This window comes from Stenotrophomonas sp., assembly GCF_059505245.1.
In genome coordinates this window covers 173,379-221,691 of record NZ_JCACKF010000002.1, presented here as the reverse complement: position 1 = coordinate 221,691, position 48,313 = coordinate 173,379, and the positions used below count along the sequence as shown (strand labels likewise).

General features: G+C 66.8%; 37 protein-coding genes and 1 tRNA gene. 21 read left to right on the top strand and 17 right to left on the bottom strand.

Features of this window, described 5'->3' with window-relative positions; genetic code table 11:
* Positions 1-66: 66 nt before the first annotated feature.
* From bioC to bioB, 5 genes are all read right to left on the bottom strand, one after another.
* Positions 67-951: a malonyl-ACP O-methyltransferase BioC gene (gene bioC, locus AC5JLE_RS02005; protein WP_014648766.1), complete on the bottom strand. Its 885-nt coding sequence runs from the start codon at positions 949-951 to the stop codon at positions 67-69.
* A gap of 12 nt (positions 952-963) precedes the next feature.
* Positions 964-1,743 carry an SDR family oxidoreductase gene (locus tag AC5JLE_RS02000; protein ID WP_014648765.1) on the bottom strand — a complete coding sequence of 260 codons (780 nt, stop codon included), beginning with the start codon at positions 1,741-1,743 and terminating at the stop codon, positions 964-966.
* A 29-nt stretch (positions 1,744-1,772) separates the two neighbouring features.
* The gene (gene bioH, locus AC5JLE_RS01995; RefSeq protein ID WP_032957531.1) at positions 1,773-2,552 is read right to left on the bottom strand and encodes a pimeloyl-ACP methyl ester esterase BioH; all 780 of its coding nucleotides are present in this window, start codon (positions 2,550-2,552) and stop codon (positions 1,773-1,775) included.
* A gap of 18 nt (positions 2,553-2,570) precedes the next feature.
* Positions 2,571-3,794 (bottom strand): 8-amino-7-oxononanoate synthase, encoded by a 1,224-nt coding sequence (bioF, locus tag AC5JLE_RS01990; protein WP_014648763.1) that lies wholly within the window; start codon positions 3,792-3,794, stop codon positions 2,571-2,573.
* A 67-nt stretch (positions 3,795-3,861) separates the two neighbouring features.
* On the bottom strand, positions 3,862-4,905 hold the full coding sequence (gene bioB, locus AC5JLE_RS01985) for a biotin synthase BioB (RefSeq protein ID WP_014648762.1): 1,044 nt from the start codon (positions 4,903-4,905) through the stop codon (positions 3,862-3,864).
* A gap of 160 nt (positions 4,906-5,065) precedes the next feature.
* Here bioB and AC5JLE_RS01980 point away from each other — a divergent pair, with 160 nt between their 5' ends.
* The 6 genes from AC5JLE_RS01980 to AC5JLE_RS01955 all read left to right on the top strand — a co-directional run bounded on the left by AC5JLE_RS01980 (position 5,066) and on the right by AC5JLE_RS01955 (position 9,635).
* On the top strand, positions 5,066-5,629 hold the full coding sequence (locus tag AC5JLE_RS01980; protein WP_496064973.1) for a DUF3658 domain-containing protein: 564 nt from the start codon (positions 5,066-5,068) through the stop codon (positions 5,627-5,629).
* 109 nt (positions 5,630-5,738) lie between these two features.
* A complete protein-coding gene (locus tag AC5JLE_RS01975; protein ID WP_279943475.1) occupies positions 5,739-6,305 on the top strand; it encodes an HAD family hydrolase in 567 nt (188 codons plus the stop codon).
* A 123-nt stretch (positions 6,306-6,428) separates the two neighbouring features.
* Complete coding sequence (locus tag AC5JLE_RS01970; protein ID WP_496064972.1) at positions 6,429-7,769, top strand: chloride channel protein; 1,341 nt, start codon at positions 6,429-6,431, stop codon at positions 7,767-7,769.
* 93 nt (positions 7,770-7,862) lie between these two features.
* Positions 7,863-8,558, top strand: coding sequence for a ComF family protein (locus tag AC5JLE_RS01965; protein ID WP_014648759.1), 696 nt, complete (start codon positions 7,863-7,865; stop codon positions 8,556-8,558).
* A gap of 58 nt (positions 8,559-8,616) precedes the next feature.
* Positions 8,617-9,168: an HdeD family acid-resistance protein gene (locus tag AC5JLE_RS01960; RefSeq protein ID WP_401747709.1), complete on the top strand. Its 552-nt coding sequence runs from the start codon at positions 8,617-8,619 to the stop codon at positions 9,166-9,168.
* Positions 9,165-9,635, top strand: a complete 471-nt coding sequence (locus tag AC5JLE_RS01955; protein WP_046433045.1) for a SecDF P1 head subdomain-containing protein — start codon at positions 9,165-9,167, stop codon at positions 9,633-9,635. The genes AC5JLE_RS01960 and AC5JLE_RS01955 overlap by 4 nt, the downstream gene beginning before the upstream one ends.
* 52 nt (positions 9,636-9,687) lie before the next feature.
* Here the strand turns inward: AC5JLE_RS01955 and AC5JLE_RS01950 are convergent, their stop codons facing one another.
* From AC5JLE_RS01950 to AC5JLE_RS01925, 6 genes are all read right to left on the bottom strand, one after another.
* The gene (locus AC5JLE_RS01950; RefSeq protein ID WP_496064971.1) at positions 9,688-11,466 is read right to left on the bottom strand and encodes an MFS transporter; all 1,779 of its coding nucleotides are present in this window, start codon (positions 11,464-11,466) and stop codon (positions 9,688-9,690) included.
* A gap of 192 nt (positions 11,467-11,658) precedes the next feature.
* Positions 11,659-12,774 (bottom strand): N-acetylglucosamine-6-phosphate deacetylase, encoded by a 1,116-nt coding sequence (gene nagA, locus AC5JLE_RS01945; protein WP_496064970.1) that lies wholly within the window; start codon positions 12,772-12,774, stop codon positions 11,659-11,661.
* On the bottom strand, positions 12,771-13,547 hold the full coding sequence (locus AC5JLE_RS01940) for a DeoR family transcriptional regulator (RefSeq protein WP_496064969.1): 777 nt from the start codon (positions 13,545-13,547) through the stop codon (positions 12,771-12,773). Before AC5JLE_RS01940 ends, nagA begins: the two co-directional genes overlap by 4 nt.
* 33 nt (positions 13,548-13,580) lie before the next feature.
* A complete protein-coding gene (locus AC5JLE_RS01935; RefSeq protein ID WP_496064968.1) occupies positions 13,581-14,915 on the bottom strand; it encodes a D-tagatose-bisphosphate aldolase, class II, non-catalytic subunit in 1,335 nt (444 codons plus the stop codon).
* Between the two features lie 16 nt (positions 14,916-14,931).
* Positions 14,932-15,870, bottom strand: a complete 939-nt coding sequence (locus AC5JLE_RS01930) for an ROK family protein (RefSeq protein WP_046433033.1) — start codon at positions 15,868-15,870, stop codon at positions 14,932-14,934.
* The gene (locus AC5JLE_RS01925; RefSeq protein WP_046433031.1) at positions 15,863-17,017 is read right to left on the bottom strand and encodes an SIS domain-containing protein; all 1,155 of its coding nucleotides are present in this window, start codon (positions 17,015-17,017) and stop codon (positions 15,863-15,865) included. Before AC5JLE_RS01925 ends, AC5JLE_RS01930 begins: the two co-directional genes overlap by 8 nt.
* Before the next feature lie 321 nt (positions 17,018-17,338).
* Here AC5JLE_RS01925 and AC5JLE_RS01920 point away from each other — a divergent pair, with 321 nt between their 5' ends.
* From AC5JLE_RS01920 to AC5JLE_RS01895, 6 genes are all read left to right on the top strand, one after another.
* Positions 17,339-20,698: a TIM-barrel domain-containing protein gene (locus AC5JLE_RS01920; protein WP_496064967.1), complete on the top strand. Its 3,360-nt coding sequence runs from the start codon at positions 17,339-17,341 to the stop codon at positions 20,696-20,698.
* 134 nt (positions 20,699-20,832) lie between these two features.
* Positions 20,833-23,808: a TonB-dependent receptor domain-containing protein gene (locus AC5JLE_RS01915; protein WP_496064966.1), complete on the top strand. Its 2,976-nt coding sequence runs from the start codon at positions 20,833-20,835 to the stop codon at positions 23,806-23,808.
* A 65-nt stretch (positions 23,809-23,873) separates the two neighbouring features.
* Entirely contained in the window at positions 23,874-25,229 is a 1,356-nt protein-coding gene (locus tag AC5JLE_RS01910) for a Gfo/Idh/MocA family protein (protein WP_075076247.1), read from the top strand.
* A 317-nt stretch (positions 25,230-25,546) separates the two neighbouring features.
* A complete protein-coding gene (locus AC5JLE_RS01905; protein WP_496064965.1) occupies positions 25,547-30,253 on the top strand; it encodes an RHS repeat-associated core domain-containing protein in 4,707 nt (1,568 codons plus the stop codon).
* Positions 30,254-31,379: 1,126 nt separating this feature from the next.
* The gene (locus AC5JLE_RS01900) at positions 31,380-31,769 is read left to right on the top strand and encodes a hypothetical protein (protein ID WP_227863710.1); all 390 of its coding nucleotides are present in this window, start codon (positions 31,380-31,382) and stop codon (positions 31,767-31,769) included.
* A 103-nt stretch (positions 31,770-31,872) separates the two neighbouring features.
* On the top strand, positions 31,873-32,322 hold the full coding sequence (locus AC5JLE_RS01895) for a hypothetical protein (protein WP_032967050.1): 450 nt from the start codon (positions 31,873-31,875) through the stop codon (positions 32,320-32,322).
* An 82-nt stretch (positions 32,323-32,404) separates the two neighbouring features.
* Here the strand turns inward: AC5JLE_RS01895 and AC5JLE_RS01890 are convergent.
* A tRNA-Arg gene (locus AC5JLE_RS01890) sits at positions 32,405-32,481 on the bottom strand.
* A 149-nt stretch (positions 32,482-32,630) separates the two neighbouring features.
* On the opposite strand from AC5JLE_RS01890, the gene ubiA reads away from it, so the two are divergent.
* Positions 32,631-33,524 carry a 4-hydroxybenzoate octaprenyltransferase gene (gene ubiA / locus AC5JLE_RS01885; protein ID WP_014648747.1) on the top strand — a complete coding sequence of 298 codons (894 nt, stop codon included), beginning with the start codon at positions 32,631-32,633 and terminating at the stop codon, positions 33,522-33,524.
* A 271-nt stretch (positions 33,525-33,795) separates the two neighbouring features.
* Positions 33,796-35,220, top strand: a complete 1,425-nt coding sequence (locus AC5JLE_RS01880; RefSeq protein ID WP_014038818.1) for a short-chain fatty acid transporter — start codon at positions 33,796-33,798, stop codon at positions 35,218-35,220.
* A 63-nt stretch (positions 35,221-35,283) separates the two neighbouring features.
* Here AC5JLE_RS01880 and AC5JLE_RS01875 read toward each other — a convergent pair whose 3' ends face one another.
* On the bottom strand, positions 35,284-35,973 hold the full coding sequence (locus AC5JLE_RS01875; protein WP_262216877.1) for an EcsC family protein: 690 nt from the start codon (positions 35,971-35,973) through the stop codon (positions 35,284-35,286).
* 322 nt (positions 35,974-36,295) lie between these two features.
* Between AC5JLE_RS01875 and AC5JLE_RS01870 the strand changes: the two genes are divergently transcribed.
* Positions 36,296-36,460 (top strand): hypothetical protein, encoded by a 165-nt coding sequence (locus AC5JLE_RS01870; protein ID WP_239515685.1) that lies wholly within the window; start codon positions 36,296-36,298, stop codon positions 36,458-36,460.
* A gap of 54 nt (positions 36,461-36,514) precedes the next feature.
* Here the strand turns inward: AC5JLE_RS01870 and AC5JLE_RS01865 are convergent, their stop codons facing one another.
* Complete coding sequence (locus tag AC5JLE_RS01865; RefSeq protein WP_496064964.1) at positions 36,515-37,141, bottom strand: YiiX/YebB-like N1pC/P60 family cysteine hydrolase; 627 nt, start codon at positions 37,139-37,141, stop codon at positions 36,515-36,517.
* A gap of 82 nt (positions 37,142-37,223) precedes the next feature.
* Between AC5JLE_RS01865 and AC5JLE_RS01860 the strand changes: the two genes are divergently transcribed.
* The 3 genes from AC5JLE_RS01860 (at position 37,224) to AC5JLE_RS01850 (ending at position 41,051) form a co-directional block, all read left to right on the top strand.
* Positions 37,224-37,736, top strand: coding sequence for a hypothetical protein (locus AC5JLE_RS01860; protein WP_032958753.1), 513 nt, complete (start codon positions 37,224-37,226; stop codon positions 37,734-37,736).
* A gap of 73 nt (positions 37,737-37,809) precedes the next feature.
* Positions 37,810-39,648 (top strand): M3 family metallopeptidase, encoded by a 1,839-nt coding sequence (locus AC5JLE_RS01855; protein WP_496064963.1) that lies wholly within the window; start codon positions 37,810-37,812, stop codon positions 39,646-39,648.
* 2 nt (positions 39,649-39,650) lie between these two features.
* The gene (locus AC5JLE_RS01850) at positions 39,651-41,051 is read left to right on the top strand and encodes a TPM domain-containing protein (protein ID WP_496064974.1); all 1,401 of its coding nucleotides are present in this window, start codon (positions 39,651-39,653) and stop codon (positions 41,049-41,051) included.
* 1 nt (position 41,052) lies between these two features.
* Here the strand turns inward: AC5JLE_RS01850 and AC5JLE_RS01845 are convergent, their stop codons facing one another.
* From AC5JLE_RS01845 to AC5JLE_RS01835, 3 genes are read right to left on the bottom strand one after another with little or no spacing between them, the layout of a single operon-like run.
* A complete protein-coding gene (locus tag AC5JLE_RS01845) occupies positions 41,053-41,724 on the bottom strand; it encodes a VOC family protein (RefSeq protein ID WP_014648741.1) in 672 nt (223 codons plus the stop codon).
* Positions 41,725-41,778: 54 nt separating this feature from the next.
* Positions 41,779-42,858 carry an alpha/beta hydrolase family protein gene (locus AC5JLE_RS01840; RefSeq protein ID WP_180835003.1) on the bottom strand — a complete coding sequence of 360 codons (1,080 nt, stop codon included), beginning with the start codon at positions 42,856-42,858 and terminating at the stop codon, positions 41,779-41,781.
* A gap of 13 nt (positions 42,859-42,871) precedes the next feature.
* Positions 42,872-43,699, bottom strand: coding sequence for an AraC family transcriptional regulator (locus tag AC5JLE_RS01835; protein WP_069117691.1), 828 nt, complete (start codon positions 43,697-43,699; stop codon positions 42,872-42,874).
* Positions 43,700-43,885: 186 nt separating this feature from the next.
* Between AC5JLE_RS01835 and AC5JLE_RS01830 the strand changes: the two genes are divergently transcribed.
* The 3 genes from AC5JLE_RS01830 to AC5JLE_RS01820 all read left to right on the top strand — a co-directional run bounded on the left by AC5JLE_RS01830 (position 43,886) and on the right by AC5JLE_RS01820 (position 48,208).
* Positions 43,886-44,287 (top strand): hypothetical protein, encoded by a 402-nt coding sequence (locus AC5JLE_RS01830; RefSeq protein WP_014648738.1) that lies wholly within the window; start codon positions 43,886-43,888, stop codon positions 44,285-44,287.
* Positions 44,288-44,504: 217 nt separating this feature from the next.
* Positions 44,505-46,907: a TonB-dependent receptor plug domain-containing protein gene (locus AC5JLE_RS01825; RefSeq protein WP_496064962.1), complete on the top strand. Its 2,403-nt coding sequence runs from the start codon at positions 44,505-44,507 to the stop codon at positions 46,905-46,907.
* Positions 46,907-48,208, top strand: coding sequence for an aminotransferase class V-fold PLP-dependent enzyme (locus tag AC5JLE_RS01820; protein WP_496064961.1), 1,302 nt, complete (start codon positions 46,907-46,909; stop codon positions 48,206-48,208). The genes AC5JLE_RS01825 and AC5JLE_RS01820 overlap by 1 nt, the downstream gene beginning before the upstream one ends.
* The last annotated feature ends 105 nt before the right edge of the window (positions 48,209-48,313 follow it).

The following is a 48,313-nucleotide window of genomic DNA, read 5'->3' as shown; positions in this document are numbered from 1 at the left end:
GGGGCCCTTATATTTCCCTTGTTTGATTTTGTTGTTGGCCGCCCGGGGCCCGCCACGACCGGGCGATCAGGTCTGCTTGCGCCGGATCGGGATGGCCGACACCGGCACCGAGGCCACGTCATGCCCGCCTTCGCGGATCGGTGCGCCCGGGTCCGGTGCCCAGGCGTGGGCGTAGATTACTTCCCAGCTGCTGGGCAGCTTGCCGTCGGCGCGTCGCATCGGTTCATACGCCGCTGCCGCCGCGGCGAAGCGGCCACGCCCGGTCAGCGTGTGGCGGCGGTCCACCCGCGCATTGGTCGCGCCCATCGCGCGCAGCTCCCGCATCAACGAGGGCAGGTCGTCGTAGGTCAGGGTGAACAGGTCGCGGTCCAGCACCGGGTCGCGGAAACCGGCCATCATCAGCGCATCGCCGAACTGGGCGATCTGCGCGAAGCGGCTCACGTGCGGGCGGTCATCGGCGGCCGCGAACGCTTCGTTGAGTTCGACCAGCGTATCCGGGCCGAAGGTGGAGCACAGCAGCAGGCCGCCGGGCTTGAGCACGCGACGGAAGCCGGCGAACACCGCCGGCAGGTCGTCCACCCACTGCAGGCACAGGTTGCTGAAGATCACGTCCACGCTGTTGTCGGCCAGTGGCAGCGCGGCGGCGTCGCCGCACAGGCGCTGGAACGGCTTCCACCAGCCGGCCTGGCGCTTGGCCTGGTCCAGCATCGGCAGCGCCACGTCCAGCGCGATCACCTGCGCCTTCGGCCAGCGCTTCTTCATCAGCGCACTGGCGTGGCCGGTACCCGCGCCGATGTCCAGCACTACCTCGGGCTTGCGTGCCTCCAGGTAGTCCAGCGATTCCACCAGCCGCGCCTGCACCTCGCGCTGCAGGGCGGCGGCGGCGTCGTAGCTGTTGGCGGCGCGGGCGAACGCGCGGCGGACATGGCGGGCATCGAAGTGGGACGGCATTGCGAAAGTCTCTTAGAACGTACCGGGGTAGGCGCCGCCGTCGATCAGCAGGTTCTGCCCGGTGAGGTAACCGGCCTGTGCGCTGCACAGGAAGGCGCAGGCCGCGCCGAATTCATCCGCCGTGCCGAAGCGGCCGGCCGGGATCTGCTGGCGGCGGCGTTCGGCCACTTCGGCAGCATTGCCGTCCTTGCCCGCACTGTGGGCGAAGTTGGCGCGCAGGCGGTCGGTGTCGAACTGGCCGGGCAGCAGGTTGTTGATGGTGACATTGTGTGCCACGGTGCGGCGCGACAGCCCGGCGACGAAGCCGGTCAGGCCGCTGCGCGCGCCGTTGGACAGTGCCAGGATGTCGATCGGGGCCTTCACCGCCGAGGACGTGATGTTGACGATGCGGCCGAAGCCACGCGCGATCATCGCGTCCACGGTGGCGCGGATCAGCGCGATCGGCGCCAGCATGTTGGCGTCCAGTGCGGCGATCCAGTCGTCGCGCTCGAAACTGCGGAAGTCGCCCGGCGGCGGGCCACCGGCATTGGTGACCAGGATGTCCACCTGCGGGCACGCGGCGAGCGCTGCGGAGCGACCGGCCTCGGTGGTCACGTCGGCGGCGACCACGCGGACTTCGGCGGCGCCGGGCAGGGCGCGCAGCGCTTCGGCGGCGGCCTGCAGCGCAGCCTCACCACGGGCCACGATCACTACGTTGACGCCCTCGCGCACCAGCGCACGCGCGCAGCCCAGGCCCAGCCCCTTGCTTGCGCCGCAGACCAGTGCCCAGCGGCCGTTGATACCCAGATCCATGCATCAATCCTGCGGAATGAGGAAGGCGCTCATTGTCCGCCATCGGCCGGTGACAGGCCGGCAACGAAGTGTTGCAGGGCGGCGGCCACCTCGTCGGCATGGCCGAGGAAGGGCGCATGGCCGCCGTGGGCGATGGTCAGCGCCTGCGCACCGGGGGCCAGTGCCGCGGCGGCCTGCATTGCCGCCGGAGACACCAGCCGGTCACGCTGGCCGGCGATCCACAGGCTGGGCTTGGCCAGCGTCGGCAGTGCGCCACGCAGGTCGGTGCTTTCCAGCAGGCGCAGGCCTTCCAGCAGGGCGCGTTCGGTGGGTGCACCGCGCTCGACCAGGCGCTGGCGCAGCGTGCGCAGCTCCTCGCGGGCGTGTGCCGAGCCCATGACATCCAGCGCCAGGAAGCGTTCCAGGGTGCCACCGAAGTCGGTGGCCAGCTCGCGCCCGAACTGCTCGAACACCGCCGGCTCCACCGCATGCGGCCAGTCGTCGCCACGCACGAAGCGCGGCGTGGCCGCGATCATCGCCAGCCCGCGCACCTTCGGCAGTGTCGCGGCGGCGTGCAGCGCGAACAGGCCGCCCAGCGACCAGCCGCACCACACCGCAGGCGGCGTGGCCGCGGCAATGGCATTGACCACGAACGGCAGGCGCAGCGGCGTGGTGTCCTCGCGGCTGTGGCCATGGCCCGGCAGATCAACCAGATGCAGGGTGAAGTGATCGGCCAGGCGTTGCACCAACGGCGCGAACACGCCGCCCTGCAGGGCCCAGCCATGGATCAGTACCAGGTCCGGCCCCTGGCCGGTGACGTCGATATGCATGGGGAAACGGCAACAGGCTCAGGCAAAGACAGGCAGCGGCGGTGGCGCGGCCTCACGCGCGGCCAGGTCGACGCGATCGCGCGCGCTGGCAATGGCTTCGACCAGGCCACGCACCTGCTCGGGGGTGTGCAGCGCGGACAGCGTGACGCGCAGGCGCGCCTTGCCTTCGGGAACCGTGGGCGGGCGGATCGCGCCGACCAGCCAACCGGCCTGTTCCAACGCCTGGGACATCGCCACGGCGCGATGGTCGTCGCCACACAGCAGCGGCTGGATCGGCGTTTCCGAGGCCATCAGGTCCAGGCCATGGCGGCGGGCTTCGCCGCGGAACAGCGCGATCAGATCGGTCAGTTTCGAGCGCCGCCAGTTGTCACGGCGCGCCAGGCGCACCGCTTCCAGTGCTGCTGCGGCCAGCGCCGGCGGCATCGCAGTGGTGTAGATGTACGGGCGTGCGGTTTCGGCCAGGTGCTCGACCAGGTCGTCGCGGCCCAGCACCAGCGCGCCGGAACCGCCCAGTGCCTTGCCCAGCGTGACCAGCTGCAGCGGCACATCGTCCACGCCCAGCCCGGCGGCGGCCACGGCACCACGGCCATCACCGACCACGCCCACGCCGTGTGCATCGTCCACATAGAACAGCGCCTGCTGCAGGCGTGCCACCAGCGACAATGCACGCAGCGGTGCGATGTCGCCATCCATGCTGAACACACCGTCGGTGGCCAGCATCGCCGCGCCGTCGGGCGCGTGCTTGAGCTGGCGCATCGCGCCTTCGGCGTCAAGGTGCGGATAACGGCGCAGGCGCGCACCCGCCAGCCGCGTCGCATCGAGCAGGCTGGCGTGGTTGAGCTTGTCCTGCACGCACACATCGTTCTCTTCGCTCAGCAGCGCCTGCTGCACGGCCAGGTTGGCGGCGAAGCCACTGCCGAACAGCAGCGCGCGCGGGTAGCCCAGCCACTCCGCCACTTCGCGCTCCAGTGCCTCATGCAGGGCGTGGTGGCCGCAGACCAGATGCGAGGCGCCCGCGCCGGAGCCTTCGCGTGCGGCCGCATCCTGCAATGCGTTGACCACGCTGAACTGCTGGGCCAGGCCCAGGTAATCGTTGCTGCAGAAGCCGGTCAGCCACTGGCCGTCCACCTCCAGGCGGACGCCATCACGACGGCTGACCGTGCGCCGCGTGCGGCGACGGCCTTGGGCATCGCGCAGGGCGCGTTGGGCGTGGAGGCGGGCGGTCAGGTCGGGGCGGGCCATGGCGGCTGAATGCGGCGACGGGGCGGCTAGGGTAGCGCGTTGCCGCGGCGCCTGCTTGCGGCCCGTCTCAGGCCGCGTGAGCGCAGCCACAGGCGGGCGCATCGGCGCTGATATCAGCGTGCACGGTGCCGCCGTGGTCGTGGCCCTCGGCATCCACCTGCACCGCCATCGGCTGCAACCCCAGCCGCGCGAACAGGGCCAGGTCGCGCTCGCTCTCCGGGTTGCCGGTGGTCAGCAGCTTGTCGCCGTAGAAGATCGAGTTGGCACCGGCCACGAAGCACAGCGCCTGCAGTTCGTCGCTCATCGCCTCGCGACCGGCCGACAGCCGCACCATCGAACGCGGCATGGCGATGCGTGCCACCGCGATCATGCGCACGAACTCGAACGGATCCAGTTCGGCACTGCCATGCAGTGGCGTGCCCGCCACCTGCACCAGCTTGTTGATCGGCACCGAATCGGGATGCGCCGGCAGCGTGGCCAGCGCCAGCAGCAGGCCCACGCGCTGCGCGCGCGTCTCGCCCATGCCGACAATGCCGCCGCAGCAGGTTTTCAGACCGGCATCGCGCACGTGCGCCAGCGTGTCCAGGCGGTCCTGGTACTGGCGCGTGTGGATGATCGAATCGTAGTAGTCCGGCGCGGTGTCGAGATTGTGGTTGTAGTAGTCCAGGCCGGCGTCCTTCAGCGCACGCGCCTGCTCGCCACTGAGCATGCCCAGCGTGGCGCAGGTTTCCAGGCCCAGTGCCTTCACCCCGGCGATCATCGCCGCCACCTTCGGGATGTCGCGGTCCTTCGGCGATCGCCACGCGGCACCCATGCAGAAGCGCGATGCGCCGGCAGCCTTGGCCTGGCGTGCCTTGGCCAGCACCGCGTCGGTGTCCATCAGCTTCTGCGCGTTCACCCCGGTGCTGTAGCGCTGTGCCTGCGGGCAGTACGCGCAGTCTTCCGGGCAGCCGCCGGTCTTCACCGACAACAGCGTGGACACCTGCACCTGCGCTGGGTCGAAGTGCTCGCGATGGACTGCGGCAGCGCGGAACAGCAGCTCGGGGAACGGCAGATCGAACAGCGCCTGCAGTTCGTCGTGTTGCCAGTCGTGGCGGATGGCAGCAGCCATGGCGGGACCTTGGGTACGAGTGGAGCGAGGGCGGCAGTGTGGGTGGGTTGGTGAGCCCTGTCAACTTGATTGATTCCCATGTGGTTTACATCGACTGACCGCCATGAATGGGCGCTACGGTGTAAGTTCATTGCTGCATACGGACGCGCGAGCACGTGCCATGAACAGCTACCAGCCCTACCCGATCCGCCGCGACGCGGTGCTGTGCAGCCTTGCCGAACTGCCCGACGGCGGCCTGCGCGTGGTGCTGGATGATCTTCGCCAGTCCGACACGCCAGGGGAGTGGAAGAACCACGTCTTCGTGACCTTCAAGGACTACCCGGCAGGGCAGCTCGATCCGGCGACGTTGCCGAAGGAGGAGCTCGAGGCTTTCGGACACTATGTGCTGGTTCGCCTGTTGGCCATCAATGGCCGTCTGCGCGATACGGACGAGCGCTCCGACAACGATGCCCATCTCACTGACCAGGCGCGGCAGAACATCGCCGCGCTGACCAGCGAGGACATCGCCTCGATCGATGAGCAGCTGTTCTCCCTCTGCGACGGGCAGTTCCGAAAGATCGCCTACATTGTGGGCATGGTCATGTCGCTGCAGCCGAAGTGCCGATCGGGAATTCCCGATGTGTTCTATGCAGGGCGTGTACGCATGCTGGTGGAACGGGGCATGTTGCAGGCGCAGGGCGACCTCACGCGGATGGGCTGTTGCGAAGTGCGCGTCCGGCAGTAGGCTTGCGCCTACCAGGACCTCATTGGAACTGTGCTTACATCTACCTGCTGGAAGGACACATGCTGAAGTCCATCCAGAAGATGGGGGCATCTGAGGCAATGAAAGAAGGATGCGCATGGAACCGGATACGATGCCGCAGGGCGGAAAGCTGCTGATACTCGATCTGGATGAGACGCTGGTGCATGCCAGCGAGCGTGAACTGGAGCGAGCCGCGGATTTCCGCCTCGTCGGCTACCACGTCTACCTGCGGCCCCATCTGCAGGCATTCCTCGACTATGCCTTTGCCCATTTCACGGTGGGTGTGTGGACGTCGTCCGGGCAACTGTACGCCGAACCGCTGGTGGATCGGCTGATGCCGGGGCGTCCGCTGGCATTCCTGTGGTCCGCGCCGCGGTGCAGCACGGCCCGTGATTGGGAAACCGGCGGTTACACCTCGCAGAAGCGGCTGGGCACGCTGAAGCGCCACGGCTTCCGTTTGGAGCAGATGATCGGTATCGATGACACGCCCGGCAAGTACGCCAGAAACTACGGAAATCTGGTCGCGGTGCGTGAGTTCACCGGTGATCCGGCTGATGACGAGCTGGCCCATCTGCAGCTGTATCTGGAGTGGCTGCGGCAGCAGCCCAACGTGCGTGCGGTGGAGAAGCGCCGGTGGCGGGAGCGCCTGCAGGCATAGGTAGCTGCACAGGGCAGGTGCTATCGGCGAGCACCCGCACTCGCGCGTTTCACCGCATCCTGCAAGGCCTGAAGCCACAATAACCGCTGCCCAACGCAAGCGCTGGCGCGCAGACTGTGCCCCATGACCGATCTCCATCGCCTCCGCGGCCGCATCACCGCGCTGGTTCTCAGCGAGGCCTGGCGCCGCCGTGCCGCGCTCTGGGGCGGCGCGGTGGCCGTGGCGTTGGTGGCCATCCTGTTCGCCAAGGCCAGCGACGCGGCCTTCCATCTGTTCCAGCGCATCACCGCGCACTCGCCGTGGTGGGCCCTGCTGCTCACGCCGGGCATCTTCGCGCTGCTGGCCTGGTTGACCAGTGGCGTGCTGAAGCCCACGCGGGGCAGCGGCATTCCGCAGGTCATCGCTGCGTTGGACAAGCCCGATGAGCCATTCCGGAAGACCAATCTTTCGCCTGCGGTCTCAGCCGGCAAGCTGCTGCTGACCTCGTTGTCGCTGCTCGGCGGCGCGTCGGTCGGACGCGAAGGTCCCACGGTGCATGTGGGTGCCAGCCTGATGTATCTGTTCGGCCGCTGGTTCGGCTTCAAGGATCCTCGCGAGCTCTCGCACTTTCTGCTGGCCGGTGGTGCAGCGGGCATTGCCGCGGCGTTCAACACGCCGCTGGCCGGCATCGTATTCGCCATCGAGGAGCTCAGCGGCCGTTTCGAGCATCGCTTCTCCGGCACCCTGCTGACGGCGGTGATCGTCGGTGGCGTGGTGTCGCTGGGCCTGCTCGGCAACTACACCTACTTCGGCCATGTGAGCGCGCGGTTGCCGCTGGGGCAGGGCTGGCTGGCGATCGTGCTGTGCGGCGTGGTGGCCGGGCTGCTGGGCGGCCTGTTCGCGCGCGCGGTGCTGGCCAGTGCGGCGGGCCGCCCGCGTTGGCTGGGCCAGCTGCGCCAGCGGCATCCGGTGCTGCTGGCCGCAGGCTGCGGCCTGGCGGTGGTGGCACTGGCTTTGACGTTCGGCGACGGCGCGTTCGGCACCGGCTACGAACAGGCGCGCAGCCTGGTACAGGGGCAGGCGTTGGTCGGCCACGAGTTCGGGTTGATGAAGCTGCTGGCCAACCTGGCATCGTACGTGGCCGGCATACCCGGCGGCCTGTTCTCGCCCGCGTTGGCGGTCGGCGCGGGGCTGGGCCACAATCTGGCGGTGCTGATGCCGGGCGTGGACCCACGTGCGTTCGTGCTGCTGGGCATGTGCGCCTACCTGACCGGCGTCACCCAGGCACCGCTGACCTCGGCGGTGATCTCGCTGGAGCTGACCGACAGCGGCGATCTGCTCCTGCCGATCCTGGCCACGGTGCTGATCGCGCGGGGCGTGTCCGGTCTGGTATGCCGGGTGCCGATCTATCGTGGGTTGGCGGAGGTGTTGACGGCGTCGGCCGTTGCATCAACCGGGCCTGGGCAGGGCGGACGCCTTTCCTGATCGGCAGCACCCTCTGCAGTTGCGGGCAGTCCCGACACTGCGATCGGTGCTTCGCCGATGGCCGCACATGGGCAGCGCGATGAAGCATGGGCAATGCGCATTGATCTCCTGCATTCGGCAACCCGTGTCTCCCGCGCACTGCTGGGTGTCCTGCTGCCACTGCGCTGCCTGGTCTGCGGCGATCCGGGCCATGATGATCTCGATCTGTGCCGCGCCTGCCTCGCCGGACTGCCCTGGGCCGGTCGCGCCTGCCTGCGGTGTGCACTGCCGTTGCCGGATGAGGGCCTGATCGTCTGCGGCAGCTGCCGCGAGGAAGCACCACCGCAGACGGCCACGCACGCCAGCCTGCTGTACCTGCCGCCGGTGGACCAGCTGCTGCTGCGCTACAAGTTCCATCAGGACCTGGCGGCCGGTCGCCTGCTGGCGCAGTTGATGCAGCGCGCACCACCGCCCTGGTCCTGCCCGCCGCTGGTGCCGGTGCCGCTGCACCGCCGGCGCCTGCGCCAGCGCGGCTACAACCAGGCTGCCGAGCTCTGCCGGCTGCTGCCGTTGCCGGTCTGGCAGGGGCTGTACCGGCGGCGGCACACCGCACCGCAGTCCGAACGCACGGCCGAACAGCGCAGGGAAAACCTGTTCGATGCGTTCGATGTCCACGGGCCGGTGCCCACGCATCTGACCGTGGTCGACGACGTGATGACCACCGGCAGCACGGTGATGGAAATCGCCGAAACCCTGCGCTGCGTGGGCGCCAGAGAGGTGCGGGTATGGGTGTGCGCGCGGGTGCCGTGATCGCTCCCTTCATCGCAACGGGCTAGGATGAACCCGGTTCCGGATCGAAGGAGTGACCATGAATTCCCCCTTGTCTCCCTTGTTGTCAGCGGTTGGCCGCAGCTGGTGGATCCTGCTGCTGTATGGCCTGGTCGCGCTCGGCTTCGGCATCATCGCCATCGGTTGGCCGCTGTCCGCAGCCATGGCATTGGCCTGGACGCTGGGCGTGATGGCCATCATCGAAGGGGTCATCAGCCTGTTCGCACTGATCAGTGGTGGCAGCGGCGCCTCGCGCGGCTGGCTGGCGCTGTATGCCATCGCTTCGCTGGGCTTCGGCATCCTGGCGGTGATCAACCCGCTGGCCACCGCCAGCGTGCTGGTGCTGTTCCTGGCGGCGTGGCTGCTGGTAGCCGGCATCTATCGCATCGTCTTCGCGATCCGCGTGCGCAAGCAGGTCCAGGGCGAGTGGCTGCTGATCCTCAGTGGCGTGCTGGCGGTGGTGCTGGGGCTGCTGTTCGCGGCCAATCCATACGCAGGCGTGGCGGTGACCACGCTGTGGATCGGCATTGGCAGCCTGCTGTACGGGCTGCTGCAGGTGCTGGTGGCGTTCAAGCTGCGGAAGCTGAAATGAGGGGCGCGCTTCCGCTCCTGCTGGGCGCGGCGCTGGTGCTGGCCGGATGCATGCCGGGTGCCACGCCCGGTGCGCTGGCAGGCAAGGATCATGCGCCGCGCGCCGGCGTGGACGTGCGCCTGAGCGCGGTCGATGCGGCTGGCAACGGCACTCCGGCGCACTGGCAAGGTGAAACCCTGGCCCTGCGCGAGCCGCCGATTGCCGGCAGTGCGGACATCGCCGATGTGCGCTACGTGCTGGACGATGCCAAGCAGCCAGGCCTGCAGATCCGCTATCGGCCAGAAGCGCATCAGCGCATCCACGATGGCACCTCGGCCCTGGTGGGCCAGCGCGCGGCGATCAGCGTGGACGGCCGCGTGCTGATGGTGGCGACGGTGAAAGGCCCCTTCGGGGAATCGATGATGCTGAGCGGGCTGCCGAGCATTGCCGAGGCGCAGGCGCTGGCCAGGCACATCACCGGTCAGTGACGGGCGCGCCAACACCACCACGCTACGCGCGGAGGTCGACCAAGGTCGACCGCTACCGTGCGAACCGTGCCTCGATCTCCTCCAGTGACTTGCCCTTGGTCTCCGGCAGCCAGAACGCGGCTACCAGGAAGAACACGAACGTGCACGCCGCCCAGAACAGGAACATGCTGGCGTAGCCGTAGTGGCCCACCGTGGGCAGGAAGATGGCGGCGATGGTCGTGGACACGAACTGGTTGATCAGCAGGGCGATGCTCATGCCGTTGGAGCGGATGCGATTGGGCATCAGTTCCGACAGTGCCAGCCACACGCAGACGCCGGGGCCGACCGCGAAGAACGCGACGAACACCAGGATGCAGGCGGCTACCGCCCAGCCATGCGCCGGCGGCGGCACCGGGCCGATGCGGGCCTGCTCGATGCGCAGCGGTGCCTGTGCGGCCTTGGCCGGGTCGGCGAACGGGTTCAGATGCAGCTTGCGGAAGAACGCGCCGATCACACTGTCCGGCTGCACGGTCCCGGCACGCTCGATGCGCAGCTCGCGGTCGGTCAGGCTGTCGCTGCGCAGGGCGCGCACATTGGTGAAGTCACCGTAGGCGTACGACACGGTCAGCTGCATCGGCCGGCCTTCGCTGTTTATGCCACCGCCCAGGCGCTGCCACCGTGCGTCGTCCAGCACCAGCCGCAGGCCGTCGCCGCTGACCGCCGCGTGCAGTTGCGGCTGCACGTCGGCGCGGCCACGCTCGGCCTGGAAGAACAGCGTGGCGGCAGCCAGCAGGGCCACGCAGATGCCGCCGCTGCCGAGCATCAGCAGGAACTTGCGGCCCTTGCGGTCGACCAGCAGCAGCGCGACCACGGTCATCACCGCGTTGAGCAGCTTGATCGCCACGTCGGCGCCGTTGGCCACCGAGCCGGACAGGCCGGCCTGGTTGAGGATGTTCACCGCGTAGGCCAGCACCGAATTGATGCCGGTGGCCTGGGTGCAGGCCAGCACCACGCAGGCCAGCACGAACGGCACCACGTAGCGTCGGCTGAGCAGTGGGTCGCGCTTGCCGTCGCTGCTGCTCGATTCCGGCGCCTGGATCTGTGCAAGGGTGGGTTCCACGTCGGCAGCAGGCAGCACCCGCTGCAGGCTGCGGCGGGCATCATCGACGCGGCCGCGGCGCACCAGCCAGCGCGGCGATTCGGACAGCCAGAAGATGCCGGCACAGAACAGCAGGCCGGGCGCCAGACAACTCCAGAAGATGGTGCGCCACGCATGATCCTTCACCGTGAACAGTTCCTGCGCCTGCTGCGCCAGCGGCAGCGAGCGCACGGCTTCGGCGGCGGCATCCACCGCATGTGCGTGGTACAGCCCGATCAGTGCCGCCAACACCAGGCCGATGGTCAGCAGCAGCTGGAACATCGCCGCACCGCGTCCACGCCGCTCGGGGCTGAGCACTTCGGCCAGGTACAGTGGAATCACCACGCCGATCAGGCCGCCACTGATGCCCTGCAGCAGCCGCCCGAGCAGCAGCGGCGTATAGCCTGAGGCCAGCGCCATGATCGGAATCGACGCGGTGAACAGCAGGCCGGCCAGCAGCATCGCACCGCGGCGACCGATCAGGTCGGCGACCATGCCGGCGAACAGCGAGGACAGCACGCTGCCCAGCAGTACCGCCGCCACCACGAAGCCGAGTTGCTGGCTGCTGAGCTGCCAGGCGTGGCTGGCCGTTGCCTCCAGGTAGGGCAGGGCACCGGCGATGATGCCGATGTCGATGCCGTACAGCAGGCCGCCGAGGCCGCCGATGAAGAGCAGGTAGCGTACGGGCCAGCGCGGGGCGGTGCTTGCAGTCATCGGCAGTTCCTGTGGTAGCGCCGGGCCAGGCCCGGCGGCGGTTCGTCGCAGAGTGCATTCTGTAGAGCCGAGCCATGCTCGGCTGCTTTCCGTTCCGATATCGAGGTTCCCCATGCCGCGCTTCGCGCGGTGAGCCGAGCATGGCTCGGCTCTACAGGGAGCCCGCGCGGCATCCGGGCCGCATCGCTTGCGTCAGGTCAGATCGACCGCGCGCCCACCAATGACCACCTGCTGCAGGCGCAGTTCGGCGTCCAGCACCACCAGGTCGGCGCGGGCGTCGGGCGCGATGCGGCCGCGATCACCCAGGCCCAGATAGTCGGCCGGGAAGGTGGAAACCCGCTGCGAGGCGTCGGCCAGGTCCAGGCCGACGCGCACCAGGTTGCGCAGCGCCTGGTCCATGGTCAGTGCGCTGCCGGCCAGCGAACCCGTCGCCAGGCGCACGCAGCCGCCGCACTTGTGCACGCGCTGCTCGCCCAGCGCGTACTCGCCGTCGGGCATGCCGGTGGCGGCAGTCGCGTCGGTCACCGCGTACAGGCGCGGGATCGCGCGCGCGGCCAGCCGGATAACGCCGGGGTGGATGTGCTGCAGGTCGGGGATGATCTCGGCGTACTGCGCATGCGCCAGCGCCGCCGCCGCAATGCCCGGGCGATAGTGGTCGACGCCGGTCATGCCGTTGAACAGATGGGTGAAACCGGAGGCACCGGCCTGCAGCGCCGCCACGCCCTCCTCGTAGGTGCCGGCGCTGTGGCCCAGCTGCACGCGGATGCCCATCGCCGAAAGCGCGGGTATCAACGCGGTGTGCTCGCCGATCTCCGGCGCCAGCGTCATCACCCGGATCGGCGCCAGCGCGTGCAGCTGCTGCACCAGTGCCACCGTCGCCTCGATCGTACGATTGGGCTGTGCGCCCAGCCGCTGGGGGCTGATGAACGGTCCTTCCAGATGCACGCCGACGATGCTGGCGGCGTCGGCATCGGGCGCCGCCATTGCCGCAGCGACGCCGTGCAGCGCGTGCTCGATCTCGTCCAGCCCGGCGGTCATGGTGGTCGCCAGCAGCGTGGTGGTGCCGAAGCGCAGATGGGTGCGGGCGATGGTGCGTGCCACGTCGCCGCCCTGCATCAGGTCCACGCCGGCCGCGCCATGCACATGCAGGTCGACGAAGCCGGGCAGGATCACCGGCAGCTGCAGGTCGTCGGCGCCGCTGTGGTCGTCCACCTGCAGCCGGCGCACGCGTGAATCGAAGTGGACGTGCCCGCGCCGCCAGCCCAGCGGGGTGAGGATGCGGCCATGCAGGGTGCGGGTCTCGGTCATGCGGTGGGCTCGGCGATGATCACTTCGATGCCCAGCCGCTGCAGCCCTTCGCGGGTTGCATCGTCGATGCCGACGTCGGTGATGATGGCGTGGATCTGGTCCAGCAGGGCGATGCGGTGCAGGCTGACGCGGCCGAACTTGGAGGCATCGGTCAGCACCACGATGCGGCGCGCACGCTCGACCATGCGGTGGTTGAGGCGGGCTTCGGCCTCGTCGTGGGTAGTCAGGCCGAACTGCAGGTCCAGGCCGTCCACGCCCAGGAACAGGGTGTCGAAGCTGTACGAGTTGAGGCTGGCTTCGGCCTGGCTGCCCTGCAGCGACAGCGACTGCTGGCGCAGCAGGCCACCGGTCAGCAGCACGGTGATGCCCGCGGCATTGGCCAGTTCCCAGGCGATGTTCAGGCCGTTGGTCATCACCGTCACGTCGCGATGCGCGCGCAGGTGGCGGGCCAGCGTCATCGTGGTCGAGCCGGAATCGATGATGATGTTGTCGCCCGGCTGCACCAGGCGCGCAGCGCGCGCACCGATCGATTCCTTCAGTGGCAGGTTCAGCGCGTCCTTCTCATGGATGTCCTGTTCCTGCGGCGGCGTGCGCACCAGGGTCGCGCCGCCGTGGGTGCGGTTGGCCAGGCCCTGCGATTCGAAGTGGGTCAGGTCGGCACGGATCGTCACCGCCGACACGCCGAAGCGCTCAACCAGATCGGCCACCTGCACCGAGCCGTGCTCGATCAGCAGCTGCAGGATCTGTTGCCGGCGGGAGCGGGTGTTGCGCATGGCCATTCTCGGTTTTGCGGGAAAAGGTAGAGATTAGCCGTTCGCAGGAACGCCGGCAGCCGAACCTGCGTTCTGCGTGCGGGGTCCGGCCTGGTTGGCGCTGCAGGCACGGGCGTACTCACCCAGGCACAGGCCGATGCGGTGCTGCACCAGCGCGGTGGGGGTGTTGGCCAGGCTGCCTTCGCGCACGGCGCGGTACTGCTCCGGCAGGTACTGGCTGAGCAGCACCAGCGGCGGCGCATGCTGCTCCAGGTTGGCGAACAGGGTCTGCACCGCCTGTACCAGCGCCGGCTCGCCCCAGTAGTAGCGGCAGCGGTCGCTGAAGGAATAACGGCGCAGCAGGCGCAGCGCGGCGGCATCGCCCTGGTAGTAGGACTGCCAGTACTTCGGCTGCGCCACCATCACCTCGTCCAGCACCTGCGGCAGGCGCGAGCACTGTGCGGCCGGCAGCAGTTCGGCCTCGATCGCGGCCAGCGCGAACAGCGCCTCGCGGTAGGCGAAGGTGGCCGCTGGGCCGACCTTGAGGATGGCGAAGTGGTCGCGTACCAGCGCATGCAGGCCGCTTTCGCGCTGGTAGTCGGTGGAATGTGCTTCGAACACGATGCGCGGCTGCCGCTCGAGGAAGTCGGCCAGCGCATGGGCGGCGTCCGGGTTGTACTCATGCACGCTGCTGTGGTCGAAGTCCACGCCCGGCTGCACCACCATCGCGATCACGCGCTGCCACGCATCGCGCAGCTGTGGCGTGTCGAACGCCTGCTGGTGGATGGCCAGGGTCTGCGCGGCGGCAGCCGGCGTGGTCACCTGCAGGCCTTCGGCCAGCGAGGCTTCGCCGCCGGGAATCGGCACCTCGGTACCGATCACGTAGACCGGCGGCGGCAGGCCGTGTTCGGCGGCGGTGCGTTCGGCGATCTCGGCAAGCTCGGCCGAACGCGCAGCGACGATGGCATCGGGCAGCGGCACCGGGTCATCGGCGCAGGACATGCTGCAGTCGAGGTGGATCTTGTGGAAACCGGCGGCGATGTAGGCTTCGATCAGCACGCGCGCGTGGGTCATCGCTTCGGCCGCCGGGCGCTTCTGCCAAGCATTCGGGCCGAGATGGTCGCCGCCCAGGATCAGCCGTTCGCGTGGGAAGCCTTCCTCATCGGCCAGGGTGCCGACGTAATCGCGGTACTGCGGCGGGGTCATGCCGGTGTAGCCGCCGAACTGGTCGACCTGGTTGGAGGTGGCCTCGACCAGCAGCACGGTGCCATGTGCCTGTGCCACGTGCATGGCCGCGCGCAGCACCTGCTCGTTGCTGCAGCAGACGCTGTACAGGCCGACATTGGCACCGGCGCGGTGGGAAGCAAGCAGGGTCTGCAACGGGGACATGGTCAGGCTCCGGACATCAGGAAAACGAGGGTTGGCAGGCGAGCAGGGCGGCACCACGTGCGCCACCGGCATCGCCGAAGCGTGGCGGCACGATCGGTGGCACCTGCACACCCTTGAACAGGTGGGCGGCGATGGCGGCGGGCAGGTGCTGGTACAGCGGCGCGTACTGCGAAAGGCCGCCGCCGAGCACGATCACGTGCGGGTCCAGCGCCAGCACCAGCGCGGCCAGGCTGTGGCCGAGCAGGTCGCGATGGATGTCCAGCGCCTTGCGCGCGCGGGCATCACCGGCTTCGGCCAGGGCGATCACCGCGCTGGCGTCGGCGGCGCTGCCACCAAGGTGGCGCTCGATCATCGCCACGCCACTGCCGGACACATAACGCTCCACGCAGCCCTGCAGGCCGCAGGCGCAGTCGATCAGCGGCAGGCCGTGGCGCTGCAGCAGATGACCGGGCACGCTCCAGTGGCCCCATTCGCCGGCCAGCCCGTTGAAACCGGTCAGCAGGCGGCCCTGCACGCAGAAACCACCGCCAGCACCGGTGCCGAGGATGGCGCCGAACATGCTGGGGTAGCCGTCGGCGGCACCGCCGTGTGCTTCAGACAGGGCAAAACACTGCAGGTCGTTGCCGAAATGCAGCGGGCGTTGCAGCCGCGCCTGCAGGTCCGCGGCCACGCTGTGGCCGGTCAACGCAGGCACGTTCGCGCTGAGCTGGCGGCCGCTGCGGCGGTCGCGCACGCCGGGCAGGGCGATGCCGATCGCCGCATCACTGCGGCCCAGTGCGGCATCGGCCTCGGCGACCAGCGCCACGACTGCCTGCAGGAAACCGTCGTAGTCACCCTGTGGGGTGGCCACGCGGCGGCGCCAGGTAACCTGCATCGCCACATCGCACGCCACCAGCTCGATCTTGGTGCCGCCGATGTCGATGCCGTAGCAGGCGTGGGCGATCAGCTCAGCCATGGTGGATGGTGACGCCCTTGACGACGCGGTTGACGGTGCCGTCCGGGAACGGGTTGTCCGGGGTCAGGCCCAGCGCGGCCGAGCGCTGCAGTGCGAACAGCTGCGCAAAACCCAGCCACACCGGTGCCAGCCACGGATCGTCCAGTGCCGGCACGGTGAGGGTGTATTCGTCGTCGGCGCCGATGTCCGAATGCGGACCGATCGCCAGCACCTGGCCGGCCACGCCGTCGCGGCGCAGTTCTTCCAGCAGGTCCTGTTCGTAGCGGCGCGCCAGCGGCTGCACGCTGCGCAGCACCACCACCAGGGTGTTGCCATCCAGCGTCGACTTCGGGCCATGACGGAAGCCCAGGGGTGTGTTGGCCAGCGCCAGTACGCGGCCAGCGGTGAGCTCCAGCACCTTCAGCGCGCACTCGCGTGCCAGTGCTTCCAGCGGGCCGCTGCCGAGGTAGATGATGCGGTTGAACGGGCGCTGCGCCAGTGTCGCCACCGGTGCATCCCACTGCGCCAGGCCTTCGCGGGCCAGTGCGGCGATCTGCTTCAGGCGCGTCACGCGCGCATCCCACGGCGAACGATCGAACACGGTCAGCGCGGCCAGCAGCATGCAGGTCAGGCTGCTGGTCATGGCGAAGGCGCGGTCGCAGCTGGCCGACGGCATCAGCAGGGTGCAGGTGTCGGCACGGCCGGCGCCACGGCGGGCCAGCTCGCCATCGGCGTTGCAGGTGATGTCGAGGAAGCGCGCGTCATCCACGTCGCTGCGCACGCGGTCAACCGCCGCCACGCTCTCCGGGCTGGAGCCACTGCGGCCGAACGAGACCAGCAGGGTCGGACGGTCGCGCTGCAGGTACAGCGCCGGGTGGGTCAGCAGGCTGGTGGTGTGCACCACGCGCACCTCGGCAGGCCATTGTGCGTTGATCGCGTCGGCCACCATTTCGGCGATGAAGCCGGAGCTGCCGGCGCCGGTGAACAGCACGCGCTGGTTGGGATCGTTGAGGCTGTCGCCGAGGAAGGCCTGCAGGCGGTCGCGGGCACGCGACAGGTCCTGTGCGAGGGCGTCCCACAGCGCAGGCTGCTGGGCGATTTCGGTAGCGGTATCGGCTCCGCCAAGGCGCTGCCAGGCGGACACATCGGAAAGCAGGGTGACGTCCATTCGGAGGTTCCAGTTGGGCCAGCGCACCATCTGCGTTTTCTTTCGAAATGTCAAACATCGAAAGTAAAAAGAAAGAAAAAGGTGGGTGGCTTTGCCTTGCGCGCGATGCCGGGAAAAACGAAAGGACCGAATGAATGCCGTATCGCACAATGCTTAACAGGCACCTGCAAGCGTTTACACAAAGTATTGCGGCGCAGCAACTTTCGTTTCAATGGAATATATCTTCCTTTTTCCTTTCAATTTGTTGACATCTTTCGAATCGCTGCCCTAGAGTCGGCCCAACCGCTTTCGAAACGCCCGGTGAACGGGTTGGGAGTCCGCGTGGAAAACTGCGTTCGTCGCTCGCCGCTGATGCTGGCCCTGGTGCCGGCCTTGATGCTGGCGTCCATGACGGCCCGCGCCGAGCCGGTCGGCAACCTGCGTACGGTCAGCGCCAGCGCCAGCCGCGACGGCGTGCAGGGCTGGGACCTGCAGACCGACAAGGGCGCGCGCATCCGCATTGAACTGCCGGCGACCGACATCATCCGCGTGCAGGCCGGCCGCAACGGCACGTTGACCGGCGCCGGCGACAAGGCCGCGCCGATCGTGCTGCCGCAGCCCAAGGCGAGCGTGCAGGCGCAGCTGGAAGAAGACGCACAGGAAATCCGCGTGCGTACCGAGGCACTGGTACTGCATGTACAGCGGCAGCCGCTGCGCCTGCGCCTGGAACGGCTGGACAATGGCCAGCCCACCGCGCTGTGGCAGGAACTGCAACCGCTGGACCTGGATGCCACGCAGAGCGTGCAGGTGCTGTCCTCGCAGGCCGATGAGGGCTACTTCGGTGGTGGCCAGCAGAACGGCCGTTACCAGTTCAAGGGCCGCGAGCTGGAGGTGTCCTATTCCGGTGGCTGGGAAGAAGGTGATCGGCCGAGCCCGGCGCCGATGCTGCTGAGCAGCCGTGGCTGGGGCATGCTGCGCAATACATGGAGCGATGGCAGCTACGACCTGCGCCAGAGCGACCAGGCCACGCTGCTGCATCGCGAAGACCGCTTCGATGCGTACTACTTCGTGGGCGCCGACCTGCCCAAGCTGATCGAACGCTACACCCAGCTGACCGGCCGCCCCAACATGGTCGCGCGCTGGGCGCTGTCCTACGGCGATGCCGATTGCTACAACGACGGCGACAACAGCAGGAAGCCCGGCACCGTGCCCGAAGGCTGGAGCGACGGCCCGACCGGCACCACGCCCGATGTGATCGACAGCGTGGCCAAGCAGTACCGCGCCCACGACATGCCCGGTGGCTGGATCCTGCCCAACGATGGCTACGGCTGCGGCTACAAGCAGCTGCCGGAAACGGTGAAGGGGCTGGCCGGCTACGGCTTCCGCACCGGCCTGTGGACCGAGAACGGCGTCGACAAGATCGCGTGGGAAGTGGGCAAGGCCGGCAGCCGCGTGCAGAAGCTGGACGTGGCCTGGACCGGCAAGGGCTACCAGTTCGCGATGGACGCCAACCGCCAGGCATTCAACGGCATCCTCGACAATTCCGATTCGCGCCCGTTCCTGTGGACGGTGATGGGCTGGGCCGGCATCCAGCGCTACGCGGTGGCATGGACCGGCGACCAGAGCAGCAGCTGGGATTACATCCGCTGGCACGTGCCGACCCTGGTCGGTTCGGGCCTGTCCGGCATGGCCTACGCCAGCGGCGATGTGGATGCGATCTTCGGCGGAAGCGCCGAGACCTTCACCCGCGACCTGCAGTGGAAGGCGTTCACGCCGGTGCTGATGGGCATGAGCGGCTGGTCGTCGAACGCGCGCAAGCACCCGTGGTGGTACGACGAGCCCTACCGCAGCATCAACCGCGACTACCTGAAGTTGAAGATGCGCCTGACGCCATACATGTATGGGCTGGTGCACGAGGCCGCGCAGACCGGTGCACCGCCGGTGCGTGGCCTTATGTGGGACAACCCGCGCGATCCGCATGCGCAGGATGAAACCTACAAGTACCAGTTCCTGCTCGGCCGCGACCTGCTGGTGGCGCCGGTGTACCGCAGCCAGGCCGCCAGCCGTGGCTGGCGCCGCGACATCCACCTGCCGGCCGGCGGCTGGATCGACTACTGGGATGGCCGTCGCGTGCAGGCCGCCGCCGATGGCCGCCAGCTCGACCGCCAGGTGGACCTGGCCACGCTGCCGGTGTTCGTGCGTGCCGGTGCGATCCTGCCGATGTACCCGTCGATGCTGTTCGATGGCGAAAAACCGCTCGATGAAGTGACCTTCGACCTGTACCCGCAGGGCGACTCGCAGTACACGTTGTACGAAGACGATGGCAACACGCGCCGCTATCAGCAGGGCGAGTCGAGCACGCAGGTAATCCGCGTGCAGGCGCCGGCGCAGGGCAGTGGCCCGGTGCAGGTGCAGATCGACGCCGTGCAGGGCCAGTACAACGGCCAGCTGGCGCAGCGCCGCTACGGCCTGCGCGTACTCAGCCGGCAGGCACCACGTGCGGTGCAGGCCGGTGGCCGCGCGCTGCCGGCGCTGGCCGATGCTGCCGCCTTCAACAGCGCCAACGAGGGCTGGTACTTCGATGCCAAGGACCGCCGCGGCAGCGTGCATGTGCGCACTGCCACCCAGGATATCCGCCAGCCACTGCAGCTGCAGCTGGACTTCGCAGTCGCTGCCGCAGCCACCGATGATGCCTATCCGGCCGCACCGGTGCTGGGCCGCGAACTGCCGGCCGACAGCCTGCTGGTGGTCAACCGCCCGGCCGAAGAGCCTGGCCATGCGTTGGAAAATGCTTTCGACGACGATCCGGCCACCTGGTTCCGCAGCGTGCGCAACCAGGCCGTGCGCACCGGCGCCCACGAGTGGGTGATCGGCTTCGGCGAGCGGAAGATGATCGATGGCATCGACATCGCGCCACGCAATGACAAGAACTGGAAGCACGGGCAGGTACGTGACTATGAGGTCTACCTGGGCGACAGCAACGGTGAGTGGGGCGAGCCGATCGCCCGTGGCCGCCTGCAGTTGAAGGAAGGCGTGCAGCGCATCGACTTCCCGGCCCACGCCGGCCGCCTGCTGCGCTTCCGCGTGCTGAGCGTGCAGAACCCCGAAGGCGACGGCGCCAGCAGCACCGACCCGATGGTCACCGCCGCACAGGGCAGCGCCCGCGCGTTCGATGCACTGCAGCCGCGCGATGTCGGCCCGATCGCCCTGTCCACCTTCCACATTCTCGAACACCAGGAACCGGAGCGACCGGCCCGGCAGCGCTATCTCTCCGAGCTGCCGGTGCCGGCCGCGCTGGCCAGCCAGCTGCGTACCGACCAGTCCTTCCGTGGCGACGCCGGCATGCGCATGAACGGCCTGCAGTTCCGCCGTGGCCTGGGGGTCGGCGCCAACAGCCGCATCGACCTGCGCCTGCAGGGCGGCTGGCACCTGCTGCGTGCCGACCTCGGCATCGACGACGCCTGCCGCAGCGCCGGCGGCCTGCAGTTCCAGGTCTGGGGTGACAACCGCCTGCTGTACGACAGCGGCCTGGTCAAGGCACCCGGCGTGGTCAAGCCGGAGCTGGACATCCGTGGCCTTTCCACCCTGAGCCTGCGCACGCTGGGTGCGCAGGGCAGTCAACCCGCCCAGGTCTGCGCCAACTGGGCCAACGCCGTACTGATCGGCCAGGAGGGCGACTCCGCCAGCATCGTCGCCCCATGACCCCCACGTAACACCGCTCCTTCCCCGCCCCATCCCGACTACGGCCCTCATGGCCGTGGCCCGGGAGCGTTTTGCCCGCCGAACGCCCACGCGCTCACCCAGTTGCGCCGCACCCTTGCCAGGAGAGAACCCCGATGTTGCCCGCCCGCCACCACCGCCCCCCCTGCCGCCCGATCGCTCCGCTGACGCTGGCCATTGCCGGCGCGCTGTTCTCGCTTGCCGCTCCTGCCTTCGCCCAGGAGAGCAAGGACAACGCCACCGACCTGGCCCGCATCGAGGTCACCGGCTCCAACATCCGCCGCACCGACGTTGAAACCGCCTCGCCGGTGCAGGTGATCAGCAAGCAGGACATCCAGAACATGGGTGCGCGCACGCTGCTGCAGGTGCTCGACAACCTGCCGGCCGCCCGCCCGGCGCAGCAGGACGCGCGCTCGCTGTTCACCGGTTCCGACGGTGCCTCGCAGGCCAATCTGCGCGGCCTCGGTGCCCAGGGCACGCTGGTGCTGCTGAACGGTCGCCGCCTGTCGTACTACGGTGCGCCGGCCGGCTTCCAGACCCAGTTCGTCAACATCGATGCGATCCCGGCGGCGGCCATCGAGCGCATGGAAGTGCTGACCGACGGCGCGTCGGCCGTGTACGGTACCGACGCGGTGGCCGGCGTGATCAACGTGATCACCAAGCGCAACTTCCAGGGTGCCGAGATCAGCTTCACCAACGACACCTCCTCGCGCATCGATTCCTACGGTGAGCGCCAGGCCAGCATCACCGCCGGCTTCGGTGACCTGGCCGAGAACCGCTTCAATATCTATGGCGCGGTCAACATGTACCGTCGCGACGCGATTCCGCTGAGCGATTTCTACGACAAGCGTCCGGACCAGTACTACGTCAACAACCCGAACTACCTCAACAACCTGCGCCTGGGCGTGGGCAGCAAGCCGGGCGAGTTCAACCCGGGCACCTACTTCGCCTTCGATCCGGTCACCGGCCGCCGCGTGCAGGAAGCTGCGCCGGGCTGCAGGAACGTGCTGACCAGTGAAGCGGCCGGCCCGCGTTGCGTCTGGGAAACCTGGATGAACAACGAGATCGATGCCGGCGCCAAGTCCGAGCGCAACACCGCCTACCTCAACGGCACCTTCCTGGTCGGTGACAACACCGAGATCTTCGCCGAGGCGACCTATACCGACATCGACCTGCGCGCCAACGGCGGCACGCCGCGCACCTATGGCACCACGACCGGCAACCCGACCAGCTGGTTCTCGCGCAACACCGGCAACACCGTCAACCAGTTCCTGTACCCGTTCCTGGGCCCGAACAACGAGTACAACCACGCCAGCCCGCAGTTGAGGGCCATGATGGGCGGCGTGGTCGGCCTGAACTACCTGCTGCAGGATGCCGGCGCGAACTACTTCGGCCAGCGCAACACTGACAAGAGCTACCGCGTGCTGGCCGGTGCGCGTGGCAACCGGGGCGACTGGAACTGGGAAACCGCATTCGCCAGCGCGGGTACCCACTCCACCACCTACCAGACGATCAACGTCAACACCAAGGGCTTCGAGAAGGCCTTCGGCCCATACACGATCGATCCGGGCACCGGTCGGGTGATCATCTCCGACCACCCGGCTTACAAGTTCGGCGAGATCAGCGAAGCCAACGCCGCGTTGATCCGTGAAGCGTTCCCGACCTTCGACATCCAGTCGTGGACCCGCCTGCATACCCTGGACGGCAAGATCGAAGGACCGCTGTTCCAGCTGCCGGCCGGCGAGATGCGCGCCGCGTTCGGTTTCAACGCCAGCCGTGAGACCTTCTACACCCCGGGCAACGCCGATGCGGCCAATGGCCTGATCACCCAGCAGGGCGGCTCGTGGTTCGACGGCAAGCGCAACACCTACGCGCTGTTCGCCGAGACCGTGGCGCCGATCACCGACAAGCTGGAGCTGGATGCCGCAGTGCGTGTGGACAAGTATCCGAACTTCAGCGCCAACATCGCGCCCAAGATCGGCTTCAAGTACCAGGCGTTCGACCAGCTGATGCTGCGCGGTACCTACTCCACCGGCTTCCGCGCACCGAGCCTGGCCGAGTCCGGCAACGGTGGCGTGTTCGCCCAGCTCGGCGGCTTCCGTGACGAGCTGCGCTGCGGCGAGACCAATGCCATCGCCAACCTGCTGCTGAAGTCGCAGCGGCCGGGCGATGTCGATTTGGGCAAGAGCCTGCTGAACGTCGATTGCAGCCGTACCGTCGCGCGCATGACCCAGCCGAACAAGGACCTGAAGCCGGAGAAGGCGAAGATCGCCACCCTCGGCTTTGTCTACGAGCCGGCGAGCTGGCTGTCGGTGTCGGCCGACTACTGGTTCATCTACCGCAACAATGAAATCGTCGCGCCGGACTATCGCCGCATGGAAGACATCATCTCGATGTCGCGCTCGCCGATCACCGACAGCGACCGTGCCAACCTGGCCCAGCTGGCGGCAATGTGCGCCGATCCGGCCAGTGGCGTGAACTGCCCGGCCACTCTGCCGGGCTACTCGGCAGGCAACGTCGCCAGCGTGGTTGGCCAGTACAAGAATCGCGGCAAGACCCTGATCGATGGCTTCGACATCGACGCGCGCAGCCGCTTCTCGCTGGGCGACTGGGGCAACCTGAACATCGGCCTGGCCGCCACCATCGCCAACCGCAACCGCTTCTACATGGACGCCGAGAACGGCTGGTACTACGGCGACGTGGTGGGCTACTACAACAACCCGCGCCTGCGTGCCACGCTCAATGCCGACTGGACCTACAAGCAGGTGACCACCAGCATGTTCGTCAACTATGTCGGCGGCACCAAGTGGGCCACCGACCAGATCGACGAAGAGAGCAACAACAAGGAAACCTGCACCGGCGGCTACCTGGCCCTGCAGAAGAGCAAGTGCGATGGTGCACCGTCGTGGTGGACCGCCAACATGAGCGTCACCTGGCGCCCGGATGATGCGTGGAACCTGAGCTTCACCGTCAAGAACCTGTTCAACCGCCTGCCGTTCTACGACCCGAACAGCTTCCTGGGTGACTCCAGTGACTACGCAACCATCTTCGGCCGTGGTTACAGTGTGACCATCGGCTACCGGTTCAAGTAATTCCGTTTGCGTGACCTGGCGTGCCGGCTGCGGCCGGCACGCTGCCAAGAGGAGAGATGTTTGCCATGAAGCGTAGGGAATTCATCGCGGCCAGTGCCGCTGTTGCCGCCAGCAGCCTGCTGCCGCAGACCCCCGCCTGGGCACGCGGACGCAAGGTGCGTCTGGCCATGATCGGCACCGGCATGCGCGGGCTGGTGCTGCTGAAGGAGCTGGTGCGTCGCGACGACGTCGAAGTGGTTGCCCTGTGCGACATCGAGCCGATCATGCTGGGCCGTGCCACAGAGATGGTGGCGAAGGCCGGCAAGCCCGCGCCGAAGACCTATGGCCAGGACCGCGACACCAACGCGTGGAAGCGCCTGCTGGAACAGAAGGGCATCGATGGCGTGATCATCGCCACGCCGTGGGAATACCACGCACCGATGTCGATAGCCGCGATGCAGGCCGGCGTGGCCGTCGGCTGCGAAGTGGTGGCCGGCATCACCCTGCAGGACCACTGGGACGTGCTGAAGACCCAGCTGAGCACCGGCACCCCGTACATGCTGCTGGAGAACGTCTGCTACCGTCGCGACGTGATGGCGGCGTTGCAGATGGTGCGCCAGGGGCTGTTCGGCGAACTGGTGCATCTGCAGGCCGGCTACCAGCACGACCTGCGCGGCGTGAAGTTCAATTCCGGCGATCCCAACCAGCCCTACGACAGCGGCGTGGAGTTCGGTCCCAAGGGCTGGAGCGAAGCACGCTGGCGCACCGAGCATTCGGTGGAGCGCAACGGCGAGCTGTATCCCAGCCACGGCATCGGCCCGTGCGCGATGTACACCGGCATCAACCGTGGCAACCGCTTCACCCACATCAACGCCTTCGCGACCAAGGCACGCGGCCTGCACGAATACACCGTGGCCAAGAGTGGCGGCACCACCCACCCCAGCACCAAGGTGAAGTTCAAGCTCGGCGACATCGTGACCACCACGCTGGCCTGCGAGAACGGCGAGACCATCCTGCTGCAGCACGACACCTCGCTGCCGCGCCCGTACTCGATGGGCTTCCGCGTGCAGGGCACCAAGGGCCTGTGGATGGACGTCAACCATTCGATCCACATCGAAGGCCGCAGCCCGCCGCACCAGTGGGAGGAGTTCAAGAAGTACCAGGACGAGTACGAACACCCGCTGTGGAAGCAGAATGCCGACACCGCCGCCAGCGCCGGCCACGGTGGCATGGACTGGTTCGTCATCCATGCATTTGTTGAAGCACTGAAGGCCAAGGCACCGATGCCGATCGACATCTACGACGCGGTGACCTGGAGTGCGATCACCCCGTTGAGCGAGCAGTCGATCGCCAACAGCTTCCAGACGCTGGAGTTCCCGGACTTTACTGCTGGTGCGTGGAAGACGCGCAAGCCGATCTTCGCGTTCGACGGTAAGTATTGAGGTTTACACCCTTCCACGCTGTGACGGAGACGCCGGGCACTGCCCGGTGTTTCCGTTTCTGGAAGCATTCGTCTTGTAGAGCCGAGCCCACGCCCGGCTGCTTGTTCGGTCGGTCGCTCGCTTTATCAGAAAACTCTGAAATCCGACCCACTCCACAGTTTCTGACTTGAATGTGTAAACCACATCGGAGATAACGTTCCCCGTGCGGTCATGGCCGCATTCCGGACCAGGGACGATCCGAAGCATGACGTGGTGAGGCAGCTGCCCCACGTTCTCGTTCCCGCCGGAGCTGTGTTCGTCCAGGAAGGAGAACAGGGATGTTGGAACGACTGAAGACCATTTCGTGTGCCGCACTGGCGATGATCGCGCTAGGGAGCTTGGCTCCTTGGGCTGCGCAGGCGCAGGAGGTGCAGAAGAAGTGGGAGAGCTACCTGTCGATGGGCCAGCCGCGAGCCACCGAAGCGGCGGTGCAGAAGGACATCAAGTCGCTCTTTTCCCAGTACGAAAAGGACAAACCCTTCGATTGGCATGTCAAACGCCAACGCGTCCTTGGAAAGAAGGTCATCTACGATTACCGGGTGAGACCCGAGAAGATCGTTGCTACCGACTGGGTCTACATCCACTCAGGGCAGGAGTACTCCTCCGAAGATCAGATTCGTAGCGTGATCCTCGCTACCCGCGTCAGCGACCCGCAGTGCCCGGCGACTTCACTCACGGAGGATCCTTGGGTGGAGCTCCTTGGACTTGGCAGGGGCGACGACGGTAGCGTGACCAACGAGGAGAAGGATTTCCATTACACCTTGAACTTCTATCATCAGAGCACTCAAGAATGCTCGTCGATAGTGGGGTGGGAGCATGTGCGCCGGGCCAGAACGGCGCTTTGTCCGAATCGACCGTCCCTGACGTGGAATGAGGCCCTGCAGATGTGCTCTCTGGTCCAGCAGGACGAGCCGCACATGTCGCCCATGCTCTCCTACACAAGCGGGCCGCTGCCGCCGCAGCAGTGTCCTGTTGGTAACCCGTGTGATCCGACCACTGGCGATAAATCCCAGCCTGAGCCGGATTTCAACCTTGGATGGGTGAGCTTCCAACGCCACTATCACTCCCTGACGAGCACGGCGGGTGGCGCGTTGGGTACGGGCTGGACCCATTCCCACAATCTGCGGCTTACCACAGGCGTAGACGATTCCACCTTCCCTCCCAGCTCCGAACTGAAAGTTGGGCTGATCGGCGCCGATGGCGGGCAGACCGCATTCCAGAAAGTGGGGGCAAGCTACGAAGCCATGGACGGAAGCGGCGATCGCGCGGTCCAGCAGGGCACCAACTGGCAACTTTCACGTGCCGAAGAGCGCATTTTTTTTGATGCTGATGGCTTGATGCAGCGCCGTGATTTCGAAGACGGTACTTCGCTGACCTATGCACACGACAGCCGCGGCCGCCTGCTCAGCATCACCCATTCAACCGGTCGGCGCGTGGATGTCCAGTACCTCGCGCCGGGCGACGATTCACTGATCTCGGCCCTGGTGATCGCCGGCCAGCCTGTGGTGAGCTACGCCTATTCTCCGGCCGGGGAACTGATCACCGCGACCTATGCAGACGGCGCCAGCCGTACATACCACTATGAGGACACACGTTTCCCGGGCTACCTGACGGGCGTGACCGCCGAAGACACCCGGCGCTACAGCTGGTTTGGCTATGACGCCAAGGGGCGGGTCAGCTGCAGCCGCCATTCCGGTGATTGCAGTCAAGCCGACGTGGGCATTGATGGCGTGCGCCTGGAGTACACCCCGGCAGGCACCACCATCGTCACCGACGCACTGGGCAAGCAGAGTACGTACGCATTGACCGCCAGCGGTACCAGCGGCCTTCCGCGCAAGGTCAATGGCATCACCGAAAGCAACGGCAGCATCACTCGCTCCTATCTGCCCGAGGGCACCGATTTCCGGCGTCGGCTGCAGTCGGTGACCGATCGCCGTGGTGTCGTCACCAGCTACGCCTATGCCGAGGCAAGCGATGCTGCCGCAGGCGCCGTCAGCGTGACCACCACCACCGAAGCGGCCGGTACTCCGGATCAGCGCGTCAGCGAAACGCGCGTGGCCATGGACAGCAATCGGCTGGTGCAGCAGACCGTCGGTAACCGTGAGGTCCGCATCGCACGCAATGCGCGCCTCCAGCCAACCACCATCACCGTGCGCGACATGGTGACCGGTGATACCCGCATCACCACGCAGACCTACTGTGAGGCCGAAGGGCCGGAGTGCCCGCTGGTGGGACTGCTGCGTAGCGTGGATGGCCCACGCAGTGATGTGGCGGATATCTCCACCTATGCCTACTACACCGCGGACGACGCGGGATGCGCGACCAATGGTGCCTGCAGTTATCGCAAGGGTGACCTGCGCAGTGTGACCAATGCGCTGGGCCAGACGGTCGAGACCTTGGCCTACGACGCACTCGGGCGGCCGTTGTCGGCGAAGGATGCCAATGGCGTGATCACCGCCTACACCTACCATGCCCGTGGCTGGCCGACCTCGGTCACCGTGCGCGGTGCCACCACAGCCGAGGACCGGGTGACCCAGATCAGCTACTGGCCGACCGGCCAGGTGCAGCAGGTCACCGAGCCGGACGGCAGCAGTGTCACCTATGTCTATGACGCCGCCCAGCGCTTGACCGATATTGCGGACAACAGCGGCAACACCATTCACTATGCGCTGGACAACGCCGGCAACCGCCTCAAGGAGGACACGCTGGACACTGGCGGCACCCTGCGCCGGACCCTGGCACGGACCTTCAACACGCTTGGCCAGCTGACCGCATTGAAGGACGCAGGCAATCACGCCACCGGCTTCGCCTACGATGCCAACGGCAACCCGCAGACCGTGACCGACGCCCTGCAGCGCGTGACCAGCCAGCAGTACGACCCGCTCAACCGACTGGCCCAGTCCCTGCAGGATGTGGGTGGCGTCGCGGCGGAGATCCGCAGTCAGTACAACGCGCTGGACCAGGTCACCCAGGTCACTGACCCGAAGGGCCTGCATACCACCTATGCCTACAACGGTTTCGGTGACCTGACCGGCCAGGTCAGCCCGGACAGTGGCGCCAGCAGCTTCACCGTGGATGCGGCAGGCAATCGCAAGACGGCCACCGATGCGCGCGGCGTCACCGCTACCTATCACTACGATGCACTCAACCGCCTGATCGGCATTGGCTACCCGGACCCCAATCTGGACGTGGGCTACAGCTATGACGTGGCGCCAGCGGTCTGTGCCACCGACGAGCGCTTTGCCAAGGGACGCCTGGGGCAGGTGCTGCATGCCAATGGCAGCACCCAGTACTGCCATGACCGCTTCGGCCAGGTCACCCGCAAGGTGCAGACCGTCAATGGTGTGGCCAGCACACTGCGCTATGCCTACAGCAAGTCGGGTCGCCTGACTGCGTTGACCTACCCCGACGGCAGCGTGGCCGACTACGTGCGCGATACCCAGGGCCGCATCAGCCAGATCGGCCTGACCCGCCCCGGCCAGGCGCGCCAGATCGTGGTGAACAACGTGACCTATGCGGCCTTCGGCCCGGCGACCGGCTGGACCTACGGCAACGGCCGCCAGCTGCAGCGTCCGCTGGATCTGGATTACCGCCCGCAGGCGGTGCATGACCCGGCCGCAGGCGGCCTGTCGCTGGGCTATGGCTATGATCCGGTCGGTTCGATCACCGAGCTGAAGAACGGCGCAGGTTCGACGGTGCTGGCCAAGTACGCCTACGACACGCTGGGCCGCCTGACCCAGACCCAGGACGGCGCGACCGGCACGCCGATTGAAACCTATGCGTATGACGCCACCGGCAATCGCACCGCGCTGACCACTTCGGCGGGCACTGCCAGCTACACCTATCCCGCAACCAGCCACCGGCTGACCGCCGTGGACGGCGAAGCGCGCAACCATGACGCGGCGGGCAACACCACCAGCATCGGCATCAAGACGTTCACCTACAGCGATGCCAATCGCATGAACGCGGTGAAGCAGGGTAATGCCGCACTGGAGAGCTACGGTTACAACCATCGCGGCGAGCGCGTGCTGCGCAGCCCGGCCGGTGGCGCTGCTCAGATCACCCTGTATAACGAAGCAGGGCAGTGGCTGGGCAACTACTCGGCCACGGGGCAGGCGCAGCAGCAGGCCATCTGGCTGGATAACTACCCGGTGGCGCTGATCAACGTGCCGGGCACCGGCGTGCCGGAACTTGCCTACGTCCAACCAGATCATCTGGGCACGCCGCGCGTGGTGATCGATCCGGTACGGGACGTCGCGATCTGGGAGTGGAGCAACAAGAGTGAGGTGTTCGGTAACCAGATTCCGAGTGCTGATCCGGATGGCGATGGTGTGGCGTTCGAGCTGGCGCTGCGATTCCCGGGCCAGCAGGCCACGGATGCGAGTGGGTTGTTCTACAACTACCAGCGGGAGTATGACCCGGCAGCGGGGCGCTATTCGCAGAGTGATCCGATGGGATTCGACGGGGGGGTATCTACCTTCTCCTATGTATCAGCTGATCCAGTGCAGGCGGTTGATCCGCTCGGACTGCTGGCCAATTGCACTTGCGTGGACGGTGGAGTTCATATCGACATCCCTATTCGCTTCAGTGGTGAGGGAGCTACTCCTGAGACTTTGAGAAAAATGATAAATGCAATTGAATCGACCTGGTCTGCGCCCGGATTTACAGTGACTGTTAGCCAGCCGGAGAAAGGTCGGTTAAACCGTGTTGAGGTTCCGCTGGGGAGGGGGGTTTCGACCGTAACTGGAGGCAGTGTCGGTAAATGGTATGCAGGAAACACTGAGTGGACGGCTGCGCACGAAGCAGGGCATTTGATGAAATTCAAGTACGATGGTCGTTTTGATATGTACGATGTGGTGTCGCAGGCGCCATCTCGTTCTACTAAGCCCGTTCCGGGGTGGGAGGGAAACATCATGGCAGAGCATCTTGGCGTTCCAGACGATAGGGTTCGGGACGCTATCAAGAAGCGGTTGGGGTGCAAATGATGGTGAGTCTACGCGTGGCTGCGCTCCTTCTTCCATTGCTCGGAGGCTGTGGCACTAGCCAGATCAAACACATTGAATGGAACTCAGATTGGGTGGACGTTTCATCGGATGAGATCATTCCTGGGAACTCGACGACACTTCGAAGTGACCGCTTGGCCACCTTGAATCCGCAGAGCGAAAAATCGATTGCTCAGTGGATGCTCGATCAGAACTTGAGCATCATCCAAGCATCGGATGCTGCTGAGAAATTCGCGCCACTACAGTTGAATGGGTTAGTGCCGGCAGAGGGGGAGACTGTTTATCTCGTCAGAGCGGCCTCGGGTGCAGGAGGCGGGAGTTTTGTCGGCTACATAAATGACAATGGAATTCTCATCTTGTACGGGGTAATGGGAAGTTGTGGGGAGCAAGTGCATCGAGTGGTTGCTGTGAGCCTGAGTAAGAGGCCTGCCAAGGTCTTCGGAGGGTGCTCAGGAGCGCTTTGAAGATTCTCATGTGTGTGGGTCTGAGGTGGGAATAGGGAAGTGGGAATTTCATTTGCGAGCGCTCTGTTGGTGTGTTTGAGGGCGGGGGCATAGATTGCAGCTGTTGAGCGGCTTGACGACACCGTGGTCTTCATTGAGGCCTCTGTCGGCGCAGAAGATTGCACTTCTAGTAGAGGGCGCTTGGGAAGGCCGGTTGATTCCTGTCAAATCATGATTCTTGAGCAGAGCTTCCCGGGACGATCGAGCTATCGATCACAGGCGTAACAGTAGACCGCTAGGCCAGATGGGGACGGGCTGTTCTTTTTCATGCGAATCCATGGTGGGTGCGGAGCGATTGGCCGTTGTGTCGCATTGATCGATTGAGGGCATCACCCCACGGCGCACGCACCGCTTGGCTTGAACGGGGGCAGGTTGCGGGGCATGTAGGCCGGCAGGGAGCTGACGAAGGGATGGATTACAGGACGGATCACCATCGGGCCAACGCAATGGGCTCTACCGTGCGTGCAGCTCGATGAACATCATGGATCCTGTACTCAGCGAACTGCTTTCCCGGTTCGGTGTCGACAGTGACTTCGGGCAGGCAGTACTCTCGCGCGCTGCGCGATGGGCTGCGTGAGTAGGCCGCCAAGCAGGAGGCAAGGTGCATGAGCTCCCGCGCTCCTCCACAACAGAACGCGATCGGCCTGCACGCCTCGGAGAGGTACAAGATGAAAGCCAGGCGGATTCTTCGGTATGGGTTGGCCTACGCGGTGTCGTGTGGAGCACTCTGGCTGTTCCTGCACTTTGTGGGCAGGGCGCTTTACGCCTTCGACTCACATCAGGTTTTCTTCTGGCTGTATGCCGTCAGCCTTCTGTTGCTGGGAATTGGCGCACGGGTTCCCGCCGCTGGCCGCCTGACGTTCAGGCGGCTTGCCAAGGGGGCTGGCTTGGGGCTGCTCGCGGGCCTTCTGGCCCAGGTCGTGGTACTTGTACTGGAAGCCTACAGATTCAGCGGATTCAGGCCATCGCTGCTCTGGCAGGTACCGGTTCGCTGACGGTGATCAGCGTCGTGCTGCTCACGCCGCTCTGGGGCGTAGTGCTGGTTGCCCTCACCGCCGCATTCCGCCGCGACAACCACCCACATCAGGCCTCGAACCCATGAAGCGCCTGACTGCCTTTTGCCTCGCGGCCGCACTGACATCCTGTGCGGCGCATCCGAACCGCACGACGAAGTGTCAGCCGGCCCAATTCACTTACATCGGCACCGAGAGCATCGACGGGCTGACCTATGGGCGCTTCCAGGTCAGCCACAACGCTGGTCAGCCGCTTCAGCTGTGGGTGGATGAGAGACGCAGGTTGAACTCAAGGACCGCTCGCGCAGAGATGAGGCGCACAGGCGAAGATGCCTGGCGGCCTTACAACGTGATCCTTGAGGAAATCACACCGGGAGCGATCGGGGTGTCGATCGGGCAGGATGAACAGCAGAGCGTTCTGTTCGATGGTGATGGCCTGTTCCTGCCCGGCGCATCCAGCGCGGGCGCGAATTACTCCATCGTGGTACAGGACGCTGCCGATTGCGAACATCGCTCGGCAACGTTCATTCCCTGACATTCCTGGCGGCGAGCCGGATTCCTTGCGACTTCGCAGCATCGCCCGGTTGGGACGCTGCGTACAGGCAATGAAGGAAAAATGGCGCGCCCGGAGGGATTCGAACCCCCGACCAATGGCTTCGGAAGCCACTACTCTATCCGGCTGAGCTACGGGCGCGTTGTAGAACCGCCGCGCCGTCGGCCAGTGCCGGGGCGGGCATCGCAGCGCCATGAAGCGGTGCGGGACGGGCATTCTATCCAGTTTCGCCGAACAAATCTCCCCCCACCGGCAAAGCCCTGCCGGAGGGGCAGGAGTATCCTATCGCCATGGCTGATACCCCCCTCACTTCGCCGCAGTCGCCGGCGACGCCGCGTTGGCGGCATTACTGGAGTCTGATGCGCGCTGATCGCCCGATCGGCACGTTGCTGCTGCTGTGGCCCACCTGGTGGGCGTTGTGGCTGGCTGCCGGCGGCCTGCCGCCGCTGTGGACGCTGTTCGTGTTCACCGCCGGCGTGTGGTTGACCCGCTCGGCCGGTTGCGTCATCAACGACTACGCCGACCGCTGGCTCGACCCGCACGTGGAACGCACCAAGGCGCGTCCGCTGGCCACCGGCGCAATCAGCGGCCGAGCTGCGCTCGCCCTGTTCGCGGTGCTGATGCTGGTGGCGTTCGGCCTGGTGCTGACCCTGAACGGGCTGACCATCGGCCTCAGCTTCATCGGCGTGTTCCTGGCGGCCAGCTACCCGTACCTGAAGCGCTACACCCACCTGCCGCAGGTCTACCTGGGCATGTCGTTTGGCTGGGGCATCCCGATGGCCTTCGCCGCCGTGCAGGGCGAGGTGCCGATGCTGGGTTGGCTGCTGTACGCCGGCAACATCCTGTGGTCCACCGCCTACGACACCTGGTACGCCATGGTCGACCGCGAGGACGACCTGAAGATGGGCTCGCACTCCACCGCGATCCTGTTCGGGGATCTCGACCTGGTCATCCAGGGCGTGCTGTACGCACTGTTCCTGGCCACGATGGCGCTGGTCGGCGTGCGCGGCGGGCTGGGCGGGTACTACCTGGCCGGCGTGGCCGTGGCCACCGCGCTGGTGGTGTACGAGTTCTGGATCTGCCGCAACCGCGAACGCGGCCCGTGCTTCAAGGCGTTCCTGCACAACAACTGGGTGGGTGCCGCGCTGTTTGCCGGCATCGCCGCGGACCTGGCGCTGCGTTGATCCCAAGGCCTGGTAGAGCCGGCCGCTGGCCGGCTGCGCCCGTGCGCGATCCCGAGGTTGCCGGCCAGCGGCCGGCACTACCGCCTTCCACCACCTGCGATGATGCCTGGATCTGGTAGAGCCGGCCGCTGGCCGGCTGCACCCGTGCGCGATCCCGAAGTTGCCGGCCAGCGGCCGGCACTACCGTTCTGTGCCGCCTACGACCAATAGGTGGCTGACAGCCCGCACCCCACCGCCCAGAATCGGGCCATCGAACCTGGGAGGGTAGGCGATGGCCTCGACGGCAGCAGTACAGGACGGCTGGATGGCGCGCGCAGCGCTGCGTTCGGCCGCCTGGGCGGAAAAGTGGTTCCCCGATGCGTACGTATTCGCGGTGCTGGGCGTGGTCATCGTCGCGCTGGCGGCGATGGGCTTCGGCTCGACCCCGCAGGCCACCGCGAGCGCCTTCGGTGACGGCTTCTGGAGCCTGATTCCCTTCACCATGCAGATGGCCTTCGTGGTCATCGGTGGCTACGCCGTGGCCACCGCGCCGGTGGTCGCGCGCTTCATCGACTTCCTGGCCCGGGTGCCGCGTACCGGCCGCGGTGCGGTGGTGTACGTGGGCCTGGTCAGCATGCTCGCCTCGCTGCTCAGCTGGGGGTTCTCGCTGGTGTTCGGTGGCCTGCTGGTGCGTGCGCTGGCCCGTCGTACCGAACTGCGCATGGACTACCGCGCCGCCGGTGCTTCGGCGTACCTCGGCCTGGGTGCGGTGTGGGCAATGGGGCTCAGTTCCTCGGCCGCACAGCTGCAGGCCAACCCGGCCAGCATGCCGCCGGGGCTGGTGGAGATCACCGGCGTGCTGCCGTTCACCGAAACCATCTTCCTGTGGCAGTCGATCGCGCTGACCTCGGTGCTGATCCTGGTCTCGCTGCTGATCGCCTGGCTGACGGCACCCGCGGCGGGTAGTGCGCGTACCGCCGAGGAGTTCCCCGGTGCTGCACAGGCCGAGCCGGAACCGCTGCAGCGACGCACGCGCCCGGGCGAATGGCTGGAATACAGCCCGCTGCTGACCGTGCTGCTCTCGCTGCTGGCGTTCGGCTGGCTGTTCAACGAGTTCGCCAACAAGCCGGTGATCACCGCCATCGCCAACCTCAATACCTACAACTTCCTGTTCATCTCGTTGGGCCTGCTGCTGCACTGGCGCCCGCGCAGCTTCCTCAACGCGGTGGCCAAGGCGGTGCCGAGTACCACCGGCGTGCTGATCCAGTTCCCGCTGTACGGCGGCATCGCGATGATCCTCACCCACGCCGCTGGCGGTGACGGGCAGACCCTGGCGCACCGGCTGTCGAGCCTGTTCGTGCACGTGGCCAGCACCGATTCGTTCGCGCTGGTGATGGGCGTCTATTCGGCCGTGCTGGGCTTCTTCGTGCCGTCCGGTGGCGGCAAGTGGATCATCGAGGCGCCGTACGTGATGCAGGCCGCCAACGAACTGAAGGCGCACCTGGGCTGGGCGGTGCAGGTCTACAACGCGGCCGAAGCCCTGCCCAACCTGATCAACCCGTTCTGGATGCTGCCGCTGCTGGGCGTGCTGGGCCTGAAGGCACGCGACATCGTGGGCTTCACCTTCATCCAATTGCTGGTGCACATCCCGCTGGTGCTGGGCCTGTTGTGGCTGCTGGGCATGACCCTGGCGTATGTGCCACCGGTGATGCCGTAGTCCAGTATCCCCGGATCATGCGGCTTCCTGCTTTGAAAGCCGCATGGCCAGAACGCGCGCTGCTCAGATTTCATTGGGCTTGTTGCCCAGTGCGGCATCCGCTTCGAACCAGCTTCGCGCAGTATTGCCAACATACTTGGTCAACGCATAGTTGGCCCCTGAGCCGATGACGACTCCGATGCCGAACGGAATGGCTTTTTCCAGCGCCTTGCGGGTAAAGGTGATGCCGATCTTCTTGAAGAGTTCCTTGAGAGCTTGCAACACGGCGCCCTTCAAGTACTGACGGACCATCTTTACGCCAGCATTTGAGGCGATCCGAGTCGACGCTTCGACGCCGAGCTTCTCCAGAGAACCTCCTGCGGCGATGAGAAAAGCCAGGTGCCTGGCGTCTTCGCCATTCACGTCCCATCCATAGGCCTCAGCCAAGCACATGGTCATGTCGACCTGCAGTTTCATGCTGATGCTTGCATCGGCGAGACCACCGCCAACCATTGCCAGGGCCGTACCAATTCCCGGGATGACCCCGGTCAGAGCAGTCGCTCCCCCCGTGGTGGCTGACATCCGGCAATAACGGCTGATGATCTTGTCGGCCACCAACCCTGCAACCTCGCGCTGGCCGCGTGTTGGATCCCGGGAGAGAATCTGGCGCCTGTACTGGGCGACGAGGGCCTTCGCGTCTGCGGGACTGATCGCGATGCTCTCGACCGCTTTGAGGAGGCGAGAGTCACTTGCTTCTGCAACCACGGCGTTCATTTAGACGTTCCTTGTTGATGCTTGGAAAGATGGGCCGTCCATAGCAGCCCGTCCGCAGCCTATCGGCTTCGGGTAGCCATTCTTGAGCGAACGCTCGCGCATTCCGGTGCGCCCTACAGCACTGAATACGTGCTCCTGTCATTACGACATAAGGACATGCCGAACCCGCATGAATCCTTCAGCGGCTTGTGCCGCAAGGGCTTTCGCGCGTTCATTCACGCGCGTACACACAGGTGTAGCCGTCCGCCAACGCGCGATTAACTCTTCGCTGCAGACGATGGCCCCGTCCACCGCATTCCGCGCGTGGCTTTGGAGATCGGACATGGCACAGCAGAACCAGAACCCGAACCAGAAGCAGCAGGGCCAGCAGAACCAGCAGGATCAGCAGCAGGGCCGTGGCCGCGACCAGCAGCAGCAACAACAGCAGGAACAGCAGCAGCGCAACCAGCGCAATCAGCAGCAAGGTGGGCAGGAAGAGGAAGAGTGACGTCGGTACCCACCCTGGGCAACCCCCGAAGCCCCGCCGCGCGCGGGGCTTCGCTTATTCCAGCACGCCGATGCGTTGCAGCACCGGGGCGGCCGACATGTCATTGGGATTGGTGCCGGGCTGATCCTGCGGCACCTCCATGCCCATGCCGCGGTACAGATCGACCCAGTGCTGGGCGATCTGCCCGGTCTGCGGATTGCGGAAGTTCATCGGCTGCAGCGCGAACACATGGTGCGCACGGAACGCACGCTCGATGAAGTCGGAACAGTAGTAGCTGTCCTCGTTCAACACATACGACGTGTTGTACGGCTTGCCCAGCATCGTGCGCGCGGTGGCGACTGCATCCTTGATGGCCGCCTGCTGCGGCGCGCGCAGGCGATAGACCACGATCTGCCGCTGCTTGGCTTGGGCGTCCTGCTGGAACTCGGTCAGTGATTGCCGGCGTGATCCCTTCTCGTCGGCGTGCAGCACCTCCCAGGCCTTCGGCGCCGAGGCGACCAGGGCGACGTGATCGAAGCTGGGTGCGCCCTGCGTGCCGGTGGCATCGTCGATGGCCGCGCTCAGGCCGCTGCGGCCGGCAGTGACGAACAGCAGGTCGCCTTCATGGACATTGACGGCCAACGCCACGGCCGGCCACAGGGCGGGCAGCAGCAGGCCGATCAGGAGCAGGAGGCGATGCATGGAGAGTCTCGGTCAGGCGGAATGCCGGAATTGTAGGGCGCGCGGTAGCATGGGACGACCCAACCGGATTCAGGATGAGCCCATGCGTCGAAACCGTTCCGCTGCCGTGCTGATGCTTGCCTGTGGCGTGGCCCTGGTTGCCTGCACGCCCGAGCCCCAGGTGACGCCCACGGAAGTGGCGCCTGCACATCCCGCGCCGTCGTCCACGGCGGCAGCGGTCCAGCCCGCACCGGTGCCTGCCAGCGGTGAATGCCCCTACTCGCAGTTCGATGCGTTCCTGAAGCACTTCGGCAACGAGATCGCGCTGCAGGAAAAGGCCACCGCCGATCCGCTGCTGGACAGCTACATCGATGCCGAGGCCGAGCCGGAACCGCGCAAGGTGGAAAGCCGCCTGGCGCTGGCCGATGTCGAGTGGCCGGTGATGCCTGATCCCGCCGCGTTGGCCGGGCAGGGCCGCGAGATGCAGGTCAGCACGCTGGCCGATGGGCAACGGCAGGTACAGATCCGCACGCCGGACAGCAGCGACCAGCAGACCTACACCTTCGCGCAGTCGCCCTGCTGGACGCTGGTCAAGCGCGAGGATGAGTCGATCTGATGCCTGTCCCGGCACAGGCGCGGCCGGGCGGGGGCTGCTAGGCTCGGAGCCTGATCCAGGCAGGGAGACGCCGATGCGGGCTCGCAGGATGTGCACCATCACCGCCACCATGACTGTCATGCTGGCAATGGCACCCTTCACCGGCGTCCAGGCGCAGTCGCTGCCGGCCGACGATAGCGCCTACTTCGCCAGTGCGGCAGCCGAACAGGCCGCGCGCGGCGAGCTGGGCAAGCGTGTCGAGGCCCTGCAGCAGGCTTCCGCGCTTGCACCTGCGCAACGCTTCCATCAGGCCGAGGCACTGCAGGCGCAGTGCCTGCGCCATCACAGCTATCTGCATCTGCAGGCCGCACGCAATGCCCGTGACCATCGCCCGACGCAGGCGCTGGACCAGGTGATGGGGCTGTGCAGCCGCATCGCCCACACCGGCCGCGCGGCGCTGCGCGAAGCGCCCGCAGACGCGGCGTGGGCCGCACCGTATGCCTTCCTGCGCGCGCGTGCGCTGAAGGACGCTGCAGCACCGGCCAGTACCGCACTGGATGAGGCCGTGGAGGCCCTGGCCGATCCGGCGCTGGACAGTTTCGCACGGCTGCGTGGGCAGATCCTGCGCAGTGCCGAGTACCCGCAGATCGAGCGTGATGGTCGGCACTGGGACACCGGGCACGACAAGCAGGCACTGGCCCAGCAGCAGGACCGCGCGTTGCGGGAAGCGGGCTGGAAGGGTTACTGGCAGGGCCTGCACTCGCGCCGCGAGCCGATGGCCTCGGTGCTGCTGGGCCTGGTGCAGGTGAACGATGCCGCCGCGCGCCTGCAGGGCGATGGTTCTGCACCGGCGCGGGGCTACCAGCGCATGGGCCTGGATGCATCGGCGGTGGATGCTACGCTGCAGGCGATCGGACGCCATGCAGGGGACCGTCGCGCCTACCAGGACATGCTGCTGCGCCACGCCGCGCGCTCAGGCATCGATGCGCCGCAGCTCTGGGATACCACGTTGCCCGATGCCGGCTATATGCCGCCGGTACTGACGCTGGCGCAGCTGCGCGACAATGCCGCCGATGCCATGCAGCACCTGGGGCCGGCATACGTCAGTGAGCTGCGTGCGCTGCTCGATCCGGCCAACCGGCGCATGGATCTGGCCACCGAACGTGGTGACCGCAGCCAGGACGCGTTCTCGGTAAGCGCTCCCGGCGTGCCGGCAATGCTGTTCGTTGGCGTGCGCCGTGGTGATCTGGAAAGCGATGTCGAGATCGCCCATGAAGCCGGTCATGCCATGCACGGTGAGTGGATGCAGCGCGGCCATGCCTCGCCGCTGCAGCGCAATGGCAGCCAGTGGCTGACCGAGGCCTTTGCCATCTACAACGAACTGCGCTTCCGCGACCAGCTGTACCAGCAGGCAGAGGACCCGCGGGCCAAGGCGTATTACCTGAAGTCACTGCTGGACGATATGGTGCTGCAGCTGTTCACGTCTTCCGAAGAGGCGCAGCTGGAGCAGTCGATCTACGAGGGCGTGGCGGACAACACGCTGGGTACCGCCGATGACCTGGACGCGTTGACCGGCCGGGTGCTGGCGCGCTTCGGTCAGGACCCGGAGCGCTATCCGCAGCTGTGCAACGGCTGGATCGGCAAGCGCCTGATGTATGACGACCCCAACTATCTGGTGAACTACCTCTATGCAGGGCTGCTGGCCGTGCAGCTGTTCGTGCAGGATCAACGCGACCCGGCAGGGTTCCGTGAACGCTATCTCGCGGTGCTGGGTGAAGGCTTTGATCGTGCGCCGACCGAGCAGGTGGCGCAGTTGCTGGGGCACGCGCCCGATTGGCCGGCGCTGGTTGATGCTGATCTGCAGGTGTTCAACCAGGCGGTCGCGCAGCTGCAGGCGCTGCATGCGCGGATCGAGGCAGGGCAGGGCACGTGAAGATGCTGCGCAGGATGACGTGCACCCGGGTCACGGCATGGCTGTTGATGCTGTTGTGCCTGTTGCCGATGGTGGTGATGGCCGGTGCTGCGGTCCCTGCGCTGGATGACCCGGTGGTGGACGCCGCCAACGCACTTTCGGCGGATACCCGCGACATACTGCGCACGCAGGCCCTCAAGTTGCAGGCGCGCACCGGCGCGCAGCTGCAGGTGCTGGTGGTCGACCATGCTGGCGACGAGGGCATCGAGGCCTACGCACAGCGGGTGTTCGACCAGTGGCAGCTGGGCCGGGAAGGCGTTGACGATGGCGTGCTGCTGCTCGTGGCCGTGCAGGACCGCCGTGTACGCATCCAGACCGGTTACGGTCTGGAGGGCGCGATTCCAGATGCCTATGCCGCCCGCATCATCGACAAGGCGATCGTGCCGCGTTTCCGCGATGGCGACCTTGACCAGGGCCTGCTGGATGGAACGAAGGTCGTGGTCGCGCTGATCGATGGCGAGGACCTGCCGGCCTGGGAAGCGCCATCGATACGCAACGTGCTGCCGGCCGATTGGCGCAGCGCGGATTCCGTGGTTGCACTGACGCTGCTGGCCGGCTTCCTTGCGGGTCTGTGGCGCTCACCGCCCTCGGCGCCCGCGGCCAGGATGCCGGACGACCTCGCACGCAGGCACCGCGAGCGCCAGCGTGGAGCGCCACGCGAGGTCACCACGCCGCAGGCGCGCCCGAAGCGATTGCCGGCCTGGGCCCGCCCGATGCTGGTGACGGCTGTGGTAGCCGCGGGTCTGCTGTCGGCGGCTATGTGGGCGCCACGCCAGGCATTGGCAGCGGTCTGCATCGTATTGGCGTTGTGCGTACCGGTGGCGAGCCTGCTTGGCTGGTGCTGGCGCCGCAGCCGAGGTGTGCGCGTGGTGCTGCTCGGCATGCTCGGGGTCAGTTCGGGGTTCTTGGTGGTGATGGTGCTGCGTGGCCAGTTGCCGCCCAGTCTGGCCCTGCACACGTTGCTGGACCTGGCGGCAGGCATCGTAGCCATGCTGCTGTTCTTCCTCGTGCAGGCGTGCCGCGCGCGCTGGCACAAGGACCGCAGCAGCTTCGGGGTGAGGTTCGCAGTGCTCTTGCTGCTGACCGCTGGCTACGTGCTCTTCGCACTGCTGGCCATTGATCGCGCCGACCCGGTGGCACGCCTTGCCGCGACGATCGGGTGGAGTGCCGGCACGGTCGTGCTGTACTTCGCCTGGATTTTCACCATGCTGCCCGGTGAGAAGGCACGCGGCAGCCGCAGATCATCCGTCGGCCACCGCAGTGCGTCCAGCTCCCCGTCATCAAGTTCGTCTGCGAGCAGCTCCAGCAGCTGGTCCGGAGGCGGCGGCCGCAGCGGCGGAGGTGGTGCGTCGGGCAGCTGGTAGTTCAGGCTGCCTGTACCCGCCAGCCGAGCACAACGTCCTCCACGACACCGGGGCCAGCCACGTCGCCGACCTGCAGCAACAGCCCCTGTGCATTGGGCAGGTCCTTCTGCTCGGGAAACCACCGTCGATCGGCCGCGACCACGATCAGCAGGCCCTCGTCGTCGCCCATCGGTGCGAATTGCGGCGAAGCCGGGCTGATCGGCTGCAGGCCGAAACGTTGGTTGGACAGTTCGCGTACGGCCTCGACATCGCGGCTGGGCAGGCCGACTTCGCTCAGGCAGGTCAGCTCGCTGCCATGGAACACGCCTTCGCGAGCGCTGGCCGGCAGGCGGCGGCGGCCGATCAGTTCAAGGATCAGGCCGTCCGGGCCGGTGAAGTACACCGACTGCGACTGCCAGCTGCTCTCCAGCGCGAAGTAGTCCAGCCCCGCCGGATTGCGCTGCAGCGGCGTGCGCTCACGCAACCACGTCATTGCCTCGCTGAAGCGGTTGTCCGGCACGTTGAAGGCCAGATGCACGCCACCCACCGGACGTCCCGCCGCAGGCTGAAGTTCGAGGGTGCTCCAGCCGACGTGCACATGGTTGCCGACCACGCGCTGCTGCAGCACATCGTGGAAATATGTGGCCACGGAAGCGACGTCGGATACCGGCAGAGTGAGGTGCAGCAGGCGCATGATCGATTCTCCGTGGACGCGCCCACTGTAGCGCCGGGCGATGCCCGGCGGCCACTAGCGCAGCGAATGGTTGAAGAACCGTATTGCCGCGTCCGCTGCCTGCGCGTGGGTCTGCGCCTTCGGCACCGATGTGCTGCACAGGTCCTGCAGCCGCTGTTGTCCGGCCGGGGTGCATGCGGCGAGGAAATCGTAATGGCCGACACCGGGCAGCACCTGCAGTGCAGCGCCCGCAATCACCGCACGCGCAGCCTCGCCATTGGTCTGTGGTGGCGCGACCGTGTCCGCCTGGCCCAGCACGATCGACACCGGCTGTTTCAGCGAGGAGAGCTGCTCGGGCGCAAAGGCCTGCACGATTGCCGGCGCCAGCAGGAACACCGCGCGCACGCCGGGAATGGCGCGTGCGTCGTTGGCGTGGGACATCCATGGCGACAGCTCGGGCGACGCCGCAGCGGCAACGCGCGCCTCCATCGTGTGCGTTGCCGCCTCCTGTTGGGGCCGGCAGACGCCGTCATCCGGATGTGCGGTGCAGAAGTCCCGCAATCGCTGCAGGTCCGGTCGCGCACCGGCTGCCAGCAGCGCGGTGTAGCCACCGGCCGAGAAGCCGGCGACCCCCAGGCGCTCAGGATCGACATGCGGGCCCAGCACCGGATCAGCTTGCACGGCCGCCAGTGCGGCACGCAGGTCATCGGCGCGCAACCAGGTCAGAAGGCTGCCGGGCAGGGTCATGGTGTCAACGCCGTTGTTGCCTGGATGATCCACCGCAATCACCAGATATCCGGCCCGCGCCAGCGCCGTGCCCAGCCAACCCATCATGCGCGCGCTGCCGCCGTTGCCATGCGAGAGCAGCAGGGTCGGCAGGCGATCACCCGCGACCGGCGCATCCTTGGCCGACCGGCCGGCGTCGAACAGCGGCGCGTCGGGTGGACCGATGGTCAGCGCGTTTTCGCGGCTGCCGGCCTGTGCCGGATACCAGACCGTGTAGCGCAGCGCGTCGCGGTGCCCTGCGTCGCGCACGGCGGCGCTGGCCAGCGTCGTCGTGCCGTGGCGCTCGCCGGCGACGCCGCTTTCGCGGGCGGCGCCGACGCTCGCGAACGCCAGCAGCATTCCTCCCAGCACAGCAGCGGTCATGCGCATCTTCAACTCCTTGTCAGTGGGGACGTTCTTCCACCGGCAGCCAGATCTCCACGCCGCCGTTGCCGCTGTGCTCGTCGAACCGGGCGTCGTAGCGCTCCAGGTCCGGCGCATCGGCAAGGCTCAGGTTGGACGCAGGGAGATAATGATCCAGCAACCAGAACCAGGTCGAGCGGATGGCCGAGATGTGTCCGCCGTGCCAAGCCACCAGGTAGCGGCGCGCCGGGATGTCCACGCGTCGCCAGTGCGCAGGCACGCTCGGCACCGTGCTTGCCGGTAGTGCCGCAATGTAGTCGAAGCCACCATCGTCATCACTGTTGCAGCACACGCCGAAGCTGACCGGTGCCGGCGTCGGCCACTCGCGGTTGAGCTGGGCCCATTGGCCCGGAATCGCGCCGCTGCTGTCGCGGGTGTGCCGCATGCCGACGCCTGCCAGCTGGAACGCGGGCGTATCGAGCAGCCGCGGGGCTTCAATGCAGGCTGACGGGGCCTCGTCCAGGCGGATCGCCTGCACCAGCGTCAGCCCATCGGTGCCCTGTTCGCGTACCCGTTCCGGTGTCTGCCCGAACTGTTCGCTGAAGGCACGGGTGAAGGCAGCATGGGTGGTGTAGCCGGCCCCCAGCGCCACCTGCAGGATGTCGCCCGCGCCGTTGGCCAACCGCTGCGCGGCAGCGGTCAGGCGGCGCCCGCGCAGGTAGCGCACCACCGAGGTGCCGGTGCGGGCCTGGAACAGGCGTGACAGATGAAACGGCGACAGGCCGGCCGCAGCGGCGATGTCGGCCAGCGCCAATGGCTGGTCCGCATGGGTTTCGATGTACCACAACGCCTTGCCTGCCGCGCTCATCCTGCCGTTCCCCGCATCCAATGCCGGCACAGTAGCGGATCGGCAGGCGCGGCGTTTAGCAGTTCTTGCGCTGCCGGGGCTTTGCGTCTGCCTGCGTACCGGCAACAATGCGTGCTTCATGGACGTGATGGGGGGCAGGGAGATGCGATCGACGACGTGGGATGCCAGGCCAGCGGAGCCCGGCCGATGATCGAGATGATCGAAATGCTGCTTGCCCTCTGGGTACTTCCCAGTCTGTTGACCCTGGCGCTGATGCTGCTGATGTTGTTCGGCGCGCCACGGTGGCGCGGCAACCCCTGGGTGTACCGTGTCGGCTTCGCGTTGCTGGGCGGGTTTCTGACACCGACGTTGTTGGGGGCCGGTCACGGTGGGTTGCCGTGCGCGACTATCGGCGGGCTGGTGATGATACTGACGCAGCTGCAATGGATCGGCGATCTGCAGGTCGACTTCATGGGGATCGGGATTCGCAACAGGGGCATCTGGATCATGTCCACCCCCGCCTTGGTGGTGTTCGCTGCCATGATGTTCGTTCCGCTGCGAACGGCACGGCCGGCCCGTTTCGGCTTTGGCGACGACGCCAACGGCTAGCCGCTGTGTGCGGAGATGGGCCGTGGGTCTGCATTGCCACCCATGCATGGCGTGGATCTACGGATGAGCCCTGGCAGGGGCCAACCTTGGTTGGCGCATCAAGCTGTCGTACTGACGTCATGCCTCCTTCACACATCGCGCCGAGACTGCGCGCCTTGTCCAGGCCTGTTGTGTGCGCACAGGTGCTGGCCCTGTCGCGTCCTCCCGGAGCCCTGCCGTGCATCGTTCGAAGCTTTCGCGTTCCATCCTCCTTGCCCTTTCCATGGCCAGCGCAGGAGGCGCGATCGCAGCGGAGGCCGATGCGGTCGATGCCGCCGGCGGCAGCCGCGCCGCGCCCACCCAGCTCGACGCGATGCTGGTCACCGGTACCCGCGCGTCCAACCGCACCCAGTTCGAAACGCTGGCGCCGGTGGACGTGTTCACCAAGGAAGACATCACGTCCGTCGAATCCACCGACCTGAAGGACGTGCTGGCCCAGCTGGTGCCGTCGTTCGTGGTGCAGCGCCTGCCGATGGCGGACGGCCAGGTGTTCGTGCGTCCGGCCACGCTGCGTGGCCTGTCGCCGGACCAGACCCTGGTGCTGGTCAACGGTCGCCGCTTCCACCGCAGCGCGCTGCTCGGCAACCGTGGTGCACAGGCCGCTGATCTGGCACAGATTCCAACCAGCGCGATCAAGCGCATCGAGGTGCTGCGTGATGGCGCGTCGGCGCAGTACGGCTCGGACGCCATCGCCGGCGTCATCAACATCATCCTGGAAGATGGGCCGGGTAGCGAGATCACCGCCGGCTACTCGCAGTACGCGCAGGGCGACGGTGCTTCGCGCGATTTCAGTGCGCGCACCGGCTGGTCGCTGGGCGACTATGGCAGCCTGGTGCTGTTCGTCGAATCGTCCACCTCCGACGCCACCTCGCGCACCCGCCAGCGTCCCGATGCCATCGCCTTCCAGGCCGCGCATCCGGAGCTGGAGGTGCCCAACCCGGTGCAGCGCTGGGGCCAGCCGGAACTGGAAAGCCGCCGCGTCGGCTTCAACGTAAAGGCCAACGCCAGCGATACGCTGGAGCTCTATGCCTTTGCCCTGTACAGCCACAGCGATGGCGTCAGCGATTTCAACTGGCGCAACCCGGACACCACCGCCGGCGCGTACCGCACCACCGCCATCTTCCCGGGCTGGAACCTGCGCTCGCTGTATCCGGTCGGCTTCAGCCCGCAGTACGGCAACGTGCAGAACGACCTGCAGCTGGTCGGTGGCCTGCGCGGCGAGATCACGCCGAAGCTGCGCTGGGATGTCAGCGCCTCGTATGGCCGCAACGCCATCGACTATCGCCTGAAGAACTCGATCAATGCCTCGCTCGGTCCGGCCAGCCCGACCGACTTCGATCTCGGCCGCCTCACCCAGACCGAGAAGAACGCCAACGCCGACTTCAACTACGAATGGGACGTGGCTGCGCTGTCCAAGCCGATCAGCGTCGCCTTCGGTGGCGAGTTCCGCCAGGAAACCTACCAGGTGCGCGCCGGTGATCCGGCCTCGTACGCGGTGGGTCCGGGCGCGGCCGCGGGCCTGGAGGCCAACTCCAATGGCGCGCCGGGCTTCTCGGCCAGCCAGGCCGGGCAGTGGAGCCAGCGCAGCAAGGCCGCCTACGTGGACATGGAAGTGCCGCTGGGCGAGCGCTGGAGCATCGGTGCAGCCAGCCGCTATGAGGACTTCTCCAGCTTCGGCAGCACACTGGACGGCAAACTGTCGGCGCGCTTCGCGATCACCCCGGACGTCGCCCTGCGCGGCACCGTGTCCACCGGCTTCCGCGCGCCGACGCCGGCGCAGCTCAACACCACCAGCACCACCCAGGGGTTGGATACGCGCACGCTGCAGATCTTCACCAGCGGCCGCCTGTCGCCGAACGATCCGCTGGCGCAGCTGCTCGGTGCCAGGCCGTTGAAGCCGGAAGAATCGCGTACCGCATCGCTGGGCCTGACCTGGCGCACCGACCTGGGCCTGTCCGGCTCGGTGGATGTCTACCAGATCAAGCTCACCGACCGCTTCAGCCAGTCGGCCAGTTTCGCCATTCCGGCCGGTACGCCCAATCCGCTGGGCTATACCTCAGTGAACTACTTCACCAACGACTTCGACACCACCACCACCGGCGTGGACGTGGTCGGCAACTACCTGCGCGACCTCGGCGCGGGCCGCATGACGCTGACCCTGGCCTACAACTACAACCGCACCCGCGTGGACAACGGCAGCACCTCGGTGGCCACCAATGAGACCCAGCGCGTGCTGTTTGAAGACCGCCTGCCCGAGCACAAGGGCAGCCTGACCGGCAGCTGGGACATCGGTGCCTGGTCGCTGATGGCGCGCATGCGCTACTACGGTGCCTGGACCGATTCCAGCGGCAATGCGGTGGGCGATATCTACCAGCGTTTCGGTGCGATGAGCTTCCTCGACCTGGCCGTCGGCTATCGCATCAACGAACATCACAGCCTGCGCGTGGGTGCCGACAACGTGTTCGACCGCTATCCGGACGAAGCCACCTTCCAGGCCAGTCGCGGCCTGGTCTACTCGCGCAACGCGCCGTACGACACCGACGGTGCCAACCTGTACGCACAGTACCGGCTGAGCTTCTGATGGACCGCAACCGCCGCGTCCTGTTGCGTGCCGGTGCACTGCTGCCGGCTGCAGCTGCGCTGTCTTCACTGCCCGCCATGGCGGCCGCGGGTTACGCTGCGCCCATGCAGATTCCCGCAACGACCGTAGCGCCGGACGCGCTGGCCCGCGATGAAGGCTACTGGGCCGCCGTGGCCAGCCACTTCGACATCACCGATGAAGTGAACCACCTGGAGAACGGCTACTGGGGCGCGATGGGCCGTGAGACGCTGGCCAGCTACCAGCGCCACACCGCCGAGGTGAACCGTGGTAACGCCTGGTACGGCCGTCATGAGTTCCCGGCGCAGTACATGGCGGTGCAGCGGCAGGTGGCCGAACTGCTGGGCGTGGGCGCCGACGAGATCGCACTGACCCGTGGCGCCACCGAAGCGATGCTGGCGCTGATCGGTGGCTACAACCGCCTGCGGCCCGGCGACCAGGTGCTGTACGCCGACATCGACTACGACAGCATGATCGGTGCGATGCGTTGGCTGCAGCAGCGCCGTTGCGTGCAGGTCGAGCGCATCGCGCTGCCGGTGGTGCCCGACCATGCGCAGATCCTGCAGGCCTACGAGGCCGCGTTCGCGCGGCTGCCACGCCTGAAGCTGGTGCTGCTGACCCAGGTCAGCCATCGCCATGGGCTGGTGCTGCCGGTGGCCGAGATCGCCGAGCGTGCACGCGCAGGCGGTATCGACGTGATCGTCGATGCGGCGCACGGGTTCGGCCAGATCGACTACGCGGTGCCGCAGCTCAAGGCCGATTTCGTCGGCATCAACCTGCACAAGTGGATCGGCGCACCGGTCGGTGTCGGCGCGATGTACGTGCGCAGGGGCCGCGTTGCGGACCTCGACCCGTACATGGGCGAGACCGACGACGGCCGCGTGGGCAGCCGCGTACATACCGGCACGGTCAACTTCGCCGCTTACCTGGCACTTCCGGAGGCGATTGCCCTGCACCAGCGCATCGGTGCGGACAACAAGCAGGCGCGCCTGCGTTACCTGCGCGAGCGCTGGACGCTGCCGGCGCGGCAGATGGCGCACATCGAAGTGCTGTCTTCGCCGGATCCGGCGTTGGCGAGTGCATTGGCCAGCTTCCGCCTGCGCGGGCGCACCAGCGTGGCTGACAACATCGCGCTGCAGAGGCGCCTGTTGGATGAGCATCGCGTGTTCACCACCCATCGCGACGGCTTGGACTCCGGCGCCTGCGTGCGGGTGACGCCGTCGGTGTTCACCCGGCCGCAGCAGATGGATGCGCTGGTGAAGGCCCTCTCCGCCTTGGCCTGACCCTGCTTTGGTGGGTGCCAACCTTGGTTGGCACATTCCAACCGTACCGAGGAATCTTCCGCCGGCCAGCGGCCGGCACTACCGGTCGGCTGGATGCCAACTGTT

Bases quoted from the DNA above. Each gene is read 5' to 3' on its own strand.
- AC5JLE_RS01910 (WP_075076247.1), top strand. From the start codon at position 23,874: ATGAAGCGTAGGGAATTCATCGCGGCCAGTGCCGCTGTTGCCGCCAGC.
- AC5JLE_RS01915 (WP_496064966.1), top strand. From the start codon at position 20,833: ATGTTGCCCGCCCGCCACCACCGCCCCCCCTGCCGCCCGATCGCTCCG.
- AC5JLE_RS01960 (WP_401747709.1), top strand. From the start codon at position 8,617: ATGAATTCCCCCTTGTCTCCCTTGTTGTCAGCGGTTGGCCGCAGCTGG.
- AC5JLE_RS01950 (WP_496064971.1), bottom strand. From the start codon at position 11,466: ATGACTGCAAGCACCGCCCCGCGCTGGCCCGTACGCTACCTGCTCTTC.
- AC5JLE_RS01935 (WP_496064968.1), bottom strand. From the start codon at position 14,915: ATGTCCCCGTTGCAGACCCTGCTTGCTTCCCACCGCGCCGGTGCCAAT.
- nagA (WP_496064970.1), bottom strand. From the start codon at position 12,774: ATGACCGAGACCCGCACCCTGCATGGCCGCATCCTCACCCCGCTGGGC.
- ubiA (WP_014648747.1), top strand. From the start codon at position 32,631: ATGGCTGATACCCCCCTCACTTCGCCGCAGTCGCCGGCGACGCCGCGT.
- AC5JLE_RS01900 (WP_227863710.1), top strand. From the start codon at position 31,380: ATGAGCTCCCGCGCTCCTCCACAACAGAACGCGATCGGCCTGCACGCC.
- AC5JLE_RS01925 (WP_046433031.1), bottom strand. From the start codon at position 17,017: ATGGACGTCACCCTGCTTTCCGATGTGTCCGCCTGGCAGCGCCTTGGC.
- AC5JLE_RS01845 (WP_014648741.1), bottom strand. From the start codon at position 41,724: ATGCGCCTGCTGCACCTCACTCTGCCGGTATCCGACGTCGCTTCCGTG.
- AC5JLE_RS01835 (WP_069117691.1), bottom strand. From the start codon at position 43,699: ATGAGCGCGGCAGGCAAGGCGTTGTGGTACATCGAAACCCATGCGGAC.
- AC5JLE_RS01840 (WP_180835003.1), bottom strand. From the start codon at position 42,858: ATGCGCATGACCGCTGCTGTGCTGGGAGGAATGCTGCTGGCGTTCGCG.
- AC5JLE_RS02000 (WP_014648765.1), bottom strand. From the start codon at position 1,743: ATGGATCTGGGTATCAACGGCCGCTGGGCACTGGTCTGCGGCGCAAGC.
- AC5JLE_RS01895 (WP_032967050.1), top strand. From the start codon at position 31,873: ATGAAGCGCCTGACTGCCTTTTGCCTCGCGGCCGCACTGACATCCTGT.
- AC5JLE_RS01870 (WP_239515685.1), top strand. From the start codon at position 36,296: ATGGCACAGCAGAACCAGAACCCGAACCAGAAGCAGCAGGGCCAGCAG.
- AC5JLE_RS01980 (WP_496064973.1), top strand. From the start codon at position 5,066: ATGAACAGCTACCAGCCCTACCCGATCCGCCGCGACGCGGTGCTGTGC.
- AC5JLE_RS01850 (WP_496064974.1), top strand. From the start codon at position 39,651: ATGCTGCGCAGGATGACGTGCACCCGGGTCACGGCATGGCTGTTGATG.
- AC5JLE_RS01830 (WP_014648738.1), top strand. From the start codon at position 43,886: ATGATCGAGATGATCGAAATGCTGCTTGCCCTCTGGGTACTTCCCAGT.
- bioF (WP_014648763.1), bottom strand. From the start codon at position 3,794: ATGGCCCGCCCCGACCTGACCGCCCGCCTCCACGCCCAACGCGCCCTG.
- AC5JLE_RS01820 (WP_496064961.1), top strand. From the start codon at position 46,907: ATGGACCGCAACCGCCGCGTCCTGTTGCGTGCCGGTGCACTGCTGCCG.
- AC5JLE_RS01940 (WP_496064969.1), bottom strand. From the start codon at position 13,547: ATGCGCAACACCCGCTCCCGCCGGCAACAGATCCTGCAGCTGCTGATC.
- AC5JLE_RS01880 (WP_014038818.1), top strand. From the start codon at position 33,796: ATGGCCTCGACGGCAGCAGTACAGGACGGCTGGATGGCGCGCGCAGCG.
- AC5JLE_RS01930 (WP_046433033.1), bottom strand. From the start codon at position 15,870: ATGGCTGAGCTGATCGCCCACGCCTGCTACGGCATCGACATCGGCGGC.
- AC5JLE_RS01875 (WP_262216877.1), bottom strand. From the start codon at position 35,973: ATGAACGCCGTGGTTGCAGAAGCAAGTGACTCTCGCCTCCTCAAAGCG.
- AC5JLE_RS01955 (WP_046433045.1), top strand. From the start codon at position 9,165: ATGAGGGGCGCGCTTCCGCTCCTGCTGGGCGCGGCGCTGGTGCTGGCC.
- AC5JLE_RS01975 (WP_279943475.1), top strand. From the start codon at position 5,739: ATGCGCATGGAACCGGATACGATGCCGCAGGGCGGAAAGCTGCTGATA.
- bioH (WP_032957531.1), bottom strand. From the start codon at position 2,552: ATGCATATCGACGTCACCGGCCAGGGGCCGGACCTGGTACTGATCCAT.
- AC5JLE_RS01855 (WP_496064963.1), top strand. From the start codon at position 37,810: ATGCGGGCTCGCAGGATGTGCACCATCACCGCCACCATGACTGTCATG.
- AC5JLE_RS01970 (WP_496064972.1), top strand. From the start codon at position 6,429: ATGACCGATCTCCATCGCCTCCGCGGCCGCATCACCGCGCTGGTTCTC.
- AC5JLE_RS01860 (WP_032958753.1), top strand. From the start codon at position 37,224: ATGCGTCGAAACCGTTCCGCTGCCGTGCTGATGCTTGCCTGTGGCGTG.
- AC5JLE_RS01965 (WP_014648759.1), top strand. From the start codon at position 7,863: ATGCGCATTGATCTCCTGCATTCGGCAACCCGTGTCTCCCGCGCACTG.
- bioB (WP_014648762.1), bottom strand. From the start codon at position 4,905: ATGGCTGCTGCCATCCGCCACGACTGGCAACACGACGAACTGCAGGCG.
- AC5JLE_RS01905 (WP_496064965.1), top strand. From the start codon at position 25,547: ATGTTGGAACGACTGAAGACCATTTCGTGTGCCGCACTGGCGATGATC.
- AC5JLE_RS01865 (WP_496064964.1), bottom strand. From the start codon at position 37,141: ATGCATCGCCTCCTGCTCCTGATCGGCCTGCTGCTGCCCGCCCTGTGG.
- bioC (WP_014648766.1), bottom strand. From the start codon at position 951: ATGCCGTCCCACTTCGATGCCCGCCATGTCCGCCGCGCGTTCGCCCGC.